We start from the raw sequence: 57,671 nt of genomic DNA on the forward strand, positions 1-57,671 counted from the left end.
AGGTACAGGGCATTTTTATCGAAGCCTGCACCCAAACCAATAGGGTTGCTGAAATTGAGGCCAAACACTTCGCGCTCCAGTTGCGGATGTTTGTATTGAAAGGCAGATTGTATTAACCCGCGCACCAAACCTGCATTGCAGCCGCTGCGCAGCATATTCATGGAAAAATAATGAACATCTTCTGTAGGAAAATTGAATAATATGCTGCGGATAAGCGGGTATAACATGGCGCGAAGATAAATGAAAAACGCCATCACCCTAACCGGGCAACGGCGCTTGCACCTGCAGGAAAATTATTTTAATACTTCTCGTAAATGCCGGTTAAAAAGGTTTCAATCAAATGCCTGATGGCGCTTGCCTGCCCCATATGGTTGTTCACGATGATGGAGAAAATATATGTCTTGTGTTTTTTGGTAACCAGGTAACCGCTCAGTGCCAGGTTATTGCTCAGCGTACCTGTTTTCGCAAAAATAGCACCCTGCAGTTTTGGGTAATAACCACCAAGCGTACCCGTGTTGCCGGTGGGCAGGATGGCGCTGATGCGGTTAAAGCCAAAGGATTGTTTGATTTTGTTGAGCACCGTTACCAGGTCTTGCGGGGAAAACAGGTTGTACCGGCTAAGGCCGCTTCCATCTACCCATTTGGGGCGCTGGGGCAGATCGTTTAAATCGGTTTTCAGCAAGGTGTCAATAATGCGGGCATCACTCATTACACCCAGTTTTTCGTTGCTTACCATGAGCAGGGTTTGTTCTGCAAAAAAGTTATCGCTGCGGTGCATGGTAATTTTCAGCAAGGAATCGGTAGGCTGTGAGTGAATTAATTTGGTGGCGCCGGCAGGCAGTTGCGGCTGCACAGTAACCCTGCCGTTCAGCTGCTGGTTTAAAATGGCCGCCGTTCCCTGCAGCCCGTTGGTAACAAAAGGAATGGCGTCTGCCGTAAATGCCTGCTGTGAAGCTACGGTGTAAAACAGGTTGCTGTTGCGTGAGCGGTGCAGGCTGTATTTGTTTTGTGTACTATTGGTTGCGTATACAACCGAATCGGTAAACAAGGCAGGCAAGGCAGTACGGCCCTTCCATACGGTGATATTACCATACACAGGCATGGGACTTCTTTCGGCCATATAACTGGCTTCGTAATCATCCCATGTCCAGCCGTAGCCAAAAGCATGATCCTGCCACTGGCTGCTGCCCAATACAATTTTCTTGTTGCTGCCCTGTAAAAAATCCATTACCGGGTGCTGTTTAAAATCCGGGCTTAACAGGGTTGGGTCTGCAGTGGGTTGTGCATAAATGGCTTGCACGTCTTCTGCATAACGCAGCCCGGGCAGACTGTCGCCCAGGTATTTCATGGCTGCATAACAGGTAAATAACTTGGTATTGCTGGCCGGTACAAAATATTTATCGCCCTGGTAATTGTACACAAACTGCTGCGTGGCCGCATCCATAATACTGATGCCGACATGCGCCGTATTCAGCGGCTGCTGTTGCACCAGGTGTTGGGCTGAACGGTTTATTCGTTTTGATACAGAACAGGAACACAGCAGCACACTGGCTGCTGAAAACAGTACGTAATTCATTTTTATCATAGCATATTCACCTAGGGATTACCAACTTTCATCCAAATATCTGCAAGGCAATACGTTAAAACAATATTTTTAATGCCCGTATAAATTTTATCAATGAAAGTACAACTTCCCCATCACTGGCTCACCGGCATATTGCTGCTTGCCGGCACAACGGCTATAGCCGGACCAGGTAAAAAAACAACTGAAAAGCAAGCCTATATTGACAAAAACAATATGGACGCCGAGGTAAAACCCGGTGATAATTTTTACAGCTACGCCAATGGCGCCTGGGTAAAAAGCAACCCGGTTCCGGGTTCTAAAACCCGCTGGGGCAGTTTTGACGTGTTGCGTGAAGAAAGCTCCAAACGCCTGCGCAACCTGCTGGAAACTGCCACCCAAAACGGGAAAGACCGCAATGCACAGATGATCGGTGATTTTTATGCCAGCGGTATGGACAGCGCCGCCATTGAAGCCAAAGGCATTCAGCCCATTAAAGCCGAGCTGGATAAAATAACTGCCATCAGCGATGTAAACGGTTTGCTTACCGCATTCGCCAGCCTGCGTACACAGGGTTATGGCGCGCCTTTGTTTGGCATGTTCATTGGACAGGACCGTAAAAATGTAACCGCATACATTCCGCAGATAAGCCAGGGTGGTACTTCCCTGCCAGACAGGGATTATTACCTGAAAGATGACGGCCGCAGCATGAAAATACGTACCGCTTACCGCACCCACCTGGAGCACATGTTTGCATTGAGCGGAGAAAATGCAACTGCCGCAGCTGCCAGCGCCGATGCCGTAATACGTATTGAAACCGCACTGGCCAAAGCACAGCTGAGCCGCGTGGAAATGCGCGACCCATATAAAACATATAACAAATTCGCCGTAAAAGACCTCGCTACTTTAACACCGGGCTGGGACTGGAAAGACCTGTTTACCAAAATGCAGGTACAAACCGGAGACAGTGTGCTGGTGAACAATCCGCAGTTTGTAAAAACAGCCGACGCCCTGCTGAGCGCTGTGCCGCTGCACGAGTGGAAGGCTTACCTGCACTGGAGCATTTTGAAAAGTGCGGCGCCTTACCTGAGCAGCGCCTTTGTAAACGAAGCATTTTCTTTTAACCAGGTATTGACCGGCCAGAAAGAACAAACACCACGCTGGCAACGCATGAGCGGACTGATTGACAACAATCTTGGCGATTTGCTGGGCCAGCTGTACGTGGCGCAATATTTTAAACCCGAGGCCAAGCAAAGAATGCTCGACCTGGTGAACAACCTGCAAGCCACTTTCTCAGAGCGCATTAAACGCCTGAGCTGGATGAGTGATGAAACCAAACAGCGCGCGCAGGAAAAGCTGCAGGCATTCACCAAAAAAATTGCCTACCCCGATACCTGGAAGACGTATGACGGTGTTACCATTACGCGCAACGATTTTCTAAGCAACGTACACAGCTGTGCGGTATGGCAATACAATTATATGGTAAACCGCATGGGCAAACCGGTTGACAGAACCGAATGGGGTATGACGCCGCCAACCATTAACGCCTATTATAACCCGTCTAACAACGAAATCGCTTTCCCGGCGGGCATTTTACAGTTCCCGTTCTTTGATTTTGGTGCAGATGACGCCGTAAACTACGGTGGTATTGGTGCAGTAATTGGTCATGAAATGACGCACGGTTTCGACGACCAGGGACGCCAGTATGCAGCTGATGGCAACCTGAAAGACTGGTGGACAAAGGCAGACGCAGACAAATTCAAGGCAAAGGCCGATGAAATCGTGAAGCAATACGATGCATTCAAAGTGCTCGATACGTTGCATGTAAACGGAAAATTAACTTTAGGCGAAAACCTGGCCGATCTTGGCGGTTTAAACATCGCTTACGAAGCCTTTACCAAAACGCCCGAGTTTAAGGAAGGCAAGAAAATAGACGGATTCACTCCCACCCAGCGCTTTTTCCTGAGCTGGGCACAGGTTTGGCGCAGCAATGCATTACCTGAAACACAGGCGCAGCTGTTGCTCACCGACCCTCATTCACCCGGAGAAGCACGAGCCAATTGTCCGATTGTAAATATTGATGCCTGGTACGACGCATTTAGTGTGCAGCCGGGAGATAAAATGTATAAACCCAAAGAACAACGCACTCAAATCTGGTAGATAGAGTGGTCACCCCCAAAGAATCCGGTTTTATACCGGATTTTTTTATTTTAACTCCTCTCCATCGCGCGCAGCCATCTTTCGGGGATGTCGTTGTTGGCGGCGGTTACATAATCACGGTAACTGCAGGCGATATAGGTTTCATCGGGCAGCTGCATCCACCAGCGGCCTGTTTTTTTGCTTTGCAAAAAGGTGGCTTCCAGTTCGGCAAAAGCCAGTTTAAATTCATTGAAATGGTGGTTGGCACTCATCGGCGCTTCTTCCTTGCCTTTCAGCACACCATCCATCAGGTACCACAACATATGGCTTATTTGTTTGGCAGTAAGCTCATACTCATCCTGCGAAGGCAGGTAGCCGTAAATGCCGATGGTATCAATAGTGGGGCTCATACCGGCATACTGCATCAGCGTGCAGGCTTCTTCACCGGTAAAACCGTTGGGCGTAAGCCTGTTGGCAGGTGCATGACAATGCTGTATGGCAGCAATATCAAAACTGAACATATTGGCGTTGCGGATAACCGGTTCAATTTCTTCAATATGCTCTTTTACACGGCCTACCCTGAAACAGTCGAACCGCAGTTTGTCAATAGTTTCGAGCATGTGCGGGTGCACCAGGTAGCTCTGGAAACCGATATGGCTGTAATGCCTGATGTAGTTAGGTTCTGAAGTAAGCATGCTGAGCATGAAATTATCTGCCGGCACCACGCTGTCGAAATCCATATCAATACGTGCATCTACACAGGCCACTTCAATAATTTTTTCTGCCGCAGCATACACCTGGTACTGACCGATGGTAACATCGTGCGAGCCGCCGAGTATCACCACCCGTTTGCCGTGCGATACCAGTTCGGTTACCACTGCGCGCAGGGCAGCATAGCTATCGGCCAGGGTAGCACCTGCCTTTACATTACCCACATCGGCCACGTGCACATCCTGGTGCCAGTGATACAGGCTGTAGAATATTTTACGTACCGCATCGGGCGCACTTGTACCGCTGGCGGGTATACCGCCGCCCCTGTTTTCGCCACAACCTACAAGTACAATATCAATACCGGTTAAATCGGGGAACTGTTCTTCATACACGGCAATATGTTTTCCCAATTGCACGTCGCGGAAACCCTCATCGTTCGATAATTCGTACGTGTTCACAGGTTCCAGAAAATCTATAATGGTTTCTATCGAAGGGAATGACATGCCGCAAACTTACATGATTACGGCAATTTTTTCGCATTCTGACTGCGCACCCTGTTCAAACCACCTCTTCAAACGGTATCTTAACCGCTCATTAACCATCTGCTGAAGCAACACATTGTCACTACAATTATATTTGTAATGCATGATACGTCCATCCTACTTTATCAGTTGTCTCGTGTTGATCTTTGCACTGTTCCGGGCACAGGGCCAAACCGGTTTTACGGTGTCTGTTTCGGCTGCAAAAATCTACAGGAACGATGCCATCCGTGTTGAATACAAGGTAACCAATGGCAATGATGTGCGCGATTTTGTTGCACCGCAGTTTGTGGGGTGGAACATTATCTCGGGCCCCTCTTTTGCCCAGCAGGAAACGTATGTGAACGGCCAGGGCAGCCGCTCGAGCAGTTACATTTTTGACCTGATGCCTGCACAGGCCGGTAAACTGAAAGTACCCGGCACTACCATTACGGCAGACAATAAGCAGTACACCTGCCAGTCGACCGTTGTTAACGTAATGGATAAAGACAATCCTTCACCGCAGAACAACAATGCAGGCAATTCACCTTTTCCCCTGCAACGCCTGTTTAACGACAACGATGTACAGGATGACGACCCGTTTTTACGTGACCCCGTACTGAAAAACGGGGAAACACCTGATAAGAAAATGCGCGACAATGTATTTGTAAAACTGCATGTAAGCGCTACCACCTGTTATGCCGGCGAGCCCATACTGGTAGAATACAAACTGTACACCGCCATACGCATACAGCCCAGGATTAAACGCCAGCCTGCATTCTCGGGTTGCAGTGTAACAGAAATGACGACAGATGAAGCATCTCCTGCTGAAAAAATAAATGGTAAACTGTACCGCGTAATCATGGTACGCAAAGTACAGCTGGTGCCTTTGCAGCAAGGCGATTTGCCGCTGGATACTGCTTCTGTTGCCTGCGATGCAGATTTTTTAGTAGCAGGCAACCCCGGCAATATGCAGCCCTTCTCGGCAACGTTCAGCAGTCAACCGGTGACCATACATGTAAAACCCCTGCCCGATAAAAACAAACCCGCCGATTTCTCGGGTATTGTTGGTCATTTCAATATGCAGGCCACTGCACTGAACCCGGATGTGCCAGCAGGAGAAAACAATACCCTGCAGCTGAGCATTGAAGGCCGCGGCAATATTACCGGTGTACCCTTACCCAATATTAACTGGCCTGCCGGTGTAGATCATTTTGAGCCGGTGCAGCAAGACAATATCGACAAACTGAATTTCCCGGTGCGCGGCATCAAAACCTACAATATTCCTTTCCTGGGTTCAAAAGAAGGCAATGCAGTAATACCGGCCATCAGCTTTAATTATTTTGATCCTGAAAAAGGCAGTTATGAAGTGGTGCATACAGATAGTATTCCACTCCATTTCAGCAGGGCGGTAAAACATAGCCTGAAAGACAACCCTGCGATTATTACAGAAGATTTTACCACGCGGAAATATATCTGGATTGTACCGGTGATTGCCGTTGCCGTATTACTTGCCTGGTGGGTGATGACACGCCGTGATAAAAAGGCCAAACAACCTGCCGCAGCCTCCGCTGCTACCGCACAGGCACCTGCACAAACACCTGCCGCACCTGTTACGGCTAAACCGGTTGTACCGGTAACCGTTACCCCGACTGATTTTTCGGCAGCAGCTTCGAGATTGAACAATGAGCCTGACATACGGGAGTTTTATAACCGTGCGCGTAAGCTGCTTACGTTGGCATTGCAGGAGAAACTGGACATGCCCCATGCAGGCACCCACCAGCTGTTGGACGCTTTGCGGCAGCAACATGGCGATAGCCTGGTACAGCAATGCGCCGGCTTGTATGCACAATTTGATATGGCCTTGTATGCCTCTGCCTTACATGAAGACAGCCGGCCACAGGTAATGGCACAGCTGCAGCATATTATTCAGCAGTTGAAGGCATAACTTCCCGGGCAACCAGGTTATTACCGTAATGACTTTTGTTAATCGCTGTATTTGTACCCTACGCCGCGAACGGAATGGAAATGGCGGGGACTGCGGCTGTCCTGCTCAAAGTATTTGCGGAAATTGAGAATAAAGTTATCGATGGTGCGGGTGGTTGGGTAAACGTTGTAGCCCCATACTACCTGTAAAATCTTTTCGCGTGTTACCACCTCGTTTTTGTTTTCAATAAGCAGCTTCAGCAGCATGGCTTCTTTTTTACTGAGCTGTACTTTCTGCCCGTTCCAGGTGGTGGCTTCCTGTGCATTGAAGTCGATGGTATTGTCGCCAAAGCTGTAAATATTGCCGATGCTTTCGCGATCCTGCAGTTTCTTGTTTTTCTGTATCAGCTTTTCTACGCGCAACAGCAACTCTTCGAGGTTAAACGGCTTGGTAAGGTAATCATCGGCGCCTTTTTTTAAACCCAGCACACGGTCTGCACTGCTGTCTTTTGCGCTGAGCATGAGAATAGGCACGTCAATGTGCTGCACGCGTACGCTTTCTGCCACGCTGATGCCATCCAGCTCAGGCAGCATGATATCGAGGATAATGAGATCAAAATATTCATTGCCCACGGCTTTCAGGGCCTCGTTGCCATTAAAGGCCGAAGTAATGGTGTAGCCATCTATTTCAAGGTTCAGCTTTAGTGCTTCATGCAGGTTTTCTTCGTCTTCTACCAGTAATATATTGCCTTTTGTATCCTTACTCATATGTTTTGTTTATTGCCTTCCTGTTGCAGTTGACTATGCATCAGGTTAAAGGCAGGGTTACGGTAAAGTTACTGCCGTTTGGTAAATGATCGGTAACGGCTATTTGCCCGTTGTGGTCGTTCACAATTTTTTTGCTTAAGTATAAACCCAGGCCGGTGCCCTTGGTTTTACGGGTATTTTCACTGCCTATGCGGTAGAACTTCTCAAACACCCTTTTTTTCTCTGCATCGGGGATACCGGCGCCTTCATCCATTACACACAAAACAGCGTGCTGGTGTTTCTGTTTCAGCACCACCGTAACCTTTCCTTCTTTGGGTGAATATTTTAACGCATTTTCAACCAGGTTGTTGACCAGCATCTGCAAAAGCACGGTTTCTCCTTCAACGTACAATTCGGGTTGCACCTGCCCTTCAATTTGCCGCTGGGGGTAACGCACTGCAAAATTATGCACGCAATCATCCACCAGTTTGCTGAGATCTAGTTCGTCTTTGTTCAGCAGGTAAGCGCCTGCTTCCAGTTGTGAGGAAATAAGAATGTTATTGCATAGATCGTTAAGCCTGTTGGCTTCCTGCAAGGTGTTACTGATGAGTTTCTGTTGCTGTGCTTCCTCCAGCTTGCGCTTTTGTAAGGTTTCGAGGTTAAGCCGTGTAACAGCAATAGGTGTTTTAAGCTCATGGGTTACGGCCATCATAAAATTCTGCTGCTGGTGCGAAAGGCGTATTTGCCTGCGGGTGGCCTGGTACACAAATACGGCCCCTACCAGGGTAAGCAATAAAAACGTAGCGCCCTCACCTACGTATGCCGTGGTTTTACTTTTGCGCTGCGCTTCTATTTCCACCATTTTTTCAAAATAGGCGGGATCATCCTTTTTCAGCTCCTGCACGCGGAACATATACATCTGGTTGTTCTGGCGCTGTAAGGCAATAAACCACCATACCAGCACGGCTACTATGTACAGCAGCAGAAACCAGTATACAATGGTTACGGTAGCATAGTCTTTCTTTTTAGCATCCATAGCGTAAAAATTGCGCAGCCGGTGTGCAGCTGCGTACCCTGTTAATTTACAAAAGTACGCAATCGCAACACCGGCTGTGCGTTCAGTTACCCGGTTAAGTTTATTCGTTGATATTGTACAGCTGCATCAGTTTAAGCAGTACCCCGTTTGTCCAGCCAAAGCCGTCCTGCGAGGGGTATTCGCCACCGCCTGCTTCCAGGTGGGTGTCTACCACATTGTATTTTTCCATGAGTTTGCCGGTGCTTTTGTACACTTTTACATTCAATGCCACCCAGCGTTGTGCTATTTCGGCAGCCAGCTTTTTCTGGTCGTAGTTTTCCAGTCCTTTTATGGTGAGCCATTGCAAAGGTGCCCAGCCGTTGGGGGCATCCCATTGCTGCCCTGAATTTTTAAGCGTGGTTACCACACCACCGGGTTTCAGGAATTTGCTTTCCACCACTTTGGCGGCAGCAGCAGCATATTCTTTTGGTGCTACATTAAAAAAGAAAGGCGACATACCTGCGATGGTCATTTCGCGGCTCTGCTTTTTTTCAGTGATCACAAAATCATAGTACCAGCCGTCCTGTGCATTCCACAGGTATTTGTTCATGGATGCCTTGCGGCGGGCAGCAATCTTTTTAAAATAAGATGACTGCAGCATGTTACCGGTTTGTTTATACGATTGGCTCAGCGTTAGTTCCAGGTGATAGAGCAATGCGTTCAAATCAACCGGCACTATATTAATCACCTGTATGCTGGAAAGATTTTCGCCATCGGCAAACCAGCGTGTACTAAAGTCCCAGCCGCTTTCTGCACAGCTGCGCAGGTTGCGGTAAAGGGTTTGCACATTGCCTTTGAAATTGATGGCAGTGGTGGAATCTTCTGCATAAGATTCCTGGCGGGGCACTACATCCTGGTCGTAATAGCGGTTCAGCACACTGCCATCGGGCATATACACCTTGTGTTTGGTAGGGGCTGATTTATCCATCCAGTAATTGTATTCTGCCTGCAGTACCGACTGGTATTCGGCATACACCACATCGCCTTTTTTCTCGGCCAGCAAGCCCAGCATTTTAGCAAAGAAGGGCGGTTGTGAGCGGCTGAGAAAATACGTGCGGTTACCATTTGGGATATGGCCATACTGCTGAATCATGTAGGCAAAATTCTTCACCATGTTTTCGAGCATTTCATCATCGCCGCTGGACTGTAAGCCCAGCATGGTGAAATACGAATCCCAGTAATAAATTTCCCTGAAGCGGCCACCCGGAACAATGTATGGATTGGGCAATGGGAGTAAAGAGCTGCCTGCCACTACGGTATCCGGAATGCGTTTGAGCACTGTCCACAGTTTTTTGATGTGGATGGCTGCGGCTTCACCTGTATCTGACTGGTAGGTATTGGCAGGATTTACCGGCTCATAAAAATTGGCGCGCACAAACATATCCAGTGAAAAACGGATGGCGGGATTGCTGCGGATGGTACGATAGTCCTGGGTAATTTCTTTCGGATCTTTTTTGGGAACACAATCCACAAAGGTTTTACCGTCTTTAAAAATATGGCTCATTTGTACATCCCTGAACAGGATGCCATATATTTTGTCGGGTGGTAAACTGTTGCTGTTCTGTGCTTTTACAACTACATTGGTTAACATGAATGCTGCGAATAATAATTTACGCATGGCAACAATTTTGATCGGTCGAAATTAGCAAGAAAAATCGATCTGCGCCAGCAGGTTACCATTGTGGAGAATTGAAGCACCGTTCATGGTTATCCCGGCAAAATCGGGGATATGACCAATTACGCGTTCGTGTTCAAAGGCGTTATTTACGGCTACTACCTGCATGCCTGCATCAAGCGCTGCGCGGATGCCGCTGTCAGCATCTTCAAACACCAGGCAGCAGGATGGTTTTACTGCCAGCCGGGTGGCCATTACAGTATATGGCTCGGGATCGGGCTTCCCTTTTGTATAGTCTTCGCTGGTAACCATTGCATTGAACAAATGATAAATACCATGCGGCTGCAGCATATGTGTAATGCGTTCTGCGGGTGCGCTGGTTACCACCCCGGTAACCACGCTTGCCGCGTGCAGCTGGGTAACAAACCGCTTAACGCCTGGCAGCAACAGCGGCCGCATGGTAATATCAAAAAGCCGGGCCTCGCTGTAAATGTTTTGCTTTGTTTCGTCTGCCGAACCGGCAAACAGCAAATCAATAGTTTCAAGCGTAGGACGCCCATGTATCTTGTGCCGTATATCGGCTTCAGTGATGGCTAGTTTTTCTTTACTGGCCCATTCGGACCAGAACGTTTCAATCGCGGCATTGGAATTTATCAATACGCCATCCATATCGAACAAAACCCTGCTGATTCTTCCTGGCATGGCATTAAGTTACAACTTCAGGCCCAAAGAAACATAAAACGTTCTGCCATCTGCAGGTAATATTCCGGGGCCAGGGTACATGGTAATACGCCTGGTGAAATAAGCTTTATTTGTAAGATTATTAATACCAGCGCTTAAGCGGCAGATTTTCACAAATTGCCAGCTCGCGCTCCAGTCTACCAGGTGATAATCCGGCACCACCCCTACCGAGCCATTGGCCAGGTAAACGGTATTGTTGGCGTCTGAAAACGACTTGCCTACATAACTCCATTGTAAAAATGTGCTGAACTGTTTGTACTGTGCGTTAATGCCTGCGCGGTTAATATAAGTGGGCACACTTTCGAGCTGGTTACCTGCCAGCGATTTATTAGCGCCGCTTACACTGAGGTTGCCGCTGGTATAACGGGCATGTGTGTAGGCAAAAGAACTGAACACACTTACATCAAAGCCTGCATGACGGCCGTAGAACAGCTTGGCCAGCGACACTTCCGCAAAAGCCTCAACACCTTTTGAAACGGCATTGCCGATATTGGTAGTTAACAGATAGGTCGTATTATTTTTTGTTTGGGTAAGCAAACCAATACGGTTGCCGTAATACAGGTAAAAGCCGTTCACATCAAACTGTACCACGTTTTTGTAGTTGCCGCGGAAACCAAAATCAGCATCGTATCCCTTGCTGTCTTTCAGGTTGGGATCAATCTGGTCTATCTGTGTGGCAGGTGTTACGTTTGCATAAATATAAGGCCGGTAAGCCTGTGACCAGTTACCATACAGCTGCACGCTGTTGTTCACCTGGTATTGCAAGCCAACGCCTGCCAGCGGAAAGCTGCGGTTACCCTTGTACGAAACAGGGTAAGTAGCGTTGTTGATAACACCGGTCATTTTTGTCTGGATCACTTCATACCGCAAGCCCGGTGTTACAGATAATTTCTTACCCAGCTGAAACAGGTTTTCTGCAAACACTGCATAGTTGTTTGAATGCAGGCGCAGGTCAATGGCATAAGGTGAAGTGAGCGACAAGTCAAAATCGCTGCCAATGGTGCCCTTGCCTTTTTGTTTGCGTTTGGTTAACTCGGTAAAATAACGCACGCCTGCTGCCAGGCTGCTGGTATTACCGCCAAGATTGTACTTGTGCAGCACGCGCGCTTCGGTAGTAAAACCGTTGTAATAATCGCGGTCAACCTGGCGTGGGTTATACGTACCCAATGCCTTGTTGATAGTATCACTTACATCAGGTGTAGCAATAAACTGCACGCTGTTGCGCTGGCCAAACAACGCATGTGTGGTTACATCAATACTGGTGTTGCTGTTGAACTGGTATTTGAACAGCAGTGAAGGAATATTGATTTCGGGATTGAAAAAATTCCTGGTTCTGTTCGACTGTCGGGAATTGCTGTAGAACTGCGCATCTGACTGGCCGCCGGCGATCTGCTGCACATAATCCATACGTGAGAATTGCAGGGCAATACTGCCTTTGGTACCCAGGTGGTAACGCAGGTTGGCATAATAGGCATGGTAGTTAAACCTCGCATTGGGGCGCCAGCCATCGCCACTGCGGTTATCAAAATAGGCATAATAATCTACCTTACCCTTGGTACCGCCTATGGCATTGTACGAGTTAAAGAAGTTGTTGGAGCCAACTGTTTGCTCACTTTCAATGGCTATAGGGCGCGTACTGTCGCCCTGCTTCATTACATAATTCATCATACCGCCAAACTGGCTGCCAAACTGTAGTGAAGCAGCACCGCGTACCAGTTCTATTCTTTCGATAGCCTGCATGGGCGGTGTATAGTGATCTTCAGGGTAACCAAACATATCAGAGTTGGTATTGTACCCATTCTGCCGCATGTTCATTTCAATGGAACGGTGTGAATCAGTACCCCGCGAACCAATGTTTGCCTGTGTACCTGCGCCATCCATATCCCATACATTCAAACCGGGTATTTTGGCGAAAGCCATGCGCGATACGTTCTGTGCCAGGTTTACCTGCGCAGCATCGGGCTGTACTACGTTTGTTTTTTTACCGGCATAAATGGAAGTGCCTTCCACGCCAGGCATAAAATGCCCGGTGCGTTGCAACCAGGCGTTTACCGTAACAGTATCCATCACACGGTTAACCAGGGTATCGGATGGTGTTTGCTGCGCGCTGGCAGCTGTTGCGCTCAAAGTAATCAATGCTATTGCAGCAATCGTGTTTCTCATGTTTAAAAAAGCTTTATACAGTACAATACCTGTCATTTTTCTGCGCCGTCATTCTGCGCGCGCTGTATAGCATATTTCCCAACGTTTTGACCAACTGTTAAACCCACTGTACAATCTGACCGGAAGTGAATACCACCGTACATTCTCGACATAGATGCTTCCTGCGCCATATCAGCATAAGCCTGCGCCCGCTCTGGCACCAGGTGGCCAAGTATGGTAGCAGCAGCACCACTGAATGTAGAATGCCCGGATATATAAGACGGGAAGTTGGGGATACCGGTTAATGTTTTAATACGGCTGTCCATTTGCGTTGGGCGCGGGTTGTAGTAATAGTATTTGGTATTCCAGCATACAATGCCCGCATCCATCAGCGACATATTCAGCAATGCCATGTTGCGTGCCCAGCGTACTTCGCTCAGGTGCATCGGAATAAAATCTTCTGATGCAATGGCATCCCAGTGACCGGGAGGCGCATAGGTTCCGGCACCATCGGCCCAGAAATGTACAATGCGCAAATGCTCACGTGAAGCATCTTTTACGTAGTTGTAAATTTCTTCTGTTTCCTTTTTCATCTGGTCGCTGCCGGTGGAGGGCGGCGGACCGGGGCGCAGTGATACGCAGGTAGCAGAATCGAACAGGAAGGGTTTTACTGCACCAAACAAAGGCAGCATGGGCGGGCGTTTGGGCGTTTCCAGGCTATACCAGGGCGTTTCGCCGCGTGCCTGGGCATCACTCACCAGTTTGGCCCAGTCTGTTGGTGTGCCAATGGCCTTGCCGGCATTGTCGGCCCTGCCGCGCGCCAGAAACAATTGCGCTATCTGGCGGCCGAGTGCTTCACCGGCAACAATATCGCTGCGTGAAGCAACACCGGCTGCAATGGCTGCACGCTCCTGTTCTTCGGCCCTGGCTTCAATGGCAGCTATTTCTGTAGGAAACAGCAGTTTCATCATCTCGGCGTTTACACCTGCCAGTACCGCAGCTTCGCTGGGATAGGCGCTAACACCGGCTTTTCCGGCTTTAAGCTGAATGGTGCTGTCAACCTGGTAAGGCGCAGCGCGGTTGTATTTTTTCTTTAAAGCCCATGCCACTACCAGTGCATCGTATTGCGCTGCGCTGATGTATGCATACGCACGTGCTGCATACGGCGGGTTGGCAAATGGGAACAAAGGATAAGCAAAGGGATTTGCTGAATTGGGCGCAGGATAAGTGCCATCTGCATTCTGGTAAGGAGGCAAATTGTATTTTGCTACCAGCCCGCGCAGTATTTCATTCCAGCGCAGCACACCACCTGCGCTCCAGTATTTTATTTTGTCTTCATCGGCTTGCGACAAACTGCGCTGCATGCCTTTTATTTCATTGAGCTCGGCCACATACCCTACCGAGTTAACCGCAGCAGGTGCGGCAAGTGTAAATGTATCGGCACGGGCCACCAGCACGGGTTTCCAGGTTCCGGCATCTGCATCGGCAGCTGTGGGTGTAAGCGCAGGAATATCTGCCGTACGGTCGTTTACGCCTTTTGAACAGGCCAGTGGTATGGCTACTGCAGCCGCCAGTACCAGCACACTTAAACCAATTATCTTTTTCATGGTACGTTGGTTTTAGAAGAGGAAACAATTTTTGATTTGCGGGTAAAATCAATGATATAAAATATACCCGCATCCAGTGTAAGCGCCTGGCCTACGTTGCGGCCGTGCACTACGTAATTACCGGCACCGATCAGTGACAAGCCGCTTACAGCCTTCAGCGTATATTTTACGTTAAAGCCTGCGGTGGTCATATTCATTTTATTACTGGGAAAGGGCATATCGTTTTTACGCATGTCGAAGCCTTTGATGGTGGTATTGTTGCTAACGATAGCCTCGGCAATCAGGTAATCACTCCTGTAACCGGTACGCAGCTGAAATGCAGCCATATCAGGCATTTCCACTTCATTGGTTAAATGCAGTGAAGTGGTGTAATACGAGGTGCGGTCAAGATGAATATTACTACGCCAGTTCATAGCGCCCCAGCCTGTTACAAAAAAGCCACCTACCTGGTAATCGAGCATCAGCCGGGCCATTAAGGTTTTGCTGTGCAGGCCAATAGACATGGGCAGAAAATCGGGCGTATAATTTGAAGCCGGTAAAGAAAAGCCCCCGAGTGTATATACCGAGAATACACCTTTACCTAGGGAGGTTTCCACTGGCATCCATTTTATCCAGGCATTTACATCCTGCAGGCCATGCAAACCGTGCAATGTACCGGCTGATGCTTTGGTAAATATGTACGGCAAACCTGCCATCACGTTCAGGCGGCGTGTAATGCCATAGTTGCCCATAATGCTGACCATTTGCGTGGTAACCGTACCGAGGTTCTGGTTATCGCGTTTAAAAGTTCCTTCCCAGTATTTTTTCCAGCTGCTATGGCTGTACATGGGACCAATACATAAATTGTTCTTGTCCATCATCAGGGCATCCTGATCGGTTTGGGCCTGCAGCTGCAGGCAACTTGCACTACATAGCAGCAGCAGTATGCAATACAGTAGTTTTGGTTTCATGGCAATTTGTTGGAGGGTTACAGTTTAATAGCCACGCCTACATTTACTACATAATCAGCAAATGCAGCATCGCCTTGTTTGTATACACCCGTTAACTGGGTGGTAATTTTATCGGGAACGCTTTGTGTTCTGTTACGCACCAATGCAACAGGTACGGTAGCGTAAGCGATGAGCTTTTTGAAGGTATAGTTAACACCGGGCTCAGCTGAGATAATATAACCGGGGCGTCTGAAACCATTGCTGCCACCGATTAAATCGTGCACGGGCAAACATTCGTCACGCACACCGGCGCTAAAGCTCCATTTATTCACGTGAAAGTTAACACCTGCACGTATCATAAACTGGTCGGGCACGCTCATAATATCACTGCCATTGGCAACAGCCGAAGCTGCAGCTTTTGCGCCACGTGCAGAGGACACACCGTTTTGTTCTCTTGGATTGGAGAGATAATAGAAATTGCCATACACACTGATAACGCGTGAAAAGTTGTACCAGGCATTGATTTCACCGGTAATGCCGGTGCCGCCATCACCCAGCTGTATGGATTGGTCAACAGGCCCCAGTGTTTTGCTTGAATCTGCGCCATAGAAATAATCCTGGAATTTGTAATCGCCGGTAGGCAGTTTAATACCAAGACCAACCTGCACATTACCACGCGGCATTTTTGCAGGATTCAGTAACCAGGCATAGGCTGCAAAACGAATATCACCCACACCAAAAGAATGGGTGCTGCGGCGTTCTTTGCCACCATGCTCGTACAGGGAAGAACGTGCGTTGCTGATAATGGGCACATCTACCATTACAGACCAGCGCTGGTTGATATTGTGTGTTAGCGCAAGGTCCATGGCATAGGCATGATTGATCACTTCTGTACCCTGCTCCTGGCGTTGTTTCTGTTCTTCTTTTCCTACGTAGTGGCGGAATGATTTGAAATAACGGTTATTGATATTCAGCGACCATGAAGGCATGGTATCAGCAGCAGATGCATGTTGCAGGTTGCTTAACCCGCCTGTACTGCGAATGGCAACACAACCCTGTGCAAAAGTAGTAATGTGTATGCACACACAAAGGCATGCAAGTATAGCAATGGCAAGTATCTTTTTCATAAAAGCAGTCAGTTTACCGTTTCAGGTTTGATGTTTGATGTTTTAAAGTTGTACGTTTTGGGTCAGCGTTGAAAGCAGTAGTCAAGTCCATGCTGCACCGTCAATGCGCAGCAATGTTTTATAACAATGAAACCATTCTTCCATCATTTTTTCATCTGCAACCGTTCAACAACAAGGCCGGTTACTTTTTTGCCGCATTCGTTACTAACCAGGCAGGAGTTGTGGAAATGAATGCCGCCATAAAAACGGGCCCAGTTATTTTCAATAGCTGCAGCACGGAATGATGGGAAGGAACGGCTTTTAATTCCGAATTCCAGTTCGGTAGAATCGGTGTAGGCAAAGTTGTCGCCAAATACATTGGTTAATGCTTCGGCCGCGGCAGATGAAATAGTACTGTGGCCGCAAGTGTATTCAGGGAAAGCGGGTGTTTGTAAATACGGATGCCAGTCTGCATCAATATATTTGTTGATCACAGTTTCAGGCCTCGCGGTGTTGTAGTGATATTTCGAATCCCAGCACTGGATAAATGCATCAAAGAAAGCGATAGAGGTTTTTGCAAAGGCATATACAGTGGTACTGAAACCGGCTTTCGCCTGTTTAGCGGCAATGCCGGTAATGCTCATCCAGTGACCGGTTGGTGAAAACTTTTTGGTGCTGAACATAACATGCCCCGAAACATTGAGTTTAAAGGGATTGTCGTCCCAGAATTCTGCAATGTGTTTTTGTTCTGGTGTGAGGCTGTCAACCGCATGTTTAATCAACATTACTTCGGTGAAGTACTTGCTTTTTTTGTCCGTCATATTGTACACCGGCGGCTCTTCTGCCCTGAACTGGGCAGCACTGTCGAGCACCAGTGTGCGTATTTCGGCCCAATGCGGTTCAACGGCTTGTGCATACATAGGTGGTGTAGGTACCCAACGGCCCGGTGTATCGATCACCGTGAATTTAGATGCACTCCTTGTTTGCAGGTAATTGTCTTTTTTACTCCATGCGATAATGGCATTGGCTATTTCGCCTGCATAAGCCTGCGAATTGGTGATCATGTCATTGGGCATGCCATGATCTGCCGCCATTTTATTAATGCTGTCCACGTATTCTTTCATACTGCCTTCCGGGAAGGTAACGGCCTCTCCAACGCGACAATAAGCCAGCAGGGCTGCATATGGAAAATCAATTGGTTTCCCTGCGGGAACGGCAGGCAGCTGGCCAAGGCCATGCAGCTGGTTGCCGAGGGAATGATAATGTGCGGGATCTCCGCCTGCAATTACTTCATAACCGGCAATAGCCGCGTACGTATAATTGCGTGATGCCACAACAGGTGTAAAATTGTTGCCCATCACTACCTGGTTTAATTCATGAACGGTGTTGCAATACAATAAAGGATCGTGCAATACAGTTTCATAATCTCTTTTAACCTGGCACGATACCAGCAGCACTGCAAAGCAGCCTGCAATCAGCGATAACTTCATAACAATTTAAATCCCGGTACAACACCGGCTATTTTTTGAAAAGGGCTGAGGAAATAATAACAATGAATAAAAACAAAAATGGGGATGGCATGTAGACACACACCGTCCCTTAACGAAAAGTTTTGAAAAGTTTTTGCTTTAAAGAAACGTACGTGTTTCGGGTGGTTGGTCTGGAAGTGCCGTAGCGGCGTTAACGAGCGGGTAACAGGCAACCGCGTAGGTTGCAGAAGAAATTAGTGTGTATGGTGCGGCACAGGCTGCATAGCCGGCCGGCATAAAGTCACTGAACAAATATTTAGCAACTCCGGAAACGGGTGGGTGCCCGGCTTTTTTTGCATGATCCTGGGTGGCACTGATATCATTGGCAAACTGCAGGTAAGCATCGCCCGCTTTTTTGATATGCGTGCTTCGCTCATCCGGCAAACACTGCAGTATCAGCATGCCGTCGGCTACCTTGCGTTGTACGTATTTATACACTTTACCATTGAGGGTAATTTCCCCATCCACACGCTCAAACTCACTTTGCTCAACCTGGTAGGGCATAGATATGGGAACAGAAATGGTAATGAGATCTTCGTTGTTATATTGACTGTGATCTATAGCTGCCTCAAATTGCCGGGCAGCCTGCTGCCGGGCATAGTAGAACCATATCCTGTAACCGGCAAGATTGAACAGGAACAAAGCAAGCAGTAATATGGCAGTAAGTTTCCTCACTTGTTTACAAGATACGTTTTTTTCTGTATTCCAACGCCGGTTATTTGTAAAGATTTCCAGGCCGCGGGTAATTTTACCGGCAGCTGCGTAATGCCGTTGTCTGAGATATTCAGTCCGCCAAAACCGTTCAGCATGGCCTGCAGCATACCGCCTGCACCGGTGGCAAAATAGGGGTTGTTGCCGGTAGCTGTTTCGGCCAGCACGCCGAACGGCGGGCGCATATTGGCGGTATACCCTTCTTTAAACGATTGGTATGCCTTATCCGGTTTACCCAGCCGCGCATACAGTATTGCGAAAATGGCATGTGTCATGGCCGGACCTTCACCTACCCTTGGCTCATAATAAGCGAGATCTTTCTCAATCGCAGCTGAGCCAGTTACTTCCCGCAAAGGATAAGCAAGCAGGTTTACATCGGCCTGTTTTATTTTTTCACCGTTATAGGCTGCATGTTCTTTGGTAACACCATCTGCAAAATGCAATATGGGAATATTGGCTGCCACCTGCATCCAGTCTGCATCAGGCGCCAGCTCCAGTATTTTTGCTGCAGCGGTGGCATACTGCAGGTTGGCTTTGGCAGCTGCATTGGTAAAAGCATTATTGTCAACGTTCTCGGCCCATTCATCGGCAGCAACCACGTTTTTAATATCGTAGTGGCCCGGGCCATTCCGTTCTACCCGGCTGGCCCAGAAATCGGCTGTTTCTTTCAGTAAGGGATAGCCCCGCGTGCGAAGCCATTCTTTATCCTGTGTAACACAATAGTAGTTCCAGGCAGCCAGTGCAATATCTGCAGAGATATGGTGCTCAAACGGGCCGCTCAGCGCCCATACCGGCGTTTCTTCATTGCCGCTGGCAGCACTTTCCCAGGGAAACATGGCGCCTTTATACCCATGCGAAAAAGCATTGTGCCTGGCGTTGGGCAGGCGTTGAAAACGGTATTCCAGCAAAGATTCGGCTATTTTAGGCTGCAGCAACAATAAGGCAGGATACATCCATAGCTCCGTATCCCAGAAAGCATGGCCGTTATAACCCAGTCCGCTGAGGCCCATGGGCGATAAGCTGTATGCCGTGCCTTCCCGTGCAAAGGAATAAAGATGGTACAGCATATTGTGCACATCGCGTTGCGTGCTGTCATCACCATTTATTACAATATCGCTTTTCCATAACTCATCCCATGCGCGGTTGTGAAACTGCAGCAAACGCTGCGTGCCTTCCAGTGAAGCAAAAATGGTTAACCGCTCGGCCTCATTCAGCGGGTCGTCGTGCTGTGCCGATGTAATGGCAGAGCCCACCACTGCAAAGTGATAGCGCTCACCTGCTTTCAGCTTTTTACGGAATTTGAGCAGGTGCATGCTATTGTCCCACATTTCATGAATTACCGCAGGCTCACTGCCATGTGGCTCATCAAATAAAAAGCTGTTGGAGGCAGCCAGGGTGAGTTTGCCGGTAGGACTTTTTGCTGCTGATGTAAGCAGGGCAATTTTAACATGCGGCCGGTCAATTTCATTGTAGTAATTCTGCACGTCTTTCAGCATATCCGGCGCTTCCATAACACTGGCAGGCGTAAGCTCAATGTCTTTCTGCGCAGTTACGGTAACATCTACCAGCGCGCTGTAAGGCAGGTGACGTAAGGCATAGTAGGTATATTGTACGGCGGCTTTATCGCCAATAACAAAACTGGTGGTTAGCGATGCATGGCGCATATCCAGCGTTTGCTGTACATGCTGCACCTGTTTAAAACTTTCAATCCTGCTCCCGTCAACCTCCAGGTACATGTTTACAAAATTGAAGGTTTTCAGGATATTGCTTACGCGGCCGCGGCCATATAAATCAAACGCGCCGTTGAGCACCACATCTTTTACCTTAAACGGATCGGGAGAAGAAACAATGCCTACCATGCCATTGGCAACAGTAACACCGTAATAACCGGAAGGATTGATATCGCCGGTTTGAATATGCCACGCATCTGTGTTTTGAGCAAACACCTGCAGGGTAAACACGCAAGTAAACAACTGCAGGCAGCAGCGGGCAATTTTAATCATATCGGCAAATCGTTCGGAGGGCAATATACATTTTTATGTAAATTGTACACAATTAAATTCATTTAAAATATCCTGCTGTTTTCGGTTGATTTCCGGTAAACACTTTTATTTGCACAGTGGTATGCTGCCGGTGTTGCGCATACCTACAACGGTTGTATATGAAAAAATGGATGATCGGCTGTCTTATAGTGGCAGCAGCAGGTACAGGCCTCATTTACTGGTTTATTCCCGCGAGTTTACAGGTTGGTGAATCATTGTATGTAAAATGTACTTTCAATGGTGTACGACGAACTATGCAGAACAACAGCTGGGAACGCTGGTGGCCCGGCGCAGTTAAAAGCAAGCCTTATGAACTGGATGGATTTACGTTTCAGCCAGACAGCACTTCCAATAACGCATTAAGTATCCGCATCAGCGATGCAGGCAGTGCACATGCCTCTACCATGTTGCTGATACCCTACCAGATTGATACCACTATTATTACCTGGGGCAGCATTGTATACACCGGGGGCTCTCCTTTCTCCAAACTGAAAGCTTATTTTCATGCACGTGAACTAAAACAAAGCTTGCATGCTGCTATGCTGGCGATGCAGCGTTTTATGGGCAAAAATGAAAATGTATATGGCATACCGGTATGGGAAACCAAAATACAGGATACTGCGCTCGCTGCCATTAAAACTTATTACGACCATTACCCCGGCACTGCTGATATTTACCAGCTGGTTGCCAGTATTGAACAATACGTCGCAGCCAGCGGCGCACATACCATTAACCCACCCATGCTGAATGTGAACCAGGAAAAGGGAAGTAATCAATACGAAGCCATGGTAGCCATACCAACCGGTAAATTATTACCGGGCAATGGCACAGTTGTTCCCAAAAAAATGATTCACAGCCCTATTGCCGTAACAGAAGTAAAAGGCGGGGAAGCCACCGTACGCTGGGCTTTTGCACAGCTGCAGCAATATGTGCAGGATACGCACCGCATGCAGCCGGTAATACCTTATGCCGTGCTGTTAACAGACAGGAGCAGGGAAACCGACACCAGCAAATGGGTTACCCGTATCTGTTTCCCGATATTCTGATTTTATTTGGGTTGCGCTAACTGTATTACCATCGTACTGTCGTTGTTACGCGCCAGTATCCATGCCTTGCGCTGTTTTATGGTAATGGGTTTAATATAACGTACCTGGCCTTTTACAATTACACCATTTATGGGCATTGCTGCAAACCGGCCTTTGCCTTTGTTCAGCAACACTGTTCCGTAGTCTGCATCGTTACGCCCCATCTGGATGTTATTGTCGTAAATGTTGCCGGCCAATAATAAATCAGGCAAACTGTCCTTGTTTACATCCAGTACAGTTGCTGCGCGGTACGAGGACAGCTGCGCCTGCCAGGGCAATGCAACTGTAGCAAAATTCATTTTACCATCGTTGATCAATACTGCATTGCTGAAATAATCAGCAGTTAATACTTTCGCACTTTTCAGCTTCGCTTCAGGGAATATGCCGTGCAGGGGCGATTTCGCAAAATCTTCTGCATACAGGAATTTCTTTTTGAGGAAAGGCATTTTGCGTTGCAGCTCATCTTTGTTGGCAAAAGGCAGTTCTTTGTTTTCAAGATAATACGTCAATACCTGTTCCCTGGTCCCGTTATCATCAAAGTCGTTGTAATACAAACGCACCGGTTGATCTGCACTTGCTTTCAACCTGCTGTTTAAGCCCAGGTTACCCGCTACCAGGTCAATATCGCCATCGTTGTCTATATCACAGGGCAATATAAAATTCCACCAGCCCTTGTTGGTGGTCAGGTATTTCTTTTCAAAATGGCCGTTGTTGTTGATGAAGGCACAAATGCCATCCCATTCAAGCGACAACAGTAAATCCTGGTCACCGTCTTTGTCAATATCAAACCAGCAGCCCTGGGTAACCAAACCAATATAGGCCAGGTCTTTTGCATACGCAGCTGTTACATCTTTAAACTTACCGGTGCCATCGTTTTGCAGCAGGTACGAGCGGGGTGTTTCGCCATATTTAAAGGGTTCGGCTCTTCCGCCGATAAACAGGTCAATAAAACCATCATGGTTAAAATCAACCGGCGCAACGCAGGATGCAGTAACATACACACTGTCAAAAGCGTCTTTCTTCCGGTTCAGGTGCCCTGTGCCATCATTGAGGTATACACGCGGCAGCTGGTTGTCATCATAGCCATAATATTCGTTACCACCGCCTGCAATCACCAGGTCGTTGTGGTGGTCATTGTTTACATCTATCCATACGGCATCTACTGATTCGTACATGCTGTCTGCATCAAGTTGTGGCTGGGGCAGGCGCACAAATTTTCCGGATGCCTGTTGCGTAAATACAGCCGGTTTAAATGTTTTGGATGAACCGATGAATACATCTTCTAGCCCGTCTCCGTTTACATCGCCTACTGCAAGTGCAGGCCCCTCACGCGATACCATACGTGGAATCAGCGGCTCCCTGTCAAATTCTACAAAGGGATTTTCTTCATGTTTGTATTGCAGCGCGGTTTGCGCTGTAATATCTTTTACTGCCGTACCGGGATTAACAGAAAGTTTTTGGGTAAAGGCAGCAAAATCAAATACCGGCAGGTTGGGCTTGTAGTTCACCAGCAAGGTCTTCCCGGTATCCTGCTGCCAATGCAATTGTTCATACGTATTGTCGGGCCATACCAGTAAAATGGAATCGATTTTTGTGTGGCCGATGCCCACATGCAATGGCTGCTCCATGCTGGATAAAAAACCATGCACGGGGTATTTCTCGTACGTGCGCACATCGCTTCCTGCGTATACAATAAGGCGCGCACCAATGGCATGCTTGTTCTGCGCAGTACCGTTCAAATCTACTTTCAGGTAATTGGCAGCTTTGGCTTTATTGGTTTTGTTTTCATATACCAGTACTGGATCGTCGATATTGTTGACCACAATATCCAGGTCGCCGTCGTTGTCAAGATCGGCATACACCGCGCCATTCGAGTAGGTTGACTGATCGTTGGCCACGTTCGCAGCCATATCGTCAAACTGCATATTGCCCTTGTTGTGAAAGAAACGGTTCGGGATTTTGATCTGCGGGAACTTATCAATCAGCGCCATGTCTTTCTGATCCAGGTTGTTGTTCCTGATCTTTATCTGCACTTCATCGTTTGATACGTAGTTGATGTAATCAATATCGTTCAGCCGTTTGGGAATGCCATTCGAAATAAACAGGTCTTTCAGTCCATCGTTATCAAAGTCAACCCACAGTGGTGCCCACGACCAGTCTGTTGCAGCCATGCCTGCATACAAACCCACTTCGCTGAATACACCGTTTTTACGGTTCAGCTGCAGGTTATTACGCGTGTACTGGTAACTATACCCATTTTTTATTTTGAGGTTGAATACATCGTATTGGTCTTCCCCTTCCGAACGTTTCAGAATATAGGGGTCAGCAGGCAACATATCCATCGAAACGATCTCCGGGAAGGCATCGTTGTTTACATCAGCTACATCCACCCCCATGGAGTACATGCTGGTATGCATCATTTCTTTGGTAGCTTCTTCTTTAAACGTACCATCGTGCTGGTTAATGTACAGGTAATCGTTTTCGTGAAAATCATTGCCTACATAAATATCCGGCCAGCCATCGAGATTAATGTCAGCCACCGATACACCCAGTCCGTAACCAATCACCGCGCTGTTAATATGGGCTTCTTTGGTAACATCGGTAAACTTTGCATTGCCTTCATTGCGAAACAGGCGGTCGCCCGAAAAGGGGTTCGCGGTGCCCAATAACGTTTGTCTTGGGCCAAAGGTGCCGTTCTGGTGAATGGAATGGTTCAGCAGGTACATATCCAGGTCGCCATCCTTATCGTAATCAAAAAACACGGCATGCGTGCTGAAGCCTGCGAAATCAAGACCGTATTCTTTTGCCTTGTCTTCATACTGTGGTACACCGTTTTTATCGATGCCTTTGCATATCAGCAGTTGGTTATGACTGTTGAGTATTTCGTATTTGCCAACCCGGCAAACATAAATATCGAGCAGGCCATCGTTATTGATATCCACTACCGATACGCCGGTGCTCCAGCCGCCATCCTGCGGTATGGCCGCTTCGGTGGTTACATCGCTGAAATGCATGTTGCCTTTATTCAGGAACAGCCGGTTGCTTTGCTGGTTAGATGCAAAGAACAGATCAGTTAAACCGTCGTTGTTAAAATCACCGGCCCCAATACCTGCCCCATTATAAAAGTACATGTAATGAAACACGTTGAACTGATCTGTCGGGTGCAATTGGTTAGTAAACTTCAGCCCGGTAGCATCTGCGTCGAGCACCTCGAACATGGCGGGCTGCGTGGCTGTTTTATTTTTACACGAAACGCCGGCAATTACCAGTAACGTAAACCATATGCCTGGGCACCAATGCCGCTTTAGCTGAATCATATTTTATCGCCGGTTAGGTATTAAAAGCTAATATTACAACAATGCTGCGAAACACTTTTTAATGTGTGGCAATTGCCGCCGCTGCATACCGGTACAGTACCGGGTAATCATCATTCCGCAGAAACAATAGCCCCTGCCCGCTTTTGCTGTTTACAGGCAGAATATCTTTCACTACACCCATCACCTGCAAACCGGATCGGGACACAGGCAGGTTGCGAAAATTGCCCTTCCCATCGTTCAGCAGCACATTGCCAAAGCTCGCATCCAGCCGTTCAAACTGTGGCAGCAGGCTGCTGAGGTTGCCGCCTGTTACCATGTCTGCATATCCGTCACCGTTTATGTCTTTACATACAATTGCATTTACAGAAGACAGTTGTACGGCTGCAGGCATTAGCTGTATGCTGAATGTGCCGTTGCCCTGGTTAACAGCAATACACGAATAGCCATAGTTGAATTGTTTTACCAGCGCTTTTTCTGCCTGTTTACCCAGCAGGTCCTGTGCTGTTTTCTGTGCATAAGCACTATGTTTCAGGTTTTGCTTTTTGATGGAAGGCATCTGGTCCTGCATGTCCTGTTTTAAAAAGAAAGGCATGTCTTTCCCATTTACAGTACGGGTAACAATTTTATCCGTGCTGCCATTGCCGTCAAAATCGCCCAGCCACAGTTTGGCAGGATGTGCAGAATCCGGGCGCAGGCAAAAGTTGGGACCGATATTGCCCAACAGCAAATCCTGTTTGCCATCACCGTTTACATCACCCGCAGCAACTGTTTGCCACATGCCAAACAGGTTTTCCATGCCGGTATGTAATTCGGTTACAGTACCATTGGCAAACGCAAATACATGCGGCGCCATCCATTCGCCTGCCACAATCAACTCTTTGTTTTTATCCCCGGCAACATCGGCCCATACAGCCCCCGTAACCATGCCGAGGCGTTGCAATGGTTTCGCAGCAGCCATTACAGAGAAATGGCCGTTCCCATCGTTGATATAAATATTGCTCTCAGGCGATGCGCCATAGGTTACCGGTACACTGCGTGCGCCGATAAACAAATCCAGGTCACCGTCGCCGTCTATGTCATTGGCTGCTGCTACGCCGATATTGGCATCACTGGACGGGAAGGCTTGTGTGTCTATGGTAAAGTTGCCTTTGCCATCGTTCTTAAATAAACGCAGCTGAAACTGCCGGTCGGTAAAGCTGGCTTCATTGCCACCCGGACAAACCAACAAATCGAGGTCTCCGTCATGGTCACAATCAAACAGCAATGTAGCCACATCTTCAAAGTCGGCATACAGTTTAAAAGCAGGCGTCTCTTTCTTTACAAATGCTCCCGCAGCATTTTGCAGGTATAGCTGCCCGCCCTGCCCGGCTGCACCTCCTATAAAAATGTCTTCCAGCCCGTCACCGTTTATATCACCTGCAGCTGCACGCGGGCCCTCCCGGGAGAGCATGGCGGGTATATCCCGTTCGTAGTAAAAATCAATGTAATCGTCTTCTTTATGTTTATCAAAACTGGTTTTTACTTCCTGCAATAGTGCAGCTTCTTTTTTCGCGGACAATGCAGGTGGCATAGCTGATGCCGTTGATTGCTGCACTACCAGTACGGTATCAATAGGCGCGTGCTGTAACACGGTATGTGTTAAGTTAGGCCAGATAATTTCAACCGAATCAACGCGGTTGGTATTGCCCAGGCCAATCAGCTGCTTATAATCCATGCTGGATTGAAAGCCCCTGCTGGGCACCAGTTCGCGCGTTAACAACTGGCCGCCTGCATACAGTTTTATTTTGCTGCCAATGGCAAAGGTGTTAGGAGCATTACCTTTTAATACAAAACCGAGGTAGTGATTTTTATTCAGTTCACGCGCATTGTTGCGGTATACAAACGAAGGCGCATTCTCGTTGTTAATCACCAGGTCAAGATCACCATCGTTATCAAGATCGCCGTAAGCCGCCCCGTTCGAGAAGGATGCTTTGGTGACACCCCATGCACTGCCTTCATCTTTAAAACGCAGATCTCCCATATTGCGGTAGGCTTTGCTTACCATGGGTGTACGGGGAATATTTTTCAATACTTCATCTACGTTCTGTTTTTCACCGGTGAGTACCATTTTCTGGATAATATCACTGGCAAAAAAATCCATAAAGTCCAGGTTGGTTACATCCCGGTTTACACCATTACACACATAAATATCATTGAAGCCATCGTTGTCAGCATCAAACAGCAATGCGCCCCAGCTCCAGTCTGTTGCTGCAACACCGCTGTAGTTGGCAATATCGGCAAACTTGCCTTCAGGCGAATTCAGCTGTAAGCAGTTCTTCATAAACTGGTGATAAAAACCTGCTTTCAGCTTGCTTCTGTACAAGTCGATATTATCAAATGAGCCCAGTGTTTTCAACCTGAAATCCTCCTCAGGCAACATATCTGTGGTAAAGATATCGGGCCAGCCGTCGTTGTTGATATCTGCCACATCTGCCCCCATGGATGAAAAGCTGGCGTGCTGCATGCATTGCTCAAACTCATCTTTGAATGTGCCGTTCTTCTGGTTAATGTACAGGTAGTCGCGCTCGTACGAATCGTTGGATACAAACACGTCGGGATAACCATCGTTGTTAATATCGCCAACAGATACGCCCAAACCAAAGCTCATGAGGCTGCCATGTATACCGGCCTGTTTGGTTACTTCCGTAAAATGCCCGTTGTCGTTACGCCATAAGTGGTCTCCCCCGCCTTTCAGGAAATTGGCTACCGGCCATTCATGCTCCGGCAGGTCGCGGCGGTTGGCATAGCCCAGTGTATTAATGGGGATAGGACTGTTATTGATCATAAAACAATCAAGATCGCCATCCATATCGTAATCAAAGAAAGAAACCTGCGTGGTGTAGGCTTTTATATCGAGGCCATACGCAGCAGCAGAATCGGTGAAGGTGTTGTTGTGATGATTTATGTAGAGTTTATTTCTGCGGTTGCCATCTTTCATATGGCCTGAGTTGCATACGTAAATATCCAGCCAGCCATCGTTGTTGATATCAGCAAATACCACACCTGTGCTCCACATGCTGTCCTGCTTTAAACCAGCTTTGTCAGAGATGTCTTCAAACTGCCAGTTGCCTTTGTTTAAAAACAGTTTGTTGTTACCCATGTTTGAGGTGAAGAATACATCGGCCAGCCCGTCGTTGTTAATGTCGCCGATGGCTACACCACCGCCATTGTAAAAATTGCGGAAAGTAAAGCCATTCTCCAGTTTGCCGTCGGTGACTTCATTGTTAAACGCGATGCCTGTATTGTTCATGAGCTGGAAAAGAGTGGCATCCTGCTGCTTTTGTCTGCATGCGCAAACACAGCAAAGGGCAAGGGCTAATACAACATAATGGCAACGCAGCATATCGTCAAGTTATTTAAAAAAGAAGGGAAGGCCATTGGCTGGCCTTCCCCTGTAAAATACAATCCTTTTATGATTTCAGGTTAAATCAATAACCGGGATTTTGCTTTAAATTAGGATTAACCGCCAGCTGCTGGTTGGGAATTGCAAGCAGCAGGTATTTGGGATCATCATCCGGTTTTTCCTGCCATGGGGTAAGGAATTTACCAAAACGGATCAGGTCATTTCTCCTGTACTCTTCCCAGTACAATTCACGTCCGCGTTCATCCAGCAGGTTGTCCAGTGTAAGTGTTCCCAGCGGTGCAACACCACGGGCAGCGCGAATCTGGTTTACAAGTGTTACGCCGCTTGCATCACCCATGCGCAGCATGGCTTCTGCTTTCATCAGCAATACGTCTGAATAGCGATAGTATACATAGTCATTGTCTACGTTACCGCTGTTATCATTCGCATAGTCAATGGGATATTTGTTTACCCTGATACCGGTAACTTCCAGGTTGGTGCCGGTTTCAACACTTTGTACCTGCGGCGTAAATGCCAGTGGCTGACCAGTCTGGTCGTTCAATGGCGCGTCGGTAGTAAGGTTGTATTGCTGGCCTACCAGGAAGCCTACGTTTACACGTTTGCCGGGGTTAACACTGCCATCGTTGTAAGCAATACCACGACGCTGATCTGTAGCATCGAATTTGCCGTAGAAGTCAGACAGGGTAGTGAAACCATTCCAGCCGCTCGGGTTCTGGTTGTAGTGCATGGTTAAGTGCCAGCGTGAACGAACGTTGTTGCCGGTACCACCTTTGCTCTGGCCGCCTACCATTTCTTCGGTATAGATATTCTCTGTAGAAATGCTTCCGTTGGCAGGGGCAAAGTTGTCGAAATAATTGGTGGCGATAGAGAACTTACCGGCTCCGGCAATTTCGTTGGCCAGGTCAATTACTTTCTGCATGTCGGCATTGTCGAATGTAGGTGCTGCCCTGTTGGCGATAGCGCCTTTGTTCAGGTAACATTTCATCAGCAATACCCTTGCAGCCCATTTATTGGCTTTGGAAGCAGGGCCATCAGGCAAATCGTTTTTGATGGCTTCCACTTCTGTGATAATATAATCCAGCGCTTCAGTGCCTTTGCGTACCCTTGATGGGTTCAGTGTGCTTTCGCCCGGGTCGCGGTAAGGCACCTGGTCCCAGCAATCTAGTACGGTGAACATACAAAATGCGCGCAGGAAGCGGGCTTCAGCAGCCTGTTGTGTGGTAGGGTTAAAACGCAGCAGGTCTGTTGCACTGAAGGTAGTACCCAATAAGCCCGTGAAGCAGTCGCGGATATGCACATTGTCTGCATCCCATTTATGCGCATGTAACACGCGCCAAACACCGTTATCGTCCCAGTCCGGACCGCGTGTAGGTGCAATCAGTTCGTCGGTGGTCATTTCGGTCATGGCAAACACATTACCCTGATCCTGGTAATTGAATTGCATAGAGGCATACGTCGCTTTCAGCAGGGCGTCTACACTTGAGGTACCGCCACTGCCAACCTGGGCCTCGGTTGCATCACCCTGGAAAGTTTCGTCCAGCTTCGTACAACTGAACAGCAACAGGGATGATGCAAGTATTAGGATGAATATTTTTATGTATCGCATAAAATACAATTTGATCGTTGTTAAAGTGAAAAGTTAACACCCAGTGTGAATGTTCTTGCTGTAGGATAAGGCGTGTACTCAATGCCCGCAGAAGGCACACCATTCTGGTTCTTATCCACGTTCACTTCCGGATCAAACCCTTTGAATTTGGTTATTACAAACAGGTTGGAGCCTGTTACGTAAAAATTGATGTTCTTGAAAACATTGGCCACATTGCCAAGATTATAGTTCAGTGTAGCGTTCGCAAATTTCATGTAGCTGCCGTTCTCAATAAACCTGGCAGAAGAAGTAACGCGGTTGCTGAATGCTTCCTGTACAGGACTTTCAACAAATACTTTGGCAACGTTAAGTCCCTTGTTCAGGTTACCGATATTCACAACGTTGTTGAATGTGTTGTTGTACACATCTTTACCCAGTGCACCGTTCAGGTTGGCAGTGAACGACAGTTTTTTGTATCCCACTGTTGTGCTGAAGCCGAGCAGGGTTCTGGGGTTAGGGTTACCCTGGTAAGAAGGAACGTCACCATCCGGATAGATAGACTGGCCGGTAGCTTTATCCAGGCCACCATAAGCTCTTGTCCAGAATGCATTGATGGGCAAACCGTTTGCAATCACTTCCACCTGTGTACCAGATACACCCTGACCACTCAGGTTACCGGTAAAGATGGGAGCAGGCAGGCCAGATACCATATTTTTGATAAAGCTGGCATTAGCGCCTACTGACCAGTAAAACGCCTTGCCTTCTATTACACTGGCGTTTACATTTACTTCAAAGCCTTTGTTTATCACCTGGCCATCGAGGTTTTTCCAGGTTACTGCAGACGTTGGCGGAGCAGGGAAAATAGGGGTGGTCGGGAACAACAGGCCGGTTGTTTTCTTGTGGAAATAATCGGCTGTAATGGTGATCCTGTTTTTCAGGATACCCAGGTCAATACCAATGTTGTACTGCTCATCAGACTGCCATTTCAGCGAATCGTTCTGGTTGTTTACCTGTGCAGTACCGCCATTGTCGGTGAAAGAGTATTTGCGCAGTGAAGAACCTGAAGGGAATTCCTGGTTACCGGTTTTACCCCAGCTGCCACGCAGTTTCAGGTTGGTAATGGTATTTGATTTAAAGAACTCTTCCCTGTTGATATTCCATGCAGCGGCAAAAGAAGGGAAGTAACCGTGTTTGTTGTCTGCACCGAATTTGGTTGAGCCATCTTCACGCAGTGTTCCGGTGAATACATAACGGTCTCTGTAATTCAGCACCACCCTGCCAAAGTATGACATGAGGGCTGTTTTAGGATCCACAAAAGAAGTAATGCTTCTTGAGGCAGGATCAGAATATTGCAGGTAATCTGTGTAATCAAGGCCGTAGTTACCAAAACCACCGGCAGGGCCAAATGCCTTGATGGTAGCACCTTTATTTACAAATTTCAGGTACTCGATACCCAGCAGGGCATTCAGACTGAAATTCTTGGAAATTTGTTTGTTGTAGTTTAAGGTGTGGGTGATCTGCTGTGTAATCAGTTCGTTGTTGCCATAGTACGCAGCGCCTTTACCGGTATAATCAGTGAGGTTGATAAACTCGTTAATCATACTTCTCCTGATACCGGTGCTGTAGTTAATGCTGTACAACATGCGGTATTCAAGGTCATTGGTAATTTTGTAGTAAGGAGAAATAGCACCCAGTATGCTGGTTACTTTAGAACGGTCATTGTAAGCTTCAGACATGGCCAGCGGGTTTACAATAGCGCCGCTGATGTTCAGGGAATCATTTGCCAGGCGCAAAGGCTTGGTGGGGTTCCACTGTAAAGCCTGGCCAATCAAACTGCCTGTAGAACCGGCGTCATTGGTAATGGGTGCCAGGTTTTCAAGATATTGGCTGGCTACAACATAAAAGTCAAGACCAAGCCTTTTGTTTTCAAGGAATTTGAAGCCGGCATTCAGGCCAACTGAATATTTCTTGAAATCTGTTTTCTTAACAATACCCTGCTGATCCAGCAGGTTGGTAGATAAACGGTAGTGGCCGTTTTCGTTGCCACCGCTTACAGCCAGGCTGTAGTTTTGCGTGGTAGCATTACGCAGGATAGCATCCATCGCGTTAACGTCTCCGCCAAAATCACGGTTGGTCGCATCCAGGTTATATGATTTTAAAGCGGCCCTGTATTCGCCGGCATCCAGTATATCAATCTGTTTCATGATATGGCTGGTACCCACAGAAGCGCCAAGATCCAGTCTTGGCTGGCCGTTTGTTCCTTTTTTAGTAGTAATAAGCACAACACCGTAAGCACCCCTTGAACCGTAAATCGCTGTACCGGAGGCGTCTTTCAGCACATCGATCGAAGCAATATCGGCAGGGTTCAAAAAGTTGAGCGGGTTACCGGCAGGTGAGTTACCCAGGCCGGTGGCATTTAATGCCGGACGGGCAGAACGGCCATCCAAAGGAATACCATCTACCACGTACAAGGGAGAACCGGTGCCGGTGAGCGCTGAACTACCGCGGATTTTTACCGTGGTGGCACCACCTGGCTGACCAGAGTTGTTTAATACCTGTACACCTGCTACCTTACCCTGAATTAACTGGTCGGGCGCAGTAAAAGTACCTTTGTTGAAATCTTTCGCGCCAACAGATGCAACCGAACCGGTCAGATCTTTTTTGCGCACAGTACCGTAGCCGATCACGATAATGTCGTTCAGTGAACCTGTTTCAGGTTTTAAACTTACATCGGCCGTTGCAGAAGAACTGATGTCTATTTCCTGTGAGGTGTAACCCACATAAGACACCACAAGTGTTGTTGTTCCTGGTTTAACTGAAATGGTGAATGAACCCGTAGCGTTGGTGGTTGTCCCCCTGGTGGTTCCTTTTACGGCGACTGATGCGCCTTGAATGGGACTTCCTTTCTCATCTTTAACGGTTCCGGAGACCGTCTTGTTTTGGGCCCATAGGGTGGTAAGGCCAAAACATAGCACAAGCATGCATAGCACACTTCGGAGCAGTTGTTTTGTGGTCATGATGGCAAAAACTTTTCGTTAAAGTAAATGTAAAACCTTTTCTGTGTAAAAAATACACAAAAGGTTAAAAAAATAATAGCCTGGGTTAAAAATAGCTGAAGTGATAGTGCCCCGAAATAATGTAACCGATTGCAAAAAGGATGACCGCATGAGTGCTTAACGGCAGGCTGATAGTACCTGTGATGACCACTGTTTGCACCAATTAGCTGCACGGCAGGTTAAAGCATAAAAAAACTCCCCCCGCAAGGGAGGAGTGCTCTGTATAATATTATAATAAGGTGCAGGTGTCTTATTGCTGCGGTGCCACCTTTTCTACCCGTATGCCCGCATTCAGCACATTGCCCAGGGTATCTTCGCGCATAATCTGGCTTAAGGTAAAGGTATAGTCGCCTTTTTTCAGCAGGTGCGCCCCATTTGCAAACGGGATACGGTGCTCATAAATATCGTCCATACCGGTGCCCAGCCATTTTTCGCCATCGGCCAGTTTAAACTCCCGCGTAAAGTTGTACGTGCTGTCAGGATCTTTTACCTGTATGTTCAGCCATATGTTACGGTAACGGTATGCATCACTGTGGCGCATTACAAAAAACAGCTGGTAGGGATGGGCTGTATCCGTAATTTCAAAAGTAAAGGCAGGCTGGTGCGTGTTTACCCATTCGTGTTTAGGGAAAAAAGCCAGTTTTTCGTAAACATCTATCCGTTTACAGGCCTGCAGCAATGCCATGGCCAACAAAGCAAAAAGGATAATCTTTTTCATGTACCGTTATTGAAACTCCCTTACGGTTTACTTTATAAAACGTTTAATACCTGCTCTTTCGCTTTTTCCAGCTCGTCTTTCATCAATACTACCGACTGCTGTATCTGCGCGTCGTAGGCTTTGGAACCTGTGGTATTGATTTCACGGCCTATTTCCTGCAAAATAAAGGAGAGTTTTTTACCCTTGCTTTTTTCTTTCTCTTTAATAATGTTGCGAAAATAATCGCAGTGGTTCTTTAAACGCACCTGCTCTTCGCTAATGTCTATTTTCTCGATATAATAAATCAGCTCCTGCTCCAGGCGGTTGGGATCGTAGTTTTCCTTGCCTACATGTTCTTCCAGCACTTTCACCAGGCCCTCTTTTACCTTGGCCCTGCGCTGCGGCTCCAGGCTGCTCACTACGTCCTGCTGTGTTTCAATATTGCGGATGCGGCCCAGCAAATCGGCTTCCAGCGATTTACCTTCTTCTGTGCGGTGGTTGTTCAGCGCCGTGAGGGCATCACGCAGTATGCGCTCAAAGCTGCTCCACTCGTCTTTGCTCAGTATTTCGGTGCTGGGGGCAATTACATCCGGCAGTTTCAGCAGGGTGCTCAGCAGGTTATCTGTTTCAATCTGCAGCTCTTTGGCCAGGCGGGCTACCGGCTCAAAATAAGCCTTGGCCAATTCTGTATTAATGCTCACCGGCTTGGAGGCGCCATTCTGTTTCAGGGTAATCAAACACTCCACACTGCCGCGCTCCAGCTGCTCGCTGAGAATATTACGCACATCAAATTCAAATGGTTTCAGCAATGCCGGCAGGGTTAAACGCAAATCAAACTGCTTGCCATTGAGCGAACGCACTTCTACCAAAAATGTCTTGTCCCCTATTGTTTGCTCGGCCCTTCCGAACCCTGTCATGGAATATAGCATAAACACATTGTTATTCGGTAAATGTAGGCGAAATACGCTTGCATAAAAAAAAATTCGGCGTTACAATGCCGCCGGTATGCCGCGTGGGGGCGCAGTTTGCGCCCAATTGCATAGCTGAACAGGTGTTTAAAAATCAATCCCTATCCAGTTGCGTTTGCTTTTCTCGTATTTCTTGAAATTAAACGTATACAACCTGCCCGGCCGGTGCGGCACATCATCTTCATACTCGCCGGTATCTGTCAGCAGGTCCATCGAAAAGAATTTCTTGCGGAAATTGCGGCGGTCGAGCTTAACATCCAGTATCACTTCGTACAGGTTCTGCAGCTCGCGCAGCGAGAACTTCTGCGGCAGCAGGTTAATACCAAGCGGATGCTCCTGCATGCGTTTCTGTAACCATTTATAGCAATAGTCGAGTATTTCCTTGTGGTCAAATGCCATTTCCTGCAGGCTGCGTACGCTGTGCCAGTGCAGCTCATTGTCCAGTATTTTTAACTGGTGGTGTTCCGCATTCAGCAACGAGCAATAGGCCACGGTAAGCACCCTGCCGCCAGGGTGGCGATGGGGGTTGCTGAAGGTGCGCACCTGCTCCAGGTACACATCATCCATACCCGTACGGTCGCACATTACGCGGTAGGCGGCATCATCCAGCTCTTCCTGGTCGCCGGCAAAATCGCCCAGCAACGACCATTTGCCGCTGAACATTTCCAGATCGCTCCGGATGAGCAATACCTTCAGTTCATTTTCATCAAAACCAAAAATCACACAGTCTACCGTAATGGGAACGCTTGGGTAAGAAGCCACCAGCGCATGCACATCTTTTACCAGCGGAGGTTGCGGTTTTACGGGTATTGGTATGTCAGCGGTTTCTTTCTTCATGAGCAAAAAAATACAACACTAAAGTACACTATTTAGCAGTCACAAATCAAAAGCCCTTCGGTGAAACCCCGGTATTCCTTTGGTATACAGATTTTTACCATGCCTGCTGCTAAAGGGTTTACCGTTTCGCTTTACCTTTAGCCCTCAATTTCGCATATGGCGCATTCAGCAGATAAAGCAGCAGAGATAAACATCGCAGCAACCACCGCATTACTGAAAGTGAAAAATATTCCTTTTGAAGATATAGAACGGCTGCGCGATGTTTTACGTTACAATGAATACCGTTATTACATACTCAACGATCCCCTGATTGCAGATGCCGAGTACGATGGCCTGTACAAGCAACTGCAACACCTCGAAGCCGAAAACCCCGGCTCCATAACACCCGATTCGCCCACACAACGCGTGGGCCAGGGCCTTAGCAAAGACTTTCCCACGGTGCAGCACCTGGTGCCCATGCTCTCCCTCGAAAACTCGTACAATGCCGATGACCTGGTCGATTGGGACCGCAAGGCCCGCGAACTCACCGGGCTTGAAATCATGACCTACTGCATTGAACCCAAGTTCGATGGCGCCAGCATTTCACTGATTTACGAAAACGACCTGCTGGTACGCGGCGTAACCCGCGGCGATGGCGTGGAAGGAGAAGACATTACCACCAATATACGCCAGGTACGCTCCATCCCCCTGCGCGCGCCTTTCTCGCAATACGGCATTCAGCAGATAGAAATACGCGGCGAGATTATCATGAGTAAGGCCGCTTTCCAGAAATACAACGATCAGCAGGCAGAACAGGGTCTGGCAGCCCTCGCCAACCCGCGCAATGCAGCCAGCGGCAGCCTGCGCATGAAAGATCCGCGCGAAGTAGCCAAACGCAACCTGGAAGCCTTTTTATACCATGTAAGTTTTTATACCATGACCGATGGCCGCCAGTTTGCGGTAGACGGCCAGCCCGGCGAAGAACCCGTACACAACAAACAACACCTGCTCGATACCCACAGCGGCACCCTGCAATTGCTGTGGAACTGCGGCTTTCGTTCACCACAGAAAGAACGGCAGGTGGTAAAAGGGATTGACGAGGTAATTAAACACGTACACGATTTTGAAGAACTGCGCGATACCCTGCCTTACGAAATAGACGGCATGGTGATTAAAGTAAACGACCTGGCTTTGCAGGATGATATGGGTATGACTACCCATCACCCGCGCTGGGCCATGGCTTTCAAGTTTAAAGCACGCCAGGCCACTACCGTGCTGCGTTCCGTTGAATTCCAGGTGGGCCGCACAGGCGCTGTTACACCCGTTGCCAAATTAGATCCTGTATTCATCGGCGGCGTTACCGTATCGAGCATTTCCATACACAACGAAGAATACATTAAAGAGAAAGACCTGCACCTCGGCGATACAGTGCTCATTGAACGCGCAGGCGATGTTATACCGCAAATCGTAAAATCATTCCCTGAACTGCGCCCTGCACACGCCCATAACATCCACTTCCCTAAAAACTGCCCCGTATGCAACAGCGAGCTGTTTAAAGAAGCGGAAGAAGCGGTATGGCGTTGCATTAACCTGGAATGCCCGGCACAGGTGGTAGAACGCATGATTCATTTTGTAAGCAAAGACGCCATGGACATCAAGAGCTTTGGCGAAGCGAACGTGCGTAAGTTTTACGAACTGGGCCTGCTGAAAGATATACCCGGCATTTACACACTCGATTTCGATGCCATCAGCAAATTGGAAGGCTTTGGCAAAAAATCAATCGATAACCTGCGCAGCGCCATCGAGGCATCCAAACAACAGCCGCTACACCGCCTTATTTATGCACTGGGCATCCGCTTTGTAGGCGAAACAACCGCCAAAACCGTTGCCAATGCGGTACACGAGTTGTTTGAGCTGGAAAACAAAACGGAAGAAGACCTGCAGCAGCTGGAAGATATTGGTGTGAAAGTGGCACAGAGCATTTACAAGTTCTTCCACAACGAGCAAAACATACACCTGCTGAAACAGCTGGAAGCACTGGGCCTGCAGCTCAAAAACCAGAAAAGCACGGCGCAAACAGGCAAAGACACGCTGCACGGACAAACTTTCCTGTTTACCGGTACTTTAGCGCAACTGAAACGCAGCGATGCAGAAGCCATGGTAGAAGCCAATGGCGGCAAGCTGGTGAGCGGTGTCAGCAGCAAACTCAATTTTTTAGTAGTAGGCGAAGATGCCGGCAGCAAGCTGGAAAAAGCGAAGAAGATCAATACCATCAAAATTATTACCGAACAGCAGTTCATTGACATACTGGCGCAGCAGTAAGCCACTTTATAGTAATTTCATGCACGCCCATAACAAAAAGATTGTTTCTTTGCAGGCCAGCAAGCAAATTTTTTATTCTAAAATCAAATAATAAAACGATCATGAGCTACATAGCCGACATTCATGCCCGTCAGATATTAGACAGCCGTGGTAACCCCACCGTAGAAGTTGATGTATTAACCGAAAACGGAGAATTGGGTCGTGCCGCAGTTCCCAGTGGTGCATCAACCGGTATTCATGAAGCCGTTGAACTGAGAGACAATGACAAAAGTGTATATGTTGGAAAAGGCGTTCTGAAAGCCGTTGCCAATGTAAACGATATTATTGCCGAACAGCTGATTGGCTGGAACGTTACAGACCAGGCTGGTTTGGATAAAAAACTGATTGAACTGGACGGTACCGAAAACAAAGGCAAGCTGGGCGCTAATGCCATGCTGGCCGTGTCTATGGCTGCAGCCAAAGCAGGTGCCCTCGAAAGCGGCTTACCCCTGTACCGCTACCTTGGCGGCGTAAACAGCACCGTGCTGCCTATGCCCCTAATGAACATCCTTAACGGTGGTGTTCATGCAGATAACAAAATCGATTACCAGGAATACATGATTGTACCTGTTGGTGCAACCAGCTTCAGCGAAGGTCTTCGCTGGGGTGTGGAAATCTTCCATACACTGAAATCTGTACTGAAGAAAAAAGGTTACAGCACCAACGTAGGTGACGAAGGCGGCTTTGCTCCCGATATCCAGAGCAACGAAGAAGCCATTGAAACTGTACTTGCAGCCATCGAAGCTGCAGGTTTCAAAGCCGGCTCACAAATCGGTATCGCCCTCGATGCCGCCAGCAGCGAAATGATGAAAGACGGTAAAAACTACACTTTCTACAAAAGCAGCGGCAAAACCATCAGCAGCGATGAAATGGTAGCTTACTGGACTGATTGGGTGAACAAATACCCCATCATTTCTATCGAAGACGGTATGGCCGAAGAAGATTGGGATGGCTGGAAAAAACTGACTGACGCAATCGGTCATAAAGTACAACTGGTTGGTGACGATCTGTTTGTTACCAACAGCAAAATCCTGAAACGCGGTATCGACAACGGTATTGCCAACAGTATCCTCATCAAGGTTAACCAGATTGGTACCGTTACAGAAACCATCAACGCTGTACAGCTGGCACAGGCAAATGGTTACACTACCATCATGAGCCACAGAAGCGGTGAAACAGAAGATACCACTATCGCAGACCTCGCTGTAGCCCTGAACTGCGGCCAGATCAAAACCGGTAGCGCCAGCCGTACCGACCGTATGGCCAAATACAACCAGCTGCTCCGCATTGAAGAAGCACTGGGCGAAAACGGCATCTACCCCAACGGCAAAATCCGTTTCGGAAAATAGCTCATCCTACGCATAAAAAAGGCCGCTCAACCGGGCGGCCTTTTTTTATGCGTGATGGTTATATTGATCTATTGTTCAATGGCTTAGCCGGCCTTTTGCCCGCTGCCCGTTTTCGCTCAATGCACAACCTTTGCGAACTTTGCGGTTATCTTCTTTGCGTTCTCTGCGGTAAATAAAATAGCACGCACGCCCTCGATCCCCCGTACTCGCTACGATCACTCACCACTCACAATCCGCCTTGCAACATCAACCTTTAAACATCAACAATCAACACTTGTACATAACTGTTACTTGTAACTTTGGCACGATCCGCCTATCTTTACTAAGGCTTAATAATCATTGTAGTTTATGAAAATAGTGCGTGGGTTTATCAGCATTGTAAAGAACAAGTACCTGCTTGCCATTACCCTGTTTGCCATTTTGATGCTTTTTTTCGATCACAACGACATCTTCACCCAGCTGGAGCGCAAAAAGCAATTAAAAGCCTTACAGACCAGCAAGCAGTTTTACCTCGACGAAATAGAAAAGACCAAAAAGCAACTGGCTGATTTGCAGAATAACCCTGCAGCACTGGAGAAATACGCCAGGGAGAACTTTTATATGAAACGTGACAATGAAGATGTGTACCTGGTAGAAGCACCATCTGAAGGAAAAAAATAATACAAAGGCAATATCTTGAAATGCCTGTCGTTTATTGATAGAGTTATTTATTTTTTACCGCTATTGTTTCGCTAATATGTTACACTGTACCACTGAAGACCTGCTCCTCTATCTGTACGGCGAATTGCCGGAAGAAGAGGCAGAAAGGATTAGCTTGCTATTACAACAAAGCTGGAGTTTACGCGAGAAACTCCAGGTGCTTAAAGAGGCACACGGCCGTCTTGAAAAAGCGCCGCTGCACATGCCCCGCCAACAATCCATAGCCCTTATTCTGCAAAAGGCAAAAGCCGTTCGCCAAACGGTGAAAACATCTTCATCCCTGTAGCATTCTTCTCAAAAAAATATGCCCGGCAAAGGGCCAGGCATATACAGTTGTTTAACCATTATTTTCTTGTTTAGCGACGTTGTTGCTGTGGCGCAGGCCGCGGTGCATGCTGTACCGGTTGTGGCTGCGGTCTTGGAGCCTGCTGTGCATGTTGTACCGGTGGCTGCTGTGGCCTTGGTGCAGGTTGTGCATGTTGCACGGGCTGCTGCGCATGTTGCTGCGGTACAGGTTGCGCACGATGCTGCGGTGGCGGTGTTACCATATGCGGCTGGTTGTGCTGCACATGCTGTGCCTGCTGTTGTGGTTGCGCCCCCGGTGCAGGCTGCACATGTGGCTGCGGCCTTGGTTGTGTATGTTGCTGCTGCGCGTTCGCTGCATTGTTAACATGATTCGCCTGTGGTGCATTTGCCGGCATATGCTGCTGGTTCAGCGGCCTTGTAGCAGGCGCTGCATTTACATGCTGCTGGTTGTTGTTAATATGCGTATTGTTAACGTGCGTATTGTTGTTTACATGCACGTTGTTGTTATTTACGGTACGGTTAACCGTAGGGCGGTATATGTTTACCGTGTTGTTGTTAATCACCGTACGGCCGGGTGCCTGCGCATTGTTAATGTTTACCGCACGCACAGTGGTATGTGATACTCTTTCTACATCTTCCCTTCTGGGCCCTGCAACATACTGAACATGATTGTTACCGCCTGTATGCACGTTGTTGATAATAGTGGTATTGTTAATGATGGTAACATTGCGTGAGTTGTTAACATAGTAGTTATGCACCACCGGGCTGGCAATATATCTTGTTGGTACAAATACCCAGTGACTGGCAGGGATAGCACCAAACGAAGCGCCGACTGATACACTCAATCCCGGGCTCAACGGCGCCCAGCCATAATAGTCATTGCTGTTGCGCCAGCTTACCCAGGCAGGTGCCCATTCATAACCGGGCACCCAGTACCAGCCATTATCATATGCCCAGCGGCCATAGTGAAACGGCGCCCATCCCCAGGGATAATCCGATACCCATGTCCACCCTTCATCGGTATACACCCAGTGACCATTGGTATTGTAAGGCACAAAGCCCTGGTCATTACATATCCATACACGGCCATAAGTTGGATTATCTACCCAGCGCCCGTACGGACTTAACTCATTATAAAAAGTATTGAAGTCGATGCTTATACTCGCCTGCGCAACAGTGCGCTTTACAGGCATTGCAGCAGCCAGCAGCAGGGCGATGATCAATATGCGGTAGGTCTTTTTCATATGCTCAATTTTAACAGGGTTAACGGCCTGCACATAGTATTTAAAAAAATCAGGCCAGTTTTGCCTGTTGGACGGATTTTATGTAACGCGGTTTGTTAAGAAAAAGCGTAAATCATCAGTCCCTAAAGTCTACGCTCCCATCTCCGTTAAATTCTCCGTGCCCTCTGTGGGCTTTCCCTTAGTGTCCTCTATCCAAAGAACTCCTTCGGAGCGGTTAAAAAGTCGCTAAGTTCTTCGCTAAGTTCCTCAACGAGAAAAACTAAACGCTAACCGCTTGCAGCTAACAGCTATTCCTATCTTTGCCCCTATGACGCGTAAAGAAAGATACCAGCAGGTACTGGCATATTTCCAGGAGCATAACCCAACAGCAGAAACAGAACTCATTTACGATAGCCCCTACCAGCTGCTGGTAGCCGTTGTATTGTCTGCCCAATGCACCGATAAGCGGGTGAACATGACCACGCCAGCCATATTCGCAAAATACCCCGATGTACAAACCCTTGCCACCGCTACGTTTGACGAGCTATTCCCTTTAATACGCAGTATCTCTTATCCCAATAACAAAACCAAACATCTGATCGGCATGGCCCATATGCTGGTGAATGATTTTGGCGGTGAAATACCCATGACGGTAGAAGAGCTGGTAAAGCTGCCCGGTGTAGGGCGAAAAACAGCCAACGTGATTACTTCTGTTATTGACGAACAACCCAACATGGCAGTAGATACCCACGTGTTCAGGGTTGCTGCGCGACTGGGCCTTACACGCAATGCCACCACACCGCTGGCTGCAGAAAAGCAACTGGTGCAGTATATACCAAAAGAGCAGATACATATTGCCCACCACTGGCTGATATTGCACGGCCGTTATATTTGCCTGGCCCGCAGCCCCAAATGCGGCGAATGCGGACTGCGCGCTATTTGCCCTTATTACAAGAAGAAAATTAAACCATTGGAGAAATCAGGCAGCTGAACGAAATAAATACAGCTACATAATCAGATACTATTATATTAGCTATCGAAATTCGCTGTGCAGCGATAACATGTTCTTGGCATTATTTTCCCAAACGCATACTACATTAAGCACGGCAACCAAACGGCAATATTACTCCGCAGGCATAATGGCGCCGTTATTACCAGCCAGTTCGCATTAAACAAAGCAATCTCAAAGAGATCAGCTTTGCATTACATACACTACCTGGTAATGTTTCGTATTATTCTCTATCCCTTCGCTGCAGCGCATCTCAGCTGCACCAACTGTTGCGCACGCGCAACGCCTTCACAACAATTTCTTCAATTAAACTAACCGCAATGAAAAGGTTTATTGCGCTGGCTCTTGGTGCCGCGGACACAGCTCACCCTTGCCATGACTTCACCTGAAAACAAGGCCGAGGTGGCCAAAGTATATGACCCGGTTAAATGGAAAACGTTTCATGATAATTACCTTAGTACAGACGACCAGATTTTCAGTCTCATGTCGTACCTCAAAAACGCCTGCGGATGGGTGTACCTGGATACTCAGGCCAACCAGGAAAAAGCATGGCTGAAATGCTTCCGCGATTTTGATGCAGGCATATCTGTATACCAGTCAGACACCAATTTCACCAACTGGAAAAGAAGGGTTGCTTCATCGGGCGCTATTATAAGGGTAACCTCAAAAGATTGCGGACAATAAACAATGCTGCCATGAAAATCATTCAACTGCTAACACTGCTGCTGCTTTGTGTGCAACTAAACGCGCAAACCACAACGGAAGAAAGAATATACGATACCATTAACAGGTATCCGCAATTCATTGGAAAATGGGCCTGGACAAAAGACAACGATTCGCTCATCTTCCAGTTCTTTAATTTCAAAAGCCTGAAAATAATGTCCGGCCGGCGGCTTACCACCAACCTGGTTGGCTTTTTCCGGTATGTACAAAACGGCAGTGTGGTATTGAATGGTTTCAGGAACGGCGATCCCGGCGAAGTGTATACCATTTTCGGAAGCACCGCCAAAAGATTTATCAACCAGGCAGACCTTGTTATGCATTTACTTGAATGCGGCCATATCTATATCGGTATTATCACGTTTGCCACAGGCGATGCGGAGCACATAACCTGGAAGGGCATGCGCAATTATTTCGATAACATCCGCACGCCTGTTAAGGGCAAACAACCCTGCCCCGTTATGTGGCCCGACAACCTGGTATTAACACGCGTACGCCCGTAGCCATGTGTCAGTTATAAATCCTCCCGTACCCGCAATAAAAAAGTGAGCAGTTCCCTGCCCACTTTTTTTAACCTATCACCTATAAAAAAATCTTATACCAGTTTCTTGATCACCTCTACCAGCTCTGTCTTGGTTATAGGCACACCCATTATTTTGTGGTATCCTTTTGCATCTACCAAAAACTGGTCACGGATAATTTTAATAAGCTGCCCGTTGTTTAATTCGGGTATCAGTATGTGCTCAAAGTTGCGCAGTATATCGCCGAGGTTTTTAGGGAAAGGACGCAGGTAACGCAGGTGTGCATGGCTCACTGCATGCCCGTGGGCCTGCAGTTCAAGCACAGCGCTTTTAATAGCACCATACGTACTGCCCCAGCCCAGTACCAGCACCTTGCCTTTGGCCGGGCCACTGTCGAGCTGCTGGTCAGGAATATAATCAGCCACCTTGTCTACTTTCTCCTGGCGTATTTTCACCATCAGCTGGTGGTTCTCGGGGTCGTAGCTTACGTTACCGGTGATATTCTGTTTTTCAATACCACCAATGCGATGCTCCAGTCCGGGAGTGCCGGGTACCGCCCACGGACGTACCAGTTTTTCATCGCGCAGGTATGGCATAAATTTATGTTCGTCGAAACCGAGCTGTGTTTTAAAACTTACAGCAATCGGATCCAGGTCTTCTGCTACCGGGAATTTCCAGGGTTCTGCACCGTTGGCAATATAACCGTCGCTCAGCAAAATTACCGGCGTCATATGCTGTACCGCAATACGCACGGCTTCATAAGCAGCAGCAAAACAGTCGCTCGGCGTGCTGGCCGAAATAACCGGCATAGGGCATTCACCGTTGCGGCCGTAGTAAGCCTGCAGCAGGTCGCTCTGTTCTGTTTTGGTAGGCAAACCTGTTGAAGGGCCGCCACGCTGCACGTTCACAATTACCAGCGGAATTTCAAGCATTACTGCAAGTCCCATGGCTTCTGCCTTCAGCGCCATACCAGGCCCTGAAGTTGTGGTTACACCCAGGCTGCCGCCATAACTTGCGCCAATGGCAGAAGTAATGCCCGCAATTTCATCTTCGGCCTGGAAAGTGCGGATATTAAACGATTTGTGTTTGCTTAATTCATGCAGGATGTCAGAAGCCGGCGTAATAGGATATGTGCCCAGGAACAGCGGTAAACCGCTTTTATCCGCAGCAGCAATCAAACCCAGGGCCAGCGACTGGTTACCCATAATATTGCGGTACCTGCCTGCAGGCAGTTTCGCTTTTTCTACGCGGTAACGCGTGGTAAAGGTTTCGGTAGTATCGCCATAGTTGTAACCTGCCTGCAATACCTTGATGTTGCTGTTCAGGATCACCTCTTTTTTACCAAACTTCTCATTCAGGAAGCTGATGGTATTTTCGAGACTGCGGTTGTACATCCAGTATAAAAAGCCCAGCACAAACATGTTTTTGGCGCGGTCTTTTTCTTTCATACCCAGCTCAGGAAACTCTTTCAACGCTTCGCGGGTGAGCTTGGTTACATCCACTTTAATTAATTCGTATCCCTCCAGGCTGCCATCTTCCAGCGGGTTAACACCTTCGGCATAATTGGCCAGGCGAAGGTTCTTGGTATCGAAACCTTCCACGTTGGCAATAATTTTACCGCCGTGTTTCAGGGCTTTCAGGTTTACTTTCAGTGCAGCAGCATTCATGGCTACCAGCACATCGCATAAATCGCCCGGGGTATAAATTCTGTCTGAAGAAAAATGCAGCTGAAAACCGCTCACACCAGGTAAAGTACCCTGTGGCGCACGTATTTCAGCAGGAAAATCGGGGAAGGTTGCCAGGTCAATACCCATTAAGGCCGTATTGTTGGTAAACTGCTGGCCTGTTAACTGCATACCATCACCACTGTCACCTGCAAATTTGATCACTACATCCTGCAAAACAGCTTCGGTTCTGTTCATAGCTATTATCTGATAATTGCGCTTATAATTTCTTAAAAACCCCGCAAAGGTACTTAACTATAAGTGCTTTGTCGGCGAATTTCCGCAGATCGTAACCGTTAAATTTTCCGGCGGTTACACGATTTTTTCAGGTAAAAGTGGTTCCGGTACAATATCTTTATCCTCAATTCCCGCGACTGAGTATGTTGGTAAAGCTTGAGAAGAAGGCGTTTGGCCTTTTGTTATATATATCAGTAAACACCGTTATGTTGTTAACCGGCTGTAGCAACAGTCCGCAAACCAAACGCCATTCGGCAGGTGGGGATACCCCCGGTGTTGAAAAAGGCGCCGCCGACACGGTACCCAAAGCTGTAATGCCGAAAAAAGACAGTTCCCATCAATTTGCATGGGATTCAACCTCTTACGATACCAGTAAATGTTACATTTACCTCACGTTCGATGATGGCCCCCAAAACGGCACCATGAACTGTTATCATATCGTAAAAGACCTTGGCATAAAAGCCACTTTTTTTATGGTAGGTATGCATGCTGATGACCGCGCGCTGCGCAATATTGTAGACAGCATCCGCGATGGCTATCCTGAAATACTGCTGGCCAACCACAGCTTTACCCATGCCAATAACAAGTACCACTATTTTTACGATCACCCCGAAATGGCCATGGAAGACTTTTTAAAGGCCCAGGAATCCCTGCAGGTGCCTTTTAAAATTATTCGCCTGCCGGGCAACAGTGCCTGGGTGCGCGAAGGCGAAGTAAGGGCGTCCAAACTGGTAAAACCGGTTACCCTGCTGCTCGATTCGCTGCAGTACAACGTGATCGGCTGGGATGTGGAATGGAATTTCAACCACAAAACCGCCAGGCCGGTGCAAAGCGTAACCAGCATGCTGAAACTGGTGGAAGAAGCCATGAACAGGGGTGAAAGCCATACCAAAAAGCATGTGGTGATACTCTCGCACGACCGCATGTTCCGTCATCCCGAAGATGCAGATTCACTGTATAATTTTATCAATACACTCAAACAGAATCCGCGTTACGTGTTTGAAACCATTACCAGCTATCCGAAGCTCAAAACGCCCGGCAGCAATTAAGGTTTAACACTTGTAATACCGGTTATTTCAGTACTTTTATCTTACTAAAAATAAGGATATTCTATGGCTCTTTTTCAATCAGGTAACCCCACCTTAAGCGAAAAAATCTTTAACCGTTCTTTAGAGGCCAGTAACAACGGCGTGATGACTGTACGCGGCTCTGTAGCCAAATTCGGTTTTCTGATGCTGATGGTTATCGGCGGCGCTGCCTATACATGGGAACTGTATTACAGCGGCCAGGATTCAACTGTTACCGCACTGATGTGGACAGGTGTAATCGGCGGTCTTATCTGCGCGCTCATCATGTCATTTAAACCTACCACTGCAAGATTCCTCGCACCCATTTATGGTTTGCTGGAAGGTTTCTTTGTAGGTGCTATATCAGCAATACTCAACAACGCCTTCGCCAAACAATACCCTGGTATCATTTTCCAGGCTGTTGGTTTAACGCTGGCTGTTGCACTGGCCATGTTCCTGCTGTATAACTTCAGGATCATCAAAGTCACCGAAAAATTCAGATCAGTGATTTTTGCTGCTACTGCCGGTATCGCCCTGTTTTACCTTATCGCAATGGTATTGCGTATGTTTCATGTAAGCATGCCTTTCATGTACAATGCAAGCCCGCTGGGTATTGGTATTTCATTGTTTGTAGTAGCTATCGCTGCCCTTAACCTGCTGCTCGATTTCGACATGATCGAAAAAGGTGCACAAATGGGTGCTCCCAAATACATGGAATGGTATGGCGCTTTTGGCCTGCTGGTAACCATTGTTTGGTTGTACATCGAAATCCTGAAACTGCTGTCCCGCCTGGCCAGCAACAGGAACTAACAAGGCTGTTTGTACGATCTATAAAAAAAGCTCCCGTGTATCACGGGAGCTTTTTTATTGCCTGATAGTTGTATGGCTTAATGGCTTTGTTCCTCCTAATAACCATCGCCGTCTAAAAGGTTACCCAGGCCACCCAGCACACTTCCTTCTTCACGGCGTTTATAGGTGCCATATTGCAGTATACGGCCGGCCAAACGGCTAATGGGCAGCGTTTGTATCCAAACCTTGCCGGGGCCGCGTAAAGTGGCGAAAAACACGCCCTCTCCGCCAAACAGGGTATTCTTGATACCGCCTACAAATTGTATATCGTAATCAACGCCCGCAGTAAAGCCTACCAGGCAACCTGTATCTACTTTCAGCAGTTCACCGGGCATCAGTTCTTTCTCCAGCACATGGCCGCCCGCATGCATAAAGGCCATACCATCACCTTCCAGCTTTTCCATAATAAAACCTTCACCGCCAAACAGGCCGGTACCCAGTTTTCGTTGAAACTCGATGCCCACGCTCACACCCTTGGCCGCACATAAAAAGGCATCTTTCTGGCAAATAACACGACCACCCAAACGCAGCAGGTCTACAGGGATGATTTTACCGGGGTAAGGTGATGCAAACGATACGTGTTTTTTACCGCTGCCTACATTGGTAAAAGCCGTCATAAACAGGTTTTCGCCAACCAGCAAACGTTTGCCTGCGCTGAACAGTTTGCCCAGCAAACCGCCGTTCTGCTGCTGGCTGCCATCACCAAAAATCGTCTCCATCTGGATGCCTTCATCCATCATCATAAAGGCACCCGGTTCTGCCACCGCAGTTTCGTTGGGGTCGAGCTCTACTTCAACGTATTGCATCTCCTCACCAATAATGCGGTAGTCTATTTCGTGATTCTGAATCATGTTGTATTTTTTAAGCAATTTACAGGTAAAGCCACATTCGTCACAGTCATTTGTATGAATTGTTTTGACGGCGGATAAACGCAGCTACAAACGGTTTACCGGCTTACGGTTACGTATCTTTTAATTGATACCAGCAGGTGAAAAGATATATTGGTATATTGATATATTGGTATCTTTGTTCACTATGGTATTAAGGATATTCTGCCATTGCATAACGGGCGCGGCCTGCCAATGCATCCGCAATATCCATTTGCACCAACTGCGTTGTTTTTATACCATTGTTTTTGCCGGGGTGCGCTAATCTGGGCTGCCGGGGCAATGCAAAAGCAATAACAACGTAACGATACACGGCTGCTGTATGCCCGCAGCTTTTTTACCATGCACTTATTATTAATTTATCGTCGTGAGTAGCAAAGCTGCCTGCGCGGGCAACACTTAATTACCATACAATGAGTAACCAAATCAATAATTTTCATTCCTTACGCAAAGAACATTACGAAAACCCCTCGCTTGTAATTGAAGAATTTACACAGGCCGTAAATCTTGAATTCGTTCAAAAAAACCTATGGGACTGGTTCAAAACCTTCGATGGCAGCGCCTACGCAGAAGGCATGCACCATACCGAACGCAGTATGCACATCGAATTATACGAGCAACTGCTGCTGCTTGCCGAATATGCCTTTTTAATGCACGAGCGCAAAAATCCCGAACAGTTTCCCTAACCATACAATACCGCTATAAAAAACAATCGCCCTGAAGAATCAGGGCGATTTTCCTTAAAGGACTAAAACCTACTGTATCCGAAAAGTTGACTATTTTTTCTTTAGAACCAGCTGCCGGTAAATGCCTCATTTACTTTCGGATTACCATACAGCCTCCTGGCACGTCTTCTTCTTTTAACCCGGTGTACAACCATCGTTACCAACACCAGCGGAATGAACAGGAATGTAAGCGGCGGAATACCCATCATCGAAATCCATTTTCCACCATACATCCGGCGCATCGGTCTTCTCAGGCGCTCTGATATCAGGTACATCGCAGGCACAATAATCAACGTCATAAAGAAGGCAAAAGCCAAACCGAATATGATGGTCCATGACAATGGTTTCCAGAACACCACGTTATCACCGCCGAAATAAATATGCGGGTTTAGTTCAGAGAACATGGTGATGAAGTTGATGTTAAAACCAACTGCAATGGGAATAAACCCGAGTATCGCAGCAAGCGCTGTTAACAGCACCGGGATAATACGCGTTTTACCTGCAGCAATCACCGCTTCACGTGTTTTCATACCGCGCCCGCGCAGCTCGTCGGCAAACTCAATTACCAGGATACCATTCTTCACCACAATACCTGCCAGGCCAACAATACCCAGGCCAGTCATCAGTACCGATACTTCCATACCGGTGATAGAGAAGCCCAGCAATACACCAATTACACTGAATATAATCTCTGTTAAAATAATCACCGACTTGCTCACACTGTTAAACTGTAATACCAGTACCAGCAAAATAAGTCCGAGTGCTATAGCCAAAGCATTCAACAAAAATGCACCTGTTTCTGCCTGTTGCTCTCCTTCGCCGGTTTGTTTGATAGTAACACCATCAGGTAATTTCTTAAAGTTTTTGATGTGTGTAGCCAGCACTGCGTTTACACCGGTAGCGTTAAACCCTTTGGTAGTAAGCACGTTTGAACGCAGGGTGATAAGGCGTTTCTGGTTTTTACGTTTTACACTGCCCAGTGTGCTGGTTGGCTCTACCTTTACCAGCGAGGCGATGGGTATGTTTTTAAAGCCGCCTGTGGCCATATCCCTGAAATATATTTTCATATTCAGCAGGTCAACCAGGCTGTGACGTTGCAGCTCATTGTTACGCAGCTGGATCTTGTATTCGTCTTTTCCTTCTTTAATCTTCGATACTTCTTTACCAAACAACGCTGTACGCACAGCCAGGCCAATCTGCGCAGAAGATACGCCTTCAATCAGGGCGCGCTCCCTGTCTACAGTTAAGGTTATCTCAGGATTCTTTAAATCAATATCCATCTTCAGCTCTTCCACACCAGGCACCTGTATAGAATCCAGGTAGTTTTTGAGGTTCACGGCTGTTTTGGTGAGGTCATCAAATTCTTCACTGGCTATTTCAATATTGATCGGGGGATCAGTAGGAGGGCCACTGCTTTCCTGGTCTACACTGATCTCTGCCCCGGGAATACCTTTCATCTCGGCACGTATGGCATCGAGGTAAGGGCGGGTAGAAATTCCTTCCCTTTTCTCAAACTCCACAAACGATACCTGTATACGCCCCAGCTCACTGCGCGTACTTCTGTCGCCGCTGGTAGGGTCGCTTGCACCAACTGCCACGTTGCTGATCACACTTTCTACCGCGGGGTTGGTTTTACCATTTACAATACCCAGCACCTTGTTAACCCTGCCTTCCAGCACGCGGGTAACAGAATCGGTGTATTCCACATTGGTGCCTACCGGCAGTTTCAGGTACACATATATCTGGTTGGGATCACCTTTCGGGAAAAAGGTAATACCCACATGCTGTGTTGATATGGCTATTACAAAAATGATGAACGATACAATCAGCAAGCCAACTGTACCCAGCAGCAGGTACACCGGGCGCCAGCCTTTCAATGCCCAGCGCAGCAGGTTTTCGTAATGGCTCATAATCCACGGCAATCCGTGGTGCTGGAAATAGTGGATAGCCCCATCCAGTACATACCGGCTTAACAATACCAGCAGCATAAAGAACAACAGCAGGTTGCCCCAGAAAGTAGCACCGGCTAAATCAAACAATATGGCCAATACAATCGCAATCCAGAAGCCTTTCTTTTTAAAGATGGCAGATTTCGGTTCTTTGTTTTCATGGTCTTCATGGTTCATGAAATCCACCGCAAATACCGGGTTCATGATAAAAGCCACTACCAGTGATGCCGCCAGTGTAAAGATGAGCATGGTAGGCAGGTACACCATGAACTTACCAATGATGCCCGGCCAGAACAGCAGCGGGAAAAACGGCGCCAGCGTGGTTAAGGTACCGGCCAGTACAGGCACAAATACTTCACCTGCAGCCATACGTGCCGATTGCGTTACAGAAAGTTTCCCTTTGCCTTCCGTAAAAATGCGGTGCGTATTTTCAATTACCACAATCGCATCATCCACAATAATACCCAGGCCAAACAGCAGCGCAAACAGTACTATAAAGTTGAGTGTTACGTGCGTGCCCACAATTAAATCTGCAGCAGGTAAAAGCCAGAAGGCTACAAACATACTCAGCGGTACAGATAGCGCCACGAAGAAGGCATTGGTTACACCCATGAAAAACATCAGTACAATCAACACCAGCACAAAACCGATCACGATAGAGTTAACGAGGTCGTTAAACGATGTTCTTGTTTTGGTGCTCTGATCACCGGTTACCACGGCTTTCAGGTCTTTGGGATATAATACGCCGCGTGCTTCATCTACCATTTTCTTTACACCATCACTGGTTTCAATCAGGTTTTCACCGCTGCGTTTAATGATGTTGAGCGTAACCACGTTTTTGCCGTCCAGTCGTGCATAGCTTTCGCGCTCTTTGGTAGTGTCTTTAATCTCTGCAATATCTTTCAGGTAAATGGGCGATCCCTTTGAGTTACGCAGCACTACTTTCTGAATATCATAAGCAGTTTTAAACTGCCCCTTCAGCTGCAGGTTGCGTTTCATGTTGCCCACATCGAGCAGGCCGCCGGAGATGTCCATGTTTTCACGTGATACTGCATTGCTGATATCATCGAAGGTAACACCGGCGCTTTGCATGCGGTAGTTGTCTACATTAATCTGGAACTCACGTTCAGGTGCACCCACAATATCTACACGGTTAATCTGCGGCAAATCTTCCAGGCGATCTTTCATATCATCCGCGAACTTCTTCAAACGCACCATGTCGTAATCACCGCTCAGGTTCACATACATAATGGGCTGATCGCTTACGCTCACTTCCAGTGCGGTGGGTTCCTGCGTTAAGTCTGTAGGCAAATCCTGCTTGGCCTTGTCTATCGCATCTTTTACTTTCTGTAAGGCGATATCTGTTTTTACTTCCGTATCAAACTCCACCATAATCGCAGAGTAGTCCTGCTGCGAGGTGCTGGTGAATTTTTTGATCTTGGCACCGGTGATGCTTTTGATCTGTTTTTCGATGGGCCTGGTTACCAGGTTCTCGATATCTTTCGGAGAGTTACCTGTATATATGGTTTGTACATATATTGTAGGTATCACAATGTCCGGGAACTGTTCTTTGGGGAGGGTCGCAAATTTGTACACACCCACCAGGCTCACGAACAACATCATCAGGTAGATAGATGTTTTACTCGAAATAGCCCAGTTGGTAGGCCCAAACTTTTTATACGTGTCTTTTATATTCTCTAATACACTCATACTATCAGTGTTAGGCAATTAGAATGGATTGATCTATCGGGCATCAGTTGTTAACAGCTGGTTTTCATACAGGCTCTGGTAACCATCAACAATTACATGATCGCCTGTTTGCAAACCGGATTTTATTTCAATACGGTCGCCATACAGTTCACCAATAACAACGGCTCTTTTCTTCGCTATCACTTTCTGCTTCTCTGTTACAGCCACCATTACGTATTTGCCTTTCTCGTCTGTCTGCACGGTGTTCAGCGGAACAGTATAGGCACCAGGTGCGCTGTAGTCCTGTATTTTAACCAGGGCCAGCTGGTTGGGATGAAAGTCTTTGTCGCTGGGTATTTTAGCTTCAATGTAAAAGCTGCGGCTGTCCTGGTCAATCAGTTTGCCAGCAACGGTTACTATTGCATCAATGGTGCGGTTAATATCGGGCAGGGTAACTTTTACATGCGATCCCACATGCACGCGGCCCAGGTAGTTTTCCGGTATCTGCGTGGTTATTTTAAGATCATGTGTGTTTACAATCCTGATCTGGTTGGCACCGCTGAAGGTTTCACCTACACGTATGTTTACTACATCGGCTACACCATCGAGGTCGCTGCGAACGGTGGTAAAGTTTACCTGCTCCTGTGCGAGTTTTACATTTTCCTGGGCAGATTTCAGCTGGCTTTCATAGCTGTCTACACTGGTTTTGTCAGACAGTACCTGCACTTCTGTGCCAATACCCTGGTCTAACAGGTTTTTGCGGCGGCGGTATACTTCCTTTGCAAGGTCAAGCTGTGCTTTTAACGAGCCTAATCCCTGTTCTGCAGCACGCAGGTTTTGTTTGGCTACCACATCATCCAGCTGCAGCAGTACCTGGCCTTTGCTTACTATATCACCTGTTTTTACAAATACCGCTTTCACCTGACCGGGCTGTGTGCGTGGTGTTACGTTGGATACGTTTACCGATTCCACCTTACCCTGCAGGTCTATATAATGGGTAAAACCGGATGGTTTCAATGTATCGATGGTTACCAGCTTGGGGCGTTCTTCCTTGCCGGCTGCAGTATCTGTTTTAGCGATATCACTTTCCAGCGCTGCTACTTCTTTCTTCAGGCTCTCCAGCTTTGCTTTTTTAGCGGCCAGCGTGCCGTCATCTGTTTTTGCACCACACGAAGCGAAGGTTACAGCGATGGCGAGTATTCCTATGTTCACCAACTTTTGCATATATCTTGGTTTGTAGGTTTGTAGTTTTTGTTATTTAAGTTGTCCGGTTGCTTTCAGGTAATTTACCCTGGCTATAATTCCATCGTACAGCGCAGATATATAGTTGCTCTCAGAAGTACGCAAATCGGTTTGGGCATTGGTTAAATCTGTGCTGGATGCAAGTCCCAGCTCGTATTTTTTCTTTGTCTGGTTGTACACATTCGCCGCCAGCGTCATGTTGCGTTTCTGGTAGTCGATGGTAGCAATGGCCGATTTAAAATCGTTTCTTGCTTTCGTGGCATCGTTGTCGATACTCAGTTTCAGGTCTTCCAGTTGATTTTCTACCTGGCGTGTTTGCAGGCGTGCTTTTTTAATGTTGGCGTCTTTTTGCAATCCGTCAAAAATCGGGATCGATACATTCAGGCCAATGTACGAGGTGGTAAACCAGTCGCCCTTGTTAAACACGTCAAACTCCGTTCTGTATGCGGCTTTGCTGTAAGCACCGTTTAACGACAACGAGGGAAAGTAACTCAGTTTATACCGTTTTACATTGTACTCGTTCAGCTTTTTGCTCAGCATCAGTGCCTGGTATTCTTTTCGGTTTTCATACTGGTAAGCACTGTCCAGCGCGTTCTGTTTAATGTCTTCGTCGGTGATGTTGTCTGTCAGTGTCAGTTCTTCTTTCACCGGCATGCCGATGAGTATTTTCAAACCCAGGTAGCCATTGTTAATGGTGTTCACTGTTTTCAGCCTTTCAGTTTGCAGGTTGGCGAGCTGTACAGATGTTTTATCTACATCCAGCGATTCTGCAAAACCATTGTCGTGCATGGCTTTGGTATCGTGCAGCAGCTTTTCCAGCCGTTCAATGTTGGCGTCAATCTGGTCTACCTGTGTTTTGCTCACCACCAGCTGGTAATACACTTTGTATATGTTGGCCTTGATGTTTTCTTCTGTAATCTCGATGTTCTTCTGGTAATAATCAATAGAGGTTTGCCGTGCCTGCAAACCCACAAATACCTGCCCGTCGAACAGCACCTGCTGCAGGTTAATGCCTGCGCTGGCGTTGTATTTGGTACCAAACTGAACGGGTGCATAGGTACCTGCAGCGCCGCCGAAAAACTCGGCAGGTACAAGGGTTACCGGTATCTTCAGGTAGTCTGTTAAACCCGCGGTTGCATTAATTTGCGGCAGGGCGGCAGAGGTAATGCCACGGTTGGTTTGCTGCTGTACCTGTAAATCGAGCAGGGCGTTTTTTACCTGGTTGTTGTTTTTATGGGCGTACTCAACACACTGCTGAACCGAGAAGGCATGCACAGTGGCAGCCGTATCCCGCGTTTGTGCAGCGGCCGTACAGGCAATAAGGGTTACCATGCACAACAATAATGTTGTACTGCGATGTATCATATTTGCTTTTTTTGTATACTAAATCTGCTTTTGTTCTCTGCGTTGCTGTATATATTTCTGTAACAGTTTCAGGCCCTTCGGTGTGACAATGCCATTCAAAAAATGTATCAGTATTTCTTCTTCCACTTCCACCACCTTGTATTTGTTTTTTGGAAAAACATCCAGGTTAAAGGCAATCATAATATTGGCGATGCGGTACCGGGCCAGCACATCTACATTAATATCTGCCCTGTACAACTCTTCCTTTATGCCTCTTTCCAGGTTTTCCACAATACTGGTGTACATAAAGCTGTTCTTGAATTCAATAAACTTCTGGTATACGCCCGGATGGTATTTTTCCAGGTCGTATAAAATAGACGGGTTCATGGTGGCGAGTATCTCCTCCATCATTTCAAGCGCCATAAAAATTTCATGTACCGCATTAACCGATCTGTCCCTGTCGGCCATGCACAAATCCCTGCTCTTGTTCATATGCCCCTCAAATACGGCAGCCACCAGCTCTTCCTTGTCTTCGAACGACTGGTAGATGGTTTTCTTGGATATCCCCAGCTGGCCGGCAATCTCATCCATGGTTACACTGCGGATGCCATACCTGCTGAACAATTCCTCTGCTTTCTGCTGTATTCTGTCTCTCATTTCCATAACGCTAAAAATCGGAGGTAAAACTATGGAAACTTTTTTTGTAATCAGAGTTTCCGTGACTAAATTTTATTCATTTTAGGGGCCAGCGGTCGTATAAATGGATGAATGAAGCTGCATTTACGCAGCTGCAGCGTGGTAAAAACAGGCTTTCGTATGTATTAAACAGCACTGCGCCCGATAATTCAGCACAATTCATGAAATTCGTGTTTCAAATCATCATCATGTCAACCTTCAAGAGAAAGGTTTTCGTTGCACTGCACTGGCGTAAACTGATTCAGTATTTTTTCCAGGGTTTGGTTGTTCTCGCCCCCATCGGCATTACCGTTTATGCGGTGTTGTGGCTGTTCAGGGCGGTCGACAGCATTTTGCCCAACATTCTGCACGACCTCTTTCCCAAACTCATGTATACCAGCGAATCGGGCGAATTCCGCCGCATACCGGGCCTTGGCTTTGTAGTGGCACTGCTGATTGTGCTGTTTGTTGGCTGGATTTCCTCTTTCTTCTTTGTAAGCAGGTTGGTACATGTATTTGATAAAGTGCTGGAGAATACGCCCGGCGTTAAATACATCTATACTTCTGTAAAGGATTTCCTGGAAGCCTTTTCGGGCAATAAAAAGAAGTTCGACAAACCGGTGCTCGTAAACGTTGATTCTGCCGGCGTTTGGCGCATCGGGTTTATTACACAGGAAAGTGCTGCGCATTTTGATATGGAAGACCATATGGTGGTATATGTGCCCTATTCCTACGCAATTTCAGGAATTACTTATCTTGTGCCCAGAGACAAAGTCAAACCTTTAAAAGATACAAGTCCGGCCGAAGCCATGAAATTTGCTATCTCAGGCGGCATTACGGAAGTTGATTGATTATTCACCATGCTTATATAACTGGATTTTACAAGGATGAACATGCATAATTTTAATTCAGGCCCTTCTATTTTACCGCAGCCGGTACTGGAAGAAGCCGCCAAAGCCATTATCAATTACAACAATATTGGCCTCTCTATCCTCGAAATCGGTCACAGAACATCGTGGTTTGAAGAAGTGCTGCACGAGGCACAGCAAAGTGTAAAAGACTTAATGCA

Annotated in this window: 43 protein-coding genes (2 of these 43 cut by a window edge); 15 read left to right on the forward strand and 28 right to left on the reverse strand. The window is 47.5% G+C overall.

Annotation, left to right across the window (positions count from 1 at the left end; translation table 11 throughout):
• A protein-coding gene (locus DXN05_RS22590) for a quinone-dependent dihydroorotate dehydrogenase (RefSeq protein ID WP_116849626.1) crosses the window boundary here: on the reverse strand, positions 1 to 227 show its 5' end (the start). The gene continues 829 nt to the left of window position 1, outside the view; the window shows 227 of its 1,056 coding nt (coding positions 1-227); the start codon lies at positions 225 to 227; the stop codon falls past the left edge of the window.
• Between the two features lie 71 nt (positions 228 to 298).
• The gene (locus DXN05_RS22595; protein WP_158559406.1) at positions 299 to 1,576 is read right to left on the reverse strand and encodes a D-alanyl-D-alanine carboxypeptidase/D-alanyl-D-alanine-endopeptidase; all 1,278 of its coding nucleotides are present in this window, start codon (positions 1,574 to 1,576) and stop codon (positions 299 to 301) included.
• Positions 1,577 to 1,678: 102 nt separating this feature from the next.
• Here DXN05_RS22595 and DXN05_RS22600 point away from each other — a divergent pair, with 102 nt between their 5' ends.
• Complete coding sequence (locus DXN05_RS22600; protein WP_211330126.1) at positions 1,679 to 3,721, forward strand: M13 family metallopeptidase; 2,043 nt, start codon at positions 1,679 to 1,681, stop codon at positions 3,719 to 3,721.
• A gap of 50 nt (positions 3,722 to 3,771) precedes the next feature.
• Here DXN05_RS22600 and DXN05_RS22605 read toward each other — a convergent pair whose 3' ends face one another.
• Positions 3,772 to 4,914 (reverse strand): formimidoylglutamase, encoded by a 1,143-nt coding sequence (locus DXN05_RS22605; RefSeq protein WP_116849579.1) that lies wholly within the window; start codon positions 4,912 to 4,914, stop codon positions 3,772 to 3,774.
• Positions 4,915 to 5,056: 142 nt separating this feature from the next.
• Here DXN05_RS22605 and DXN05_RS22610 point away from each other — a divergent pair, with 142 nt between their 5' ends.
• Complete coding sequence (locus DXN05_RS22610) at positions 5,057 to 6,877, forward strand: BatD family protein (RefSeq protein WP_116849580.1); 1,821 nt, start codon at positions 5,057 to 5,059, stop codon at positions 6,875 to 6,877.
• Positions 6,878 to 6,915: 38 nt separating this feature from the next.
• On the opposite strand, the gene DXN05_RS22615 is transcribed toward DXN05_RS22610, so the two are convergent.
• The 11 genes from DXN05_RS22615 to DXN05_RS22665 form a co-directional block, all read right to left on the reverse strand.
• Positions 6,916 to 7,623, reverse strand: a complete 708-nt coding sequence (locus DXN05_RS22615; protein ID WP_116849581.1) for a response regulator transcription factor — start codon at positions 7,621 to 7,623, stop codon at positions 6,916 to 6,918.
• Between the two features lie 40 nt (positions 7,624 to 7,663).
• Positions 7,664 to 8,638, reverse strand: coding sequence for a sensor histidine kinase (locus DXN05_RS22620; RefSeq protein WP_116849582.1), 975 nt, complete (start codon positions 8,636 to 8,638; stop codon positions 7,664 to 7,666).
• Between the two features lie 100 nt (positions 8,639 to 8,738).
• Positions 8,739 to 10,295 (reverse strand): alpha,alpha-trehalase TreA, encoded by a 1,557-nt coding sequence (gene treA, locus DXN05_RS22625; RefSeq protein WP_116849583.1) that lies wholly within the window; start codon positions 10,293 to 10,295, stop codon positions 8,739 to 8,741.
• A 24-nt stretch (positions 10,296 to 10,319) separates the two neighbouring features.
• On the reverse strand, positions 10,320 to 10,994 hold the full coding sequence (locus tag DXN05_RS22630) for an HAD family hydrolase (protein WP_116849584.1): 675 nt from the start codon (positions 10,992 to 10,994) through the stop codon (positions 10,320 to 10,322).
• A 9-nt stretch (positions 10,995 to 11,003) separates the two neighbouring features.
• Entirely contained in the window at positions 11,004 to 13,196 is a 2,193-nt protein-coding gene (locus DXN05_RS22635) for a TonB-dependent receptor family protein (protein WP_158559408.1), read from the reverse strand.
• A gap of 32 nt (positions 13,197 to 13,228) precedes the next feature.
• On the reverse strand, positions 13,229 to 14,782 hold the full coding sequence (locus DXN05_RS22640) for a phosphatase PAP2 family protein (protein WP_116849586.1): 1,554 nt from the start codon (positions 14,780 to 14,782) through the stop codon (positions 13,229 to 13,231).
• Positions 14,779 to 15,732: a hypothetical protein gene (locus DXN05_RS22645; RefSeq protein WP_116849587.1), complete on the reverse strand. Its 954-nt coding sequence runs from the start codon at positions 15,730 to 15,732 to the stop codon at positions 14,779 to 14,781. Before DXN05_RS22645 ends, DXN05_RS22640 begins: the two co-directional genes overlap by 4 nt.
• A 17-nt stretch (positions 15,733 to 15,749) precedes the next feature.
• Positions 15,750 to 16,838, reverse strand: a complete 1,089-nt coding sequence (locus tag DXN05_RS22650; RefSeq protein WP_116849588.1) for a hypothetical protein — start codon at positions 16,836 to 16,838, stop codon at positions 15,750 to 15,752.
• A gap of 143 nt (positions 16,839 to 16,981) precedes the next feature.
• Positions 16,982 to 18,307: a vanadium-dependent haloperoxidase gene (locus DXN05_RS22655; protein ID WP_116849589.1), complete on the reverse strand. Its 1,326-nt coding sequence runs from the start codon at positions 18,305 to 18,307 to the stop codon at positions 16,982 to 16,984.
• A gap of 138 nt (positions 18,308 to 18,445) precedes the next feature.
• Positions 18,446 to 19,021, reverse strand: coding sequence for a hypothetical protein (locus DXN05_RS22660; RefSeq protein WP_116849590.1), 576 nt, complete (start codon positions 19,019 to 19,021; stop codon positions 18,446 to 18,448).
• The gene (locus DXN05_RS22665) at positions 19,018 to 21,084 is read right to left on the reverse strand and encodes a glycosyl hydrolase family 95 catalytic domain-containing protein (RefSeq protein WP_245975280.1); all 2,067 of its coding nucleotides are present in this window, start codon (positions 21,082 to 21,084) and stop codon (positions 19,018 to 19,020) included. The genes DXN05_RS22660 and DXN05_RS22665 overlap by 4 nt, the downstream gene beginning before the upstream one ends.
• A 134-nt stretch (positions 21,085 to 21,218) precedes the next feature.
• On the opposite strand from DXN05_RS22665, the gene DXN05_RS22670 reads away from it, so the two are divergent.
• A complete protein-coding gene (locus DXN05_RS22670) occupies positions 21,219 to 22,145 on the forward strand; it encodes a hypothetical protein (protein ID WP_116849591.1) in 927 nt (308 codons plus the stop codon).
• A 2-nt stretch (positions 22,146 to 22,147) separates the two neighbouring features.
• Here the strand turns inward: DXN05_RS22670 and DXN05_RS22675 are convergent, their stop codons facing one another.
• The 7 genes from DXN05_RS22675 to DXN05_RS22705 form a co-directional block, all read right to left on the reverse strand.
• Positions 22,148 to 25,501: a VCBS repeat-containing protein gene (locus DXN05_RS22675; protein ID WP_116849592.1), complete on the reverse strand. Its 3,354-nt coding sequence runs from the start codon at positions 25,499 to 25,501 to the stop codon at positions 22,148 to 22,150.
• A gap of 58 nt (positions 25,502 to 25,559) precedes the next feature.
• Positions 25,560 to 28,883 carry an FG-GAP-like repeat-containing protein gene (locus DXN05_RS22680; RefSeq protein ID WP_245975281.1) on the reverse strand — a complete coding sequence of 1,108 codons (3,324 nt, stop codon included), beginning with the start codon at positions 28,881 to 28,883 and terminating at the stop codon, positions 25,560 to 25,562.
• A gap of 85 nt (positions 28,884 to 28,968) precedes the next feature.
• A complete protein-coding gene (locus DXN05_RS22685) occupies positions 28,969 to 30,510 on the reverse strand; it encodes a RagB/SusD family nutrient uptake outer membrane protein (RefSeq protein WP_116849594.1) in 1,542 nt (513 codons plus the stop codon).
• Positions 30,511 to 30,530: 20 nt separating this feature from the next.
• Positions 30,531 to 33,470 (reverse strand): SusC/RagA family TonB-linked outer membrane protein, encoded by a 2,940-nt coding sequence (locus DXN05_RS22690; RefSeq protein ID WP_245975282.1) that lies wholly within the window; start codon positions 33,468 to 33,470, stop codon positions 30,531 to 30,533.
• A 325-nt stretch (positions 33,471 to 33,795) separates the two neighbouring features.
• Positions 33,796 to 34,263 (reverse strand): gliding motility lipoprotein GldH, encoded by a 468-nt coding sequence (locus DXN05_RS22695; RefSeq protein ID WP_116849596.1) that lies wholly within the window; start codon positions 34,261 to 34,263, stop codon positions 33,796 to 33,798.
• 32 nt (positions 34,264 to 34,295) lie between these two features.
• Positions 34,296 to 35,171: a YicC/YloC family endoribonuclease gene (locus DXN05_RS22700; RefSeq protein WP_116849597.1), complete on the reverse strand. Its 876-nt coding sequence runs from the start codon at positions 35,169 to 35,171 to the stop codon at positions 34,296 to 34,298.
• Between the two features lie 126 nt (positions 35,172 to 35,297).
• On the reverse strand, positions 35,298 to 36,047 hold the full coding sequence (locus DXN05_RS22705) for an NUDIX hydrolase (RefSeq protein WP_116849598.1): 750 nt from the start codon (positions 36,045 to 36,047) through the stop codon (positions 35,298 to 35,300).
• 156 nt (positions 36,048 to 36,203) lie between these two features.
• On the opposite strand from DXN05_RS22705, the gene ligA reads away from it, so the two are divergent.
• The 4 genes from ligA (at position 36,204) to DXN05_RS22725 (ending at position 40,721) form a co-directional block, all read left to right on the forward strand.
• Positions 36,204 to 38,348, forward strand: coding sequence for an NAD-dependent DNA ligase LigA (gene ligA / locus DXN05_RS22710; protein WP_116849599.1), 2,145 nt, complete (start codon positions 36,204 to 36,206; stop codon positions 38,346 to 38,348).
• A 101-nt stretch (positions 38,349 to 38,449) separates the two neighbouring features.
• Positions 38,450 to 39,736: a phosphopyruvate hydratase gene (eno, locus tag DXN05_RS22715; RefSeq protein WP_116849600.1), complete on the forward strand. Its 1,287-nt coding sequence runs from the start codon at positions 38,450 to 38,452 to the stop codon at positions 39,734 to 39,736.
• 348 nt (positions 39,737 to 40,084) lie between these two features.
• Complete coding sequence (locus DXN05_RS22720) at positions 40,085 to 40,396, forward strand: FtsB family cell division protein (protein WP_116849601.1); 312 nt, start codon at positions 40,085 to 40,087, stop codon at positions 40,394 to 40,396.
• A gap of 76 nt (positions 40,397 to 40,472) precedes the next feature.
• Positions 40,473 to 40,721, forward strand: coding sequence for an anti-sigma factor (locus tag DXN05_RS22725; RefSeq protein WP_147314044.1), 249 nt, complete (start codon positions 40,473 to 40,475; stop codon positions 40,719 to 40,721).
• Positions 40,722 to 40,791: 70 nt separating this feature from the next.
• Here DXN05_RS22725 and DXN05_RS22730 read toward each other — a convergent pair whose 3' ends face one another.
• The gene (locus tag DXN05_RS22730) at positions 40,792 to 41,985 is read right to left on the reverse strand and encodes a DUF6600 domain-containing protein (RefSeq protein WP_116849603.1); all 1,194 of its coding nucleotides are present in this window, start codon (positions 41,983 to 41,985) and stop codon (positions 40,792 to 40,794) included.
• 307 nt (positions 41,986 to 42,292) lie between these two features.
• Here DXN05_RS22730 and nth point away from each other — a divergent pair, with 307 nt between their 5' ends.
• From nth to DXN05_RS22745, 3 genes are all read left to right on the forward strand, one after another.
• Positions 42,293 to 42,955 (forward strand): endonuclease III, encoded by a 663-nt coding sequence (gene nth / locus DXN05_RS22735; RefSeq protein WP_116849604.1) that lies wholly within the window; start codon positions 42,293 to 42,295, stop codon positions 42,953 to 42,955.
• A 393-nt stretch (positions 42,956 to 43,348) separates the two neighbouring features.
• Positions 43,349 to 43,657 carry a hypothetical protein gene (locus tag DXN05_RS22740; RefSeq protein ID WP_147314046.1) on the forward strand — a complete coding sequence of 103 codons (309 nt, stop codon included), beginning with the start codon at positions 43,349 to 43,351 and terminating at the stop codon, positions 43,655 to 43,657.
• An 11-nt stretch (positions 43,658 to 43,668) separates the two neighbouring features.
• A complete protein-coding gene (locus tag DXN05_RS22745) occupies positions 43,669 to 44,196 on the forward strand; it encodes a DUF6705 family protein (RefSeq protein ID WP_116849606.1) in 528 nt (175 codons plus the stop codon).
• A 92-nt stretch (positions 44,197 to 44,288) separates the two neighbouring features.
• On the opposite strand, the gene DXN05_RS22750 is transcribed toward DXN05_RS22745, so the two are convergent.
• Entirely contained in the window at positions 44,289 to 46,136 is a 1,848-nt protein-coding gene (locus DXN05_RS22750) for a 2-oxoacid:acceptor oxidoreductase subunit alpha (RefSeq protein WP_116849607.1), read from the reverse strand.
• A gap of 245 nt (positions 46,137 to 46,381) precedes the next feature.
• Here DXN05_RS22750 and DXN05_RS22755 point away from each other — a divergent pair, with 245 nt between their 5' ends.
• The gene (locus DXN05_RS22755) at positions 46,382 to 47,224 is read left to right on the forward strand and encodes a polysaccharide deacetylase family protein (protein ID WP_158559410.1); all 843 of its coding nucleotides are present in this window, start codon (positions 46,382 to 46,384) and stop codon (positions 47,222 to 47,224) included.
• Positions 47,225 to 47,287: 63 nt separating this feature from the next.
• Complete coding sequence (locus DXN05_RS22760; protein WP_116849609.1) at positions 47,288 to 48,052, forward strand: Bax inhibitor-1/YccA family protein; 765 nt, start codon at positions 47,288 to 47,290, stop codon at positions 48,050 to 48,052.
• 95 nt (positions 48,053 to 48,147) lie between these two features.
• On the opposite strand, the gene DXN05_RS22765 is transcribed toward DXN05_RS22760, so the two are convergent.
• Entirely contained in the window at positions 48,148 to 48,942 is a 795-nt protein-coding gene (locus tag DXN05_RS22765; protein WP_116849610.1) for a TIGR00266 family protein, read from the reverse strand.
• A gap of 449 nt (positions 48,943 to 49,391) precedes the next feature.
• On the opposite strand from DXN05_RS22765, the gene DXN05_RS22770 reads away from it, so the two are divergent.
• On the forward strand, positions 49,392 to 49,664 hold the full coding sequence (locus tag DXN05_RS22770) for a hypothetical protein (protein WP_116849611.1): 273 nt from the start codon (positions 49,392 to 49,394) through the stop codon (positions 49,662 to 49,664).
• Between the two features lie 101 nt (positions 49,665 to 49,765).
• Here the strand turns inward: DXN05_RS22770 and DXN05_RS22775 are convergent, their stop codons facing one another.
• The 4 genes from DXN05_RS22775 to DXN05_RS22790 are packed head-to-tail and all read right to left on the reverse strand — an operon-like array spanning position 49,766 to position 56,584.
• A complete protein-coding gene (locus DXN05_RS22775) occupies positions 49,766 to 53,362 on the reverse strand; it encodes an efflux RND transporter permease subunit (protein ID WP_116849612.1) in 3,597 nt (1,198 codons plus the stop codon).
• Positions 53,363 to 53,395: 33 nt separating this feature from the next.
• Entirely contained in the window at positions 53,396 to 54,565 is a 1,170-nt protein-coding gene (locus DXN05_RS22780; protein WP_116849613.1) for an efflux RND transporter periplasmic adaptor subunit, read from the reverse strand.
• Positions 54,566 to 54,595: 30 nt separating this feature from the next.
• Positions 54,596 to 55,948: a TolC family protein gene (locus DXN05_RS22785; protein ID WP_116849614.1), complete on the reverse strand. Its 1,353-nt coding sequence runs from the start codon at positions 55,946 to 55,948 to the stop codon at positions 54,596 to 54,598.
• Between the two features lie 18 nt (positions 55,949 to 55,966).
• Positions 55,967 to 56,584 (reverse strand): TetR/AcrR family transcriptional regulator, encoded by a 618-nt coding sequence (locus tag DXN05_RS22790; protein ID WP_158559412.1) that lies wholly within the window; start codon positions 56,582 to 56,584, stop codon positions 55,967 to 55,969.
• Positions 56,585 to 56,691: 107 nt separating this feature from the next.
• Here DXN05_RS22790 and DXN05_RS22795 point away from each other — a divergent pair, with 107 nt between their 5' ends.
• Positions 56,692 to 57,453 (forward strand): DUF502 domain-containing protein, encoded by a 762-nt coding sequence (locus DXN05_RS22795; protein ID WP_245975283.1) that lies wholly within the window; start codon positions 56,692 to 56,694, stop codon positions 57,451 to 57,453.
• A gap of 42 nt (positions 57,454 to 57,495) precedes the next feature.
• Positions 57,496 to 57,671 carry the 5' portion of a 3-phosphoserine/phosphohydroxythreonine transaminase gene (gene serC / locus DXN05_RS22800; protein WP_245975284.1) on the forward strand. 889 nt of this gene lie beyond the right edge of the window, so only the first 176 of its 1,065 coding nucleotides appear in the window; it begins with the start codon at positions 57,496 to 57,498; its stop codon lies beyond the right edge, outside the window.

The sequence above is a fragment of the Deminuibacter soli genome (assembly GCF_003412455.1).
Taxonomy (GTDB): domain Bacteria; phylum Bacteroidota; class Bacteroidia; order Chitinophagales; family Chitinophagaceae; genus Deminuibacter; species Deminuibacter soli.

Coding starts and splice junctions, on each gene's coding strand:
- DXN05_RS22780 (WP_116849613.1), bottom strand. CDS start 54,565: ATGCAAAAGTTGGTGAACATAGGAATACTCGCCATCGCTGTAACCTTC.
- DXN05_RS22785 (WP_116849614.1), bottom strand. CDS start 55,948: ATGATACATCGCAGTACAACATTATTGTTGTGCATGGTAACCCTTATT.
- DXN05_RS22600 (WP_211330126.1), top strand. CDS start 1,679: ATGAAAGTACAACTTCCCCATCACTGGCTCACCGGCATATTGCTGCTT.
- DXN05_RS22705 (WP_116849598.1), bottom strand. CDS start 36,047: ATGAAGAAAGAAACCGCTGACATACCAATACCCGTAAAACCGCAACCT.
- DXN05_RS22770 (WP_116849611.1), top strand. CDS start 49,392: ATGAGTAACCAAATCAATAATTTTCATTCCTTACGCAAAGAACATTAC.
- DXN05_RS22760 (WP_116849609.1), top strand. CDS start 47,288: ATGGCTCTTTTTCAATCAGGTAACCCCACCTTAAGCGAAAAAATCTTT.
- DXN05_RS22730 (WP_116849603.1), bottom strand. CDS start 41,985: ATGAAAAAGACCTACCGCATATTGATCATCGCCCTGCTGCTGGCTGCT.
- nth (WP_116849604.1), top strand. CDS start 42,293: ATGACGCGTAAAGAAAGATACCAGCAGGTACTGGCATATTTCCAGGAG.
- DXN05_RS22775 (WP_116849612.1), bottom strand. CDS start 53,362: ATGAGTGTATTAGAGAATATAAAAGACACGTATAAAAAGTTTGGGCCT.
- DXN05_RS22740 (WP_147314046.1), top strand. CDS start 43,349: ATGACTTCACCTGAAAACAAGGCCGAGGTGGCCAAAGTATATGACCCG.
- DXN05_RS22695 (WP_116849596.1), bottom strand. CDS start 34,263: ATGAAAAAGATTATCCTTTTTGCTTTGTTGGCCATGGCATTGCTGCAG.
- DXN05_RS22795 (WP_245975283.1), top strand. CDS start 56,692: ATGAATGAAGCTGCATTTACGCAGCTGCAGCGTGGTAAAAACAGGCTT.
- DXN05_RS22765 (WP_116849610.1), bottom strand. CDS start 48,942: ATGATTCAGAATCACGAAATAGACTACCGCATTATTGGTGAGGAGATG.
- DXN05_RS22690 (WP_245975282.1), bottom strand. CDS start 33,470: ATGCTTGTGCTATGTTTTGGCCTTACCACCCTATGGGCCCAAAACAAG.
- DXN05_RS22670 (WP_116849591.1), top strand. CDS start 21,219: ATGAAAAAATGGATGATCGGCTGTCTTATAGTGGCAGCAGCAGGTACA.
- DXN05_RS22755 (WP_158559410.1), top strand. CDS start 46,382: ATGTTGTTAACCGGCTGTAGCAACAGTCCGCAAACCAAACGCCATTCG.
- DXN05_RS22655 (WP_116849589.1), bottom strand. CDS start 18,307: ATGAAGTTATCGCTGATTGCAGGCTGCTTTGCAGTGCTGCTGGTATCG.
- DXN05_RS22605 (WP_116849579.1), bottom strand. CDS start 4,914: ATGTCATTCCCTTCGATAGAAACCATTATAGATTTTCTGGAACCTGTG.
- DXN05_RS22700 (WP_116849597.1), bottom strand. CDS start 35,171: ATGCTATATTCCATGACAGGGTTCGGAAGGGCCGAGCAAACAATAGGG.
- ligA (WP_116849599.1), top strand. CDS start 36,204: ATGGCGCATTCAGCAGATAAAGCAGCAGAGATAAACATCGCAGCAACC.
- DXN05_RS22635 (WP_158559408.1), bottom strand. CDS start 13,196: ATGAGAAACACGATTGCTGCAATAGCATTGATTACTTTGAGCGCAACA.
- DXN05_RS22650 (WP_116849588.1), bottom strand. CDS start 16,838: ATGAAAAAGATACTTGCCATTGCTATACTTGCATGCCTTTGTGTGTGC.
- DXN05_RS22615 (WP_116849581.1), bottom strand. CDS start 7,623: ATGAGTAAGGATACAAAAGGCAATATATTACTGGTAGAAGACGAAGAA.
- DXN05_RS22790 (WP_158559412.1), bottom strand. CDS start 56,584: ATGAGAGACAGAATACAGCAGAAAGCAGAGGAATTGTTCAGCAGGTAT.
- DXN05_RS22745 (WP_116849606.1), top strand. CDS start 43,669: ATGAAAATCATTCAACTGCTAACACTGCTGCTGCTTTGTGTGCAACTA.
- DXN05_RS22640 (WP_116849586.1), bottom strand. CDS start 14,782: ATGAAAAAGATAATTGGTTTAAGTGTGCTGGTACTGGCGGCTGCAGTA.
- DXN05_RS22720 (WP_116849601.1), top strand. CDS start 40,085: ATGAAAATAGTGCGTGGGTTTATCAGCATTGTAAAGAACAAGTACCTG.
- eno (WP_116849600.1), top strand. CDS start 38,450: ATGAGCTACATAGCCGACATTCATGCCCGTCAGATATTAGACAGCCGT.
- DXN05_RS22630 (WP_116849584.1), bottom strand. CDS start 10,994: ATGCCAGGAAGAATCAGCAGGGTTTTGTTCGATATGGATGGCGTATTG.
- DXN05_RS22620 (WP_116849582.1), bottom strand. CDS start 8,638: ATGGATGCTAAAAAGAAAGACTATGCTACCGTAACCATTGTATACTGG.
- DXN05_RS22685 (WP_116849594.1), bottom strand. CDS start 30,510: ATGCGATACATAAAAATATTCATCCTAATACTTGCATCATCCCTGTTG.
- DXN05_RS22610 (WP_116849580.1), top strand. CDS start 5,057: ATGATACGTCCATCCTACTTTATCAGTTGTCTCGTGTTGATCTTTGCA.
- treA (WP_116849583.1), bottom strand. CDS start 10,295: ATGCGTAAATTATTATTCGCAGCATTCATGTTAACCAATGTAGTTGTA.
- DXN05_RS22595 (WP_158559406.1), bottom strand. CDS start 1,576: ATGAATTACGTACTGTTTTCAGCAGCCAGTGTGCTGCTGTGTTCCTGT.
- DXN05_RS22680 (WP_245975281.1), bottom strand. CDS start 28,883: ATGCTGCGTTGCCATTATGTTGTATTAGCCCTTGCCCTTTGCTGTGTT.
- DXN05_RS22675 (WP_116849592.1), bottom strand. CDS start 25,501: ATGATTCAGCTAAAGCGGCATTGGTGCCCAGGCATATGGTTTACGTTA.
- DXN05_RS22645 (WP_116849587.1), bottom strand. CDS start 15,732: ATGAAACCAAAACTACTGTATTGCATACTGCTGCTGCTATGTAGTGCA.
- DXN05_RS22725 (WP_147314044.1), top strand. CDS start 40,473: ATGTTACACTGTACCACTGAAGACCTGCTCCTCTATCTGTACGGCGAA.
- DXN05_RS22750 (WP_116849607.1), bottom strand. CDS start 46,136: ATGAACAGAACCGAAGCTGTTTTGCAGGATGTAGTGATCAAATTTGCA.